Genomic DNA, 57,671 nt, shown 5'->3' on the forward strand with positions numbered 1-57,671 from the left:
TTTATCAAGATAAAGAAGGTTGTCAAACTTCATTTCTTCCTCAAAAGGTAATGTCGGGGCGTAATTGTCAATAAAATCTTGGGCTACAACCTTTAAGGTTTCCAATTCAGCCATTGTTTTAGCAGAACCTATATGTTTATAAACAACCCTTTTGCGATTTAGATAGTAGATCACCTGAACTGCTATGGAGCCAGAAGCTGTTTTTATTGTACGAATTCGTAGCATTAATATCCCTTAGTGCGACAATTTACATCTTTTTACAATATAATCAATTGATTATCAATGGAATTATTTTTATTAGTGCTGCATAGGGACAAGTCAGGAAAAATTATCAGCAAAAACGCAGTAAACCAAAGTCTTAAAATAATCTAAAAAAGCCCTAGCATTTAGTGCAGGGCTTTTCTTATTTTTCTTGTAGTTGTAATGATTCTTTGGATATGGCAAGGTAATCATTTAAAATGTAAATTTTAAATAGCTTCTGCCTCTTCTTTCATTAAATCTCTATCAAACTTTCTGATAATCAAACGTGTGCCTCTATCGTAACTGAAATAGTTTACAATCCAATTCATCAGGGTAACCATTTTATTTCTAAAACCTACTAAGAAAAGTAGGTGAATAAACATCCATGTTAACCAAGCAAAAAAACCTTGAAATTTCCAATATTTTAAATCAACTACAGCTTTATTTCTTCCTATAGTAGCCATAGAACCTTTATCAAAATATTCAAAAGATTTTGTTGGTTCGTTATTGATAATTCTGACTAAGTTTTTAGCTAACTGTTGCCCTTGTTGTATCGCAACCTGAGCTACACCCGGGTGTCCAAAAGGATATTCTTCACTTTCTATAGATGCTAAATCTCCGATGGCAAAAATGTTATTATAGCCTACAATTAAATTATCGGGTTGTACTTTAATACGACCACCTCTTACAATTTCTGCTTTGTCTAGACCAGGTATAAGAGCACCTTTTACGCCTGCACTCCATATCACTGCTTTAGTGGGTAAAATTTCGCCGTCTTTTAAAGTTACTTTGTCACCATCATAAGCTGCAACAAGTTTTTCAAGCATTACGGTTACACCCATGTTTTCCAAAAATTCTTGTGCTTTGTAAGAGGCCTGTTCAGAGAATGGTGTTAATACACGTTCAGAATTTTCTATTAAAAAAATACGCATCCTTTGTATATCCAATTCTGGATAATCAGCGGGTAAAACGTGGTTTTTAAGCTCGGCAAGTGCCCCAGCTGTTTCTACACCTGTTGGACCGCCACCTACTACCACAAAATTTAAAAGAGCATCTCTTCTTATTGGGTCTTCTTCTATAAGGGCTTCTTCCAAGTTTTGTAGAATTAAAGAGCGCAGGTTTAAGGCTTCAGGAACCGTTTTCATAGGCATGGCATAATGCTCTATTTCTTTTTGTCCGAAGAAATTGGTTTCTGATCCTGTAGCTAATACCAGATAGTCATAATCAAAATCACCTATATCTGTGCTAATGCTATTAAGCTCTGTATGGATAGCTGTAACATTAGCAACCCTAAAAGCTAAATTTTTTTGTTCGCGAAATACTTTACGAATAGGAAAAGCAATAGAATCTGGCTCTAAACCACCGGTTGCAACCTGATATAATAAAGGCTGAAATGTGTGGTAATTATGCCTGTCTAACATCAGTATGTTTACTTCTGCATGTTTTAATTTTTTTGCCAGTTGTATGCCTCCAAAACCACCACCAATGATGATGACTTTTGGGAATTTTTTATCGCTTTTCATATTTTAATTATTAAGCTTCTTCGCCTCTAATTTTTATTTTAATGCCATTTAATTGTTCGTTAACCTTCAACTGACATGCCAATCTACTATCGGTGCCGGCATCTGGTAAAGTATCTAGCATGTCTAGCTCTGCATCTTGCACATCTGCTAATTGTTCTAAACCTTCTAAAACCTGTACATGGCAGGTAGCGCATAAAGCCATACCTCCGCAAGTGGCTAAAATATTGTATTCAGAAGCTTTTAAAACTTCCATTAAGTTGAGGTTAATATCCGTAGGAATTTCAATCTCTTGCTCGGTATCATCCCTATCTATAACAGTTAATTTTATCATATTTAAAAAGTGTTTACACCATAAACGGTAGTGTATTTAAAAGATAATTTTTGATCTGGATAAACATATTTAAAAGCACTCTGGCACATTAAAGCAGCTTCATGGAAACCACTTAAAATTAGTTTTAGTTTACCAGGGTAGGTATTGATATCTCCAATGGCATAAATTCTTTCTACATTGGTAGAATAATCCTCGGTATTTACTGCAATAGCAGATTTTTCTATATTTAGACCCCATTCACCAATGGGGCCAAGTTTTGGACTTAAGCCAAATAAGGGAATGAGATAATCTGCATTTAGTATTCTTTCTTCTTTACTTTTGCTAAGCAGATGCACTTTTTCTAAATGAGTATCGCCATTAATTTTATGAAGATGTGATGAAAGAATTAAGTTAATTTTGCCCATTTCAGCAAGTTTAAAGACTTTTTCTGCCGAGTCTGGCGCACCTCTAAAAGTATCTCCACGATGCACTAAAGTAACTTCTTGTGCAATGTTTGCCAAGAAGATAGTCCAATCCAAAGCAGAATCTCCACCGCCAGCTAAAACCACTTTTCTATCACGATAAAGCTCTGGATTTTTTACCATATAGCTTACACCTTTACCTTCAAACAATTGAAGATTTTCTATATCTGGCTTTCTAGGCTCAAAACAGCCTAAACCACCGGCAATCACCACAACTTTACAGTGGATATTTGTTTGATCACTGGTAACTACTAAATAGCTTCCATCTTCTTGCTTGTCTAAACGCTCTACTCTTTCTCCCAAAGTAAAACCTGGATCAAATGGTTTAATCTGCTCCATCAGATTATCAACCAATTCCTGAGCTTTAATTTCTGGATAACCTGGTATATCGTAAATAGGTTTTTGGGGATATATTTCTGATAATTGACCTCCTACCTGAGGTAAAACATCAACCAAATGGCAACGCATTTTAAGTAAACCTGCTTCAAAAACGGCAAACAAGCCAACCGGACCTGCACCTATTATGCAAATGTCTGTACTAATTTGTGTGTTCATATCTCTAAAGATTGATAAATAGTATTTAAAATTCTTTTTAAGTCTTCGTAATCTTTTTCAGTAAGATTTTCCCAAGCTTTCATTCTAATTTCAGCAACTTTAGGAGCCCATTCTTCCATTTTTTGTTTTCCTTCATCAGTAAGATGTAGGGTAAAACATCGCCTATCACTAGGGAGTTGTCTTCTTTCAACCAATTCTTTTTTACATAGTAAATCAATAATACGGGTAAGGGTAGGGTTGTCTTTACCAATTTGCTCTGCTAGTTCGCTTTGGTTTTGATCATTCTCTTGGTTTAATGATTTTAAAACCAACCATTGGTCTACTGTAATATCAAAGCTTTCTTCTTTAAACCGCTTTTGTGCAAATTGTTTTATTCTTCTATTTGTACGATCTAGCAGGTAAGAGTAAGTATTAAAAGATTCTTTTGCCATAACAATAATTAGTACAACAAATATATGAGAATTGTTTTAAACTATATTATTTTAGTAGAGATTAATTTGATAAAATTTTAATGGTTACGAATTTTGTTTTAATCGTTTATGGCAGTTGTTTAGCATTGCAGAATTATATCAGAATTGAGCATTAAATGCTATATGGAGAGTGCTTAAATAAGGATGTTGTTAAATTTGATGGTGATTATAGATAAGCTAGGGATGAAAAAATAAAAAAGCGCCTCCTTAAAAAAAGAGACGCTTTGGAAATTATTTAATTAGTTTAATCTCTATCTTATTACCTGATTTTGCTTCCTTTTACAGCGTAAAACCAGATAAACAAATAGCAAGGCACCATAATCCAATAAGCTTGCTGCGAGTTAAAAGCATCTGCTAAGGCACCATATAATAAAGGAATAACAGCCCCACCAGCAATACCCATCACCAATAAAGAAGAGCCTGCTTTGGTAAATCTGCCCAAGCCATTTAAAGCCAAAGGCCAAATAGCTGGCCACATTAAAGCATTTGCTAGACCTAATAATGCAATAGCTAAAACAGAAGTATAACCGCTAGAAAAGATAGCCACCATTGCAAAAGCTATACCTAATACGGCGCAAAGTTTTAAAGCATTTTCTTGTTTGATATATTTAGGAATACAAATAATGCCTAAAATATAACCTACTACCATAGCTATTAAAGTATAAGTAGTAAAGAAAGTAGCAGTATCTGGCGAAATGCCTTGGCTCAAACCGTAACTAATAATGGTATCGCCGGCAATTACCTCAACCCCTACGTATAAGAATAAAGTGATAACTCCTAATACGAGATGTGGAAATTGTAAAACACTGGTTTTTCCTGAATTTGATGCTGCTACGCTTTCATCCTCAGCATTGGTATCAATTTCTGGTAAGCTAGAACGATAGATTAAAAAAGCCAGAATTGCTAAAACTGCTATGATAGCCAAGTAAGGCGTAATCACCCGAGAAGCCAATTCATCTAGCTGAGCTGCTTTAGCAACTTCATTTAAGTTGGTTAAATTCTCTTCAAAGCTTTTTGTGTCTTTTAAAATGATAGAACCTAAAATTGCAGGAGCAGCAGCACCAGCAAGTTTATTACAAATCCCCATGATACTGATACGCTTAGCAGCACTTTCAGCAGGTCCTAAAATGGTAATATATGGGTTTGAGGCGGTTTGTAAAATTGCCAAACCACTACCTTGTACAAATAAACCTAACAAGAAAAGATTGTAAGTTCTAGTCATGGCAGCAGGTATAAATATCAAAGCACCAATAGCCATAATAACTAAACCAACAGCCATTCCGTTTTTAAAACCGAATACGTTTAAGGCTTTGGTAGATACCGGAGCCATTACTAAATAAGCAATATAAAAAGCAAAAGCTACCAAATAGGATTGAAAATGGTTAAGCTGACAAGCTATTTTTAAATAGGGGATAAGTACAGAGTTTAACCAAGTAACAAACCCGAAGATAAAAAACAGTGCTCCAATAATAAATATTGGATTTAAACCTGACTTTTGCGCAGGTTGATAAGATGAAGATTGGGTCATATAATTTGTTTAGTTCTCGTTTACATTAATATTCCCATCTCACAAAAGCTTCCATTGCTTCGTACTCTGCCAAGCCTAATTGGTCATAAGCTTTAGCTGTTTCGCTAGTTCTTTCCTCAGCTCTCACCCAAAACTCTCTAGAATCGTCTCCAGGGAAAACTGGTAAATCTTTTTGAGATTGGTGTTTAAATATGGCTAAACGTTTTCTTTTTACCTCCTGAGGAGAAAGTGGTACCGCCATTTGAATTTCATGAATCTCAAACTCATGCCATGCACCACGGTATAACCAAAGCCAGCAATCTTTTATCCAATCTTCGGTAAGTTTTAATCTTTGTAAAGCTGTTAATATAATGTTAAAACAAACTTTATGTGTGCCATGTGGGTCGGCAAAATCACCAGCAGCAAATACCTGTTGTGGTTTATATTTTTTCAATAATTCCATGGTTTGGATGATGTCATCCTCAAAACTTACTTTATTGCTAGTTTTAGAGCGGTCGTAAAAAGGTAAATCCATAAAATGGATGTTTTCATCTTTTAAGCCTGCAAATCTGGCTCCTGCAATAGCTTCGCCTTTTCTTATCAAACCTTTAACGGTAAGTAATTCCTTAATGTCTGCTTGGTTTGGTTTTTTAGTAGTTAAGAAACTTCTTACCTCTTTATAAGTTTTTTCAAGTGTAGAAGCATCATTACCCTGTGCTTTGGCGAAATCAATAGCAAATTCTAAGTATCGTAAGGCATCATCATCCCAAACGGCTGTATTACCTGATGTTTGGTAAGCCACATGCACATCATGCCCTTGGTCTGCTAAGCGGATAAAAGTACCACCCATAGAAATCACATCATCATCAGGGTGTGGAGAAAATATAATAGAAGTTTTCTTTGTTGGATTAGCTCTTTCTGGTCTTTGACTATCATCAGCATTAGGCTTACCACCCGGCCATCCCGTAATGGTATGTTGTAATTTATTAAATATCTCTATGTTGATGTTGTAAACAGGACCTTTTTCTGTTGCTAATTGTGCCATACCGTGGTTATTGTAATCTTCTTCGGTAAGCTTCAAAATAGGTTTATTAACCGTTTTAGCAAGCCAGATAACGGCTTTTTTAATAGTTTTAGCATCCCAAATACAATCTCTTACTAACCAAGGCGTATCAAAACGGGTAAGTTCTGATGCGGCATCGCTATCTAAGATAAATTCTACCTGATCTGATAATTGTAAATAAGTTGCAGGAACTTCGGCAGAAATTTCGCCTTCAACAGCCTTTTTAATTATAGGTGCTTTTTTCTGGTTCCATGCCATCAAAATGATTTCGCGGGCTTTAAAAATGGTGCCTACACCCATGGTAATAGCTTTTGTAGGTACATTTTCTTTACCACCAAAATCTCTTGATGCGTCTCTTCTGGTTAAGTCATCAAGGGTTACTAACCGTGTGCCCGAGTTTGGTGCAGAACCTGGCTCGTTGAAACCAATATGCCCCGTACGCCCAATACCTAATATTTGAAGATCTAAACCACCGTAGGCACTTATCTTTTTCTCATAGTTTAAGCAGAAATCTGCAACTTCATTTTCTGGTAAAGTGCCATCTGGAATATGTATATTTTCTTTCTCAATATCAATATGATTGAATAGCTGTTCGTTCATGAAAGTAACATAACTTTGCACAGCATCTGGTCTCATAGGGTAATATTCATCCAGATTAAAAGTGATAACGTTTTTAAAAGATAAGCCTTCTTCTTTGTGCATACGTACCAATTCTGCATAAACACCAACTGGTGTAGCGCCTGTTGCTAATCCTAAAATAGCTTTTTCGCCTTTTTGTTGTTTGGCTTTTATCAAATTTGCTATTCTTTGTGCTACATTTATAGAAGCAGCATGCTGGTCTGTAAATACGGTAACGGGTAGTTTCTCAAAACGGGTTTCTTCAAGAAGGTTTAAACGAGACATGTTTTATTTTTTTTGGATTTAATAAAATATACTATTTTAATTCTATTTCAAACTTAATAAAAAAATCATATTTTGTTATAATCTTTTTAAAAAATTTATTAAGTTAGTATTGTTAAACTTTTTTCACATAATATGGAGCATTTCAAACCAGTTCAGACAAGGTATCTTTCTTTAGATGTTTTAAGAGGGCTTACTGTATGCCTGATGATTGTGGTTAATACACCAGGTAGTTGGAGTCATATTTATGCTCCTTTTAAACATGCGGACTGGCATGGCTTTACCGTTACAGATTTGGTTTTTCCAACTTTCTTATTTGTGGTAGGTAATGCTTTAAGTTTCGGTATGCAAAAGTTAAAAGCAGCTGGCGATTCCGTTTTTTTGAAGAAAGTATTTAAAAGGGCTATACTTATTTTTTTAATAGGTTTGATGCTTAATTATTTTCCTTTTATAAAATGGGAGGAAAATAACTTGGTAGCTAAAAATATATTAGAGCTAAGGGTTTGGGGTGTTTTACAAAGAATTGCCGTTTGCTACCTGTTTGGGGCTTTAATTGTATATTATTTTAGTCGAGTTTATGTTATTGTTGTAAGTGTAGGCCTTCTATTGTTTTATTGGTTTATTTTGAGCAATTTTTCTATAGGCGCAGACCCCTACAGTTTAGAAGGAAATTTGGTAACACAAGTTGATTTATGGTTGTTACCTGCACAAAATTTGTATAAAGGCTTTGGTATACCCTTTGATCCGGAAGGACTTTTAAGTACGCTGCCAGCTATTGTAAATGTAACTTTTGGTTTTTTAGCAGGAGTATTTATTCAGGAAAATACAAATAAGGGAAAGGCAGCCTTCAAACTTTTATTTATAGGATTGGCATTATTGGCAGTTGCCTTACTTTGGGCTACGGTATTTCCTATTAATAAACCTATATGGACAAGTTCTTATGTACTTTATACTGTAGGATGGGATTTGCTATTGATAGCTGCGTTAATGTATGTTATAGAAGTTATTCATATCAAAAAATGGACTTATTTTTTTGAGGTATTTGGCAGAAATCCACTTTTTATATTTGTACTTTCTGGTGCACTTATTAAGTTATTGAGTTTGATAAGATTTAACGATACTTCTTTAAATAAATTGGTGTACGAACAGTTATTTACCACTTGGTTGTCAGATAAAAACGCATCATTAGCCTTTGCTTTAACTTATATGCTTATTTTATGGTTAATAGGTTTTATGCTTGATAAAAGGAAAATATATGTTAAAGTTTAACCTCTTAAATATTTTTGGATTGAATTTGCTTTAGGCTTCTATCTACAGCCTTAGCTTCTCTGGGTTTAAAATACTAAGCAACTCGGATTTATGGAATAAGGGATTTACGTTTCATTAACGATCTTTATAAAATACAAAAACCGATTGAGCTTTTCAGATTCAATCGGTTTTTAAATATAGTTTAGTGGCGTTTAAACGATGTCGTTTTCGCCTTTAACATAACCGAAGTTAGCTAAGATACCACCATCAACAAACAAGATATGTCCGTTAACAAAATCACTTGCTTTAGAAGCTAAGAATAAAGCGGCATTAGCTACATCTTCTGGCTCACCCCATCTTCCGGCAGGTGTTCTGGTCATTACTAAATCGTTAAAAGGATGATTTCCTTCTCTGATAGCAGCTGTTTGTGAAGTAGCAATATAACCTGGGCCAATACCATTTACTTGAATGTTGTATTTAGCCCACTCGCAGCACATGTTAGCTGTTAATAGTTTTAAACCACCTTTTGCAGCTGCATAAGCAGAAACAGAATTTCTTCCGTAAATACTCATCATAGAGCACATATTGATGATTTTACCGTATCTCTTTTTAATCATGTTAGGCGCCACACGCTTAGAAATAATCAAAGGAGCAATTAAATCAATATCAATAACTTGTTTAAAATCAGCTATAGGCATATCTAAAATTGGAATTCTTTTGATGATACCAGCATTGTTTACTAAAATGTCAACACTACCAACTTCGTTTTCAATTTGGGTAATTCCGCGGTCAACATCAGCCTCGTCTGTTACGTCAAATTTTAAAGTATAAGCATCAATACCATGTTTTTTGTATTCTACTTTACAAGCTTCAAGTTTATCTTCAAAAATATCATTCACACAAATTTTAGCTCCAGCTTTTCCTAACATGGTAGCAATAGCAAAACCAATTCCGTGTGTACCTCCGGTTACAAGTACTACTTTGCCGGATAAATCAAATAAAGAGTTCATATTCATTGTTGTTTAATTATTTAAGTTGAAAAGGTTGTACAATATCCATATCGCCATAATCCAGGTTCTCGCCAGCCATACCCCAAATAAAAGAGTAATTTGATGTACCAGCACCACTATGGATAGACCAAGATGGAGAGAATACAGCTTGCTCATTAGTTAACCAAATATGACGTGTTTCATCAGGCTGACCCATGTAATGACAAACAGCTTGATTTTGCGGAACTTCAAAATAAAAATAAGCTTCCATTCTTCTGTTATGCGTATGTGCTGGCATAGTATTCCAAACACTACCTGTCTTAAGCTCGGTTAAGCCCATTTGTAATTGACAAGTTTCTACTACAGAACTTACCAATAGTTTACAAATTCTACGAGCATTACAAGTTTCTAAACTTCCCATCTCTACAATTTCTGCTTCATTAAGCGTTACTTTTTTAGTTGGGAATTTATGATGAGCAGGAGCAGAGTTGATATAAAACTTTGCAGGCTCTTGTGCATTTGCCGAGCTAAAACTTACCTCTTTAGTTTCTTTTCCGATGTATAAAGCTTCTTTATAACCTAATTCATAGCTAACACCATCAGCAACAACAGTACCTTTAGCGCCAACGTTAATAATTCCTAGCTCTCTTCTTTCTAAAAAGTAAGGCGCTTTTAAAGGATCAATAGTTTCTAAAACCAAAGTTTTGTGAACTGGTAAAGCACCACCAACAATGTATCTATCATAAAGAGAATAAACCAAGCTTATTTCATCTTGCTGAAATAAATCAGGCATTAAAAACTCTTCTCTGATTCTGGTGGTGTCGTAATTTTTGAAATCTGCTGGATGAGCAGCGTATCTTTCTGTGTATTTCATAACTTTTGAGTTGATTTTCTGATAATTAACTGTGGTAATATTTCAATATTTTGATATTGATCTGAGATTTCTTTGCGCTGTACTTTTTCTAGTAATAAACTAGCTGCTGATTTTCCCATATCTGTACTAAACTGCTCTACTGATGTTATGTCAAGTAATTCTGTAAAGGGTTCATTGGCAAAGCCTGCAACGCCAACCTGCTCTGGTACTAAAATGTGGTGTTGTCTTAAACATAAAATTGCTCCTAAAGCAGAGTAATCTCCCGAAGCAAAAATGGCATCAAAATCTACCTTTTGTTTCAGTAGTTCTTCAACTGCCGCAATTCCTTTATCTTTTGTAAGCGTGTTTTCGATGATAAAATCTGGATTAAAAGCTATTTGATAATCTGCTAAAGCTTTTTTATAGCCATTTAACCTATCCTGATAAATATTAATGTAAAGCGGACCACTAAAATGAATAATTTTTTGATAGCCTTGTTTGATAAGATGTTCCGTAACCTCGTAAGCTCCTTTAAAATTATTATTCACCACTTGATTGCTTACCAAGTTGTTTAAAGCCCTATCAAACATCACAAAAGGGATTTTATTAGTTAAGATTTCTTGAAAAGAGCTTTCATTTTGTGTTTCTTTAGATATAGACATGATGATACCCGCAACGTTGTTACTCAGTAAAGTCTTTACATTATCTTCTTCATCTTTAACACTTTCGTTAGATTGACAAATGATAACGTTAAAACCTTGTTGTTTTGCGATGGTTTCTACACCATGTATCACATTAGAAAAGAAAACACGATTAATACGTGGGACAATTAATCCTATTGTATTACTGTATCCTTTTTTTAGTTTTTGAGCAAAAGAATTTGGTTGATATCCCATCAATTTCGCTTGCTTTAAAACACTTTGTTTGGTAGCATCGCTGATTTTAGGACTGTCATTTAATGCTCTAGAAACGGTTGAATAATTGGTGTTCAACTCGCGAGCAATATCTTTTATGGTTACTTTCTTTGTCATTTAGGTTGCCCAAAGCTAAGCTATTTTTTATATTTGTGCAAACGTTTGTATTAAATATTTTGATACCTGATTTGCCAATACAATAAAATAAGCTTTTTAACAGTAGCAAAGCACCGCCTTCTAAATAAAAAATAATATTTTTTGTTTTTATATTATTTTTGTGCGCAAACGCAAAGCAATATGAAAGATAAAACAGTACGTATTAAAGATATAGCACTTAAAGCAAATGTATCTACTGGTACTGTAGACAGAGTTTTACATAAACGTGGTAGGGTGGCTAAAGATGTGGAAGAGAGAGTACTGCGGATTATTAATGAACTTAATTATGAGCCTAATTTAATGGCCAGAGCTTTAGGTTCGCAAAAAGTATACAGGTTTGCAGCTTTAATTCCAGATGCGCAATTTGATGTTTATTGGTATGGGCCTAAAGCAGGAATAGAACATGCTTTTAAAGAATTGAAGCAATTTGGTGTTGAGGTTAAAGTGTATTTATTTAATCCGTACGAGGCTGATTCTTTTATAACCGCCGCAAAGCAATTAAATGCAACCCAGCCCGATGGTGTTTTGCTTTCACCAATATTTTATCGCGAGGCTTTACCATTTTTTGAGCATTGGAAGGCACAAAATATACCCTTTGTGCTTTTTAATACAGAAATTACCGATCATCAACCGTTAAGTTATATTGGTCAAGACTCTTATTTAAGTGGAATGTTGGCCGCAAAAATGCTTCAATATGGTTTGCCCGAGCCTTGTAGTATTTTGATAGCACATTTTGATGAAGATATCAGTAATGCTGCCCATTTGGTAAAAAAGGAGAGTGGTTTTAGAAAATATTTTATACAAAACCAATTACACGATTCTTATAAGTTGATAAAGGGAGAATTTAACAGCGCTAAGTTTTCTGTTTTTCATCAACAATTGAGTGATGTTATAGAAAATAACCCCGATTTAAAAGGTATTTACGTAACTACTTCTAAAGCTTTTGAAATTGCTGCTTATTTGAAAGAGCGTCATATTCATGATTTTAAGATTGTTGGGTACGATTTGCTGCCTAAAAATGTACACTTCTTAAATAACGGTATGATTAGTTTCCTCATTAACCAAAACCCTAAAGGACAAGGTTATTGGGGTATTCATCAATTAGCTAATCATTTGATTTTTAAAAAGGAGGTTGCTGTATTTAAGTATCTACCTTTAGATATTGTAACCAAAGAGAATCTTAACTATTTCTTAGATAAACCTGAGTATTAACTTTTTTTTAACTTATTAGTGTGTGCGCAAACAGTTAAAATAACCTGGAATTTCACTATATTTAATTGTTTTTGAGAATTATTTTAAATTAATTGAAAAAATATTTAGAATTAATTTGCTTTTGTGTGTGCGAACACATTATATTTACTTTATAAATCTCACATGTGTAACGGCGCATGATCAAGTCAATATGAAAGCTAAAGCAAGGGCAGCAGACATCAAAAAAATAGTAGAGAACTTCTTAATCTCTGGTGAAGTTGAAACTTCTGGTTTAAATTATGGTTCGGGGCATATTAACGATACTTATTGCTTGAATAACAAGCAGCCTCTTGAGCCTGATTATTTGTTACAACGCATCAATCATCATGTTTTTAAAGATGTATTGGCTTTAACGGATAATATTTATCTGGTATTAAACTATCTTAAAAATAAAATACAGCATTTACCGCATAGCGATTTGCAGGTATTAGAACTTATTCCAGCAAAAAATAAAATGCTTTATCATAAAGATGAAGATGGTAATTACTGGCGGATGTATGTTTTTATAAAAGGTTCTAAAAGTTTTGATATTGTTGAAACAGAGCAACAAGCAGAAGAAGGAGGAAGAGCTTTTGGGCAGTTTCAGGCTTTGCTATCTGATATGAATGCTTCCCTTTTAAGTGAAACTATTGTAGATTTTCATAATATTTTATTTAGGCTAGATAACTTTACTAAAGCTTTAAAAGAAAATAAAGCTGGTAGAGCTGCAACAGTGCAACATGAGGTAGATTTTATTTTGGCCCGAGTTACCCAAATGCGCAGGATATATGACATGGGGCAGCAAGGTCTTCTACCTAAAAGAATTACCCATAACGATACGAAGTTTAACAATATACTTTTCAATCAGGATGATAAAACCATTTGTATTATTGATTTAGATACTGTAATGCCCGGTTATATAGCCTATGATTTTGGTGATGCGATACGAACCATTATCAATACCGCTGCGGAAGACGAGGCTGATTTAAGTAAGATTAAATTAAACATCCCTTTATTTGAGGCTTATACAAAAGGTTATTTGGCAGAAGCAGGTAAATTTTTAACCCTTGAAGAAGTGAAATCTTTGCTTTTAGGAGTTTTTCTACTTCCTTATATGCAGGCTGTGAGATTTCTTACAGATTACTTAGAAGGCGACCATTACTTCAAAATTGCTTATCCAGAGCATAATTTGGTGCGTACCAAAGCACAATTGCATTTGCTAAAACAGCTAGAAGAGCATGAAGCAGAGCTACTTGAAATTATATCTACTTACAGTATTTATCAGCTAAAATAATATGCAACATCACTCAAATGTTCAAAAAGGTGTTAATCCTATCATCATCATTGGAGCCTTATTTTTTGTATTCGGGTTTATCACTTGGTTAAACTCGGTATTAATACCTTATCTTAAAATTGCCTGCCAGTTAGATAATTTTGAGTCATACTTGGTAGCTTTTTCTTTTTACATTTCCTATTTAGTGATGGCCGTACCATCTGGTAAATTACTAAAATATACAGGCTATAAAAAAGGGATGAGCATAGGTTTGTTGGTGATAGCTTTAGGCGCTTTAATATTTATTCCGGCCGCTTTAAGCAGAACTTATGGCGTTTTTCTATTAGGTTTGTTTATACAAGGCACAGGTTTAGCTATTCTACAAACAGCTTCTAATCCTTACATTACGGTGTTAGGTCCGGCAGAGAGTGCTGCAAAAAGAATCAGTATTATGGGAATTTGCAATAAACTGGCTGGTGCTTTGGCGCCTATAGTTTTAGGTGCTGTTACTTTAAAAAATACCGATGCTATAGAACAGCAATTGCTTAACATGTCGGCAATCCAAAAGGAAACTGTTTTAAATGAATTATCTGCAAGGGTAATTATTCCTTATTTATTAATCGTAACTGCATTACTACTATTAGCTTTTTGGGTTTATCGTTCTAGTTTACCAGAAATTAATACGGATGAAGAAGATGCGCAAACATCGGCAGCTAATGAAGGAAAAAAATCAATTTTACAATTTCCACACCTGATAGTTGGTGCCATTGCTTTATTTCTATATGTAGGGGCTGAAGTTATAGCCGGGGATACCGTAATCAGCTACGGTGCCTCACAAGGCATCGCTTTATCAACAGCTAAATACTTTACCACTGCAACTTTAATAAGCATGATTGTAGGTTATTTAATAGGTATCATTTGTATTCCAAAATACATCAATCAACAACAAGCTTTAACTATTTGTGCGCTATTGGGTTTGGTGCTTTCTACGGCAGCTATTTTAACCTCGGGCTTTTTATCAGTAGTTTTTATTTCTTTGTTAGGTTTAGCAAATGCGCTAATATGGCCAGCTATTTGGCCTTTGGCTATGGCTAAATTAGGTCGGTTTACCAAAGAAGGCGCTTCCTTACTGATTATGGGTATTGCCGGCGGTGCTATTTTACCACTTTTATACGGCTACCTAGCTGATGTTTTAAATACCCAACAGGCTTACATCATCCTGATACCTTGTTACTTATTTATAGGTTATTTTGGGGTATATGGTTATCAATTAAAATCGTCTCATAAAAAATTATCATAACATGTTAAGACTTAATTTATTAGAAGAAACCCGTTTTGAAAAACTACCCGTACAGGTTTTTGAAAATCCACAAACAGCTTCTATCCATGTGGCTCATAAAATTGCTCAGCTGATTAAAAATAAGAATGCACAGGGCGAAAAAGTTGTTTTAGGTTTAGCAACTGGTGCAACTCCGGTTTTAGTTTATCAGGAGCTAATCAGGCTACATAAACAAGAAGGCTTAAGCTTTAAAAATGTTATCACTTTTAATCTGGATGAATATTACCCTATGCAGCCTGATGCTGCACAAAGTTATGTTCATTTCATGAAGCAGCAGTTATTCAATCATATCGATATTGATATGAACAATGTGCATATACCTGATGGGACTTTGCCTGAGGATGAAATAGCAGATTTTTGCCTAAGTTATGAGAAGAAAATTAACGATGCTGGAGGTTTAGATTTACAAATATTAGGAATTGGACGTACAGGGCATATTGGTTTCAACGAGCCAGGTTCTGCACCAAACTCGGGTACGCGTTTGGTAACCTTGGATGATTTAACCAGAAGAGATGCTTCCCGAGATTTTGGTGGTAAAGATAATGTGCCTCGTAAAGCCATTACGATGGGAATTGGTACCATTTTTAAAGCTAGAGAGATTATCTTGATGGCTTGGAACGAGAAGAAAGCGGCCATAGTAAAGAAAGCCGTTGAGGGTGAAATATCATCTGAAGTACCAGCAACCTATTTACAGCTTTCAGATCAGGTTACTTTTATATTAGATGAAGATGCAGCTTCGGCATTAACCCGTTTCCATTTACCTTGGTTGGTAAAAGATTGTGTTTGGGATAAAACCTTAATCAAAAAAGCTGTCGTATGGTTAGCTTCTACATTGCAAAAACCAATTTTAAAGCTTACAGAAGAAGATTATAACAACAATGGTATGGCACAACTGGCAACAGAGATGGGGCCGGTTTACAATATCAATATCGATGTATTTAACCAGATACAACATACCATTACCGGTTGGCCGGGTGGCAAGCCAGAGGCTGATGATTCGCAACGACCAGAAAGAGCTTTGCCAGCTAAGAAAAGAGCTATTGTGTTTTCTCCGCATCCAGATGATGATGTGATTTCTATGGGAGGTACTTTTATCCGCTTGGCAGACCAAGGGCATGAGGTACATGTGGCTTACCAAACATCAGGTAATACCGCAGTTTGGGATGATGATGCCCTACGTTTTGTTGAGTTTACGATAGATTTCTTGAAATCTCAAGGTTTTGAAAGCAATAGCGAGCAGCTGGCTAAGCAATATCAGGAGATGCGAGATTTTATCAACAAGAAAAAACCTAATCAGGCGGATACCATTCCTTTAAGAACCATTAAAGGTTTAATCAGAAAAGGAGAAGCTATTGCAGGCGCTAGATATGCTGGTTTACCTGATGAAAATATCCATTTCCAAAACTTACCTTTTTACGATAGAAATAAAAGTGCTAAGCAAGTTGATTATGAGGATGATATCCAAGAAACAATGGCTCTGTTGCAAAAAATAAAGCCTCATCAGGTTTTTGCTGCCGGAGATTTTGCTGACCCACATGGTACCCACAAGGTATGTTTTGATATCATCTATCAGGCTCTTAAACGCTTAAAGGAGACTGATGAATGGGTAAAAGATTGCTGGTTATGGTTATATCGTGGTGCATGGCATGAATTTGAAATACACGAAATAGAAATGGCAGTACCGCTTTCGCCTCAAGAAGTAGCTCGTAAGCGTATGGCTATATTTAAGCATCAATCTCAAAAAGATATTCCTGTTTTCCCGGGTGATGATGCTCGTGAATTTTGGGTGAGGGCAGAAGAAAGAACCAGCGAAACAGCTCAACGCTATAATCAATTGGGCTTGGCAGAATATGAAGCTATTGAGGCTTTTGTACGTTTTAAATTTTAATTGTTTGAGATGACATTAATAAAATCTATATCAGGAATAAGAGGAACCATCGGAGGTAAAGCAGGCCAGGGGCTAACTCCGCCAGATATTTTAAAATTTACCGCTGCTTTTGGTAAATGGATGCTATCTAAAACCAATAACCCGAAAATTGTAATTGGTAGAGATGCCAGAATTTCTGGTACTATGGTAAACAATTTAGTTACCGGTACTTTGCAAAGTTTGGGTATAGAGGTGATTGATTTAGGCCTTTCTACAACACCAACAGTAGAAATAGCAGTTCATTTGGAACATGCTGGTGGTGGTATTATTTTAACCGCAAGTCATAACCCAAAAGAATGGAATGCCCTTAAATTGTTAAACCATAGAGGTGAGTTTATTAGTGATGCTGATGGTAAAGAAGTATTGCAATTGGCAGAGCAAGAGTTTGATTATGTAAATGTAGATCAACTAGGTGCTGTTTACTATAAAGATAATTATGTACAACAGCATATAGATATGATTTTAGATTTGCCTTTGGTTGATAGGGAAGCCATTAAAGCAGCAAATTTCAGTATTGTTGTAGATGCGGTAAACTCTAGTGGTGGCATATTTGTACCTCAATTGTTAAAAGCGTTAGGCGTAAATCAGGTTTACGAATTATTTTGTGAACCTAACGGGCATTTTCCTCATAATCCCGAACCTTTAGCAGAACACCTCACAGAACTTTCTGCTTTAGTTGTAGAAAAAAAGGCGCATTTAGGAATAGCTGTAGACCCAGATGTTGACCGTTTATGTTTTGTTTGTGAAGACGGACAGATGTTTGGCGAAGAATATACTTTAGTGGCTGTAGCCGATTATATATTACAACACCAACCAGGTGCTACGGTTTCTAACTTATCATCAACCAGAGCTTTAAGAGATATTACCAGAAATGCAGGAGAATCATATTTCGCATCAGCAGTGGGTGAGGTAAATGTGGTTAACCTGATGAAAGAAAAAAATGCAGTTATTGGTGGCGAAGGTAATGGAGGTATCATTTATCCTGAATTACATTATGGTAGAGATGCTTTGGTGGGTATAGCTTTGTTTTTGACTCATCTGGCAAAAAAGAAAATCACGATTTCTGCTTTAAGAAAAAGCTATCCGGCTTATTACATGTCTAAAAATAAAATCACATTAAGTGCATCACAATCTATAGATGATATTTTGGAGCAATTGAAAAACAAGTATCAGCATGAGGATTGTAATACCATAGACGGTTTAAAAATAGATTTTGAAGACCAATGGGTGCACTTGAGGAAATCTAATACAGAACCTATCATTAGGGTTTATGCAGAAGCAACTTCTGAAGAAGCAGCTGAGGCAATTGCTCATCAAATCATAGAAGACGTAAAAGCATTATCATGATGAATATGACAGAAAAGACAGTATTAGTTACTGGTGGGTTGGGCTATATAGGCTCTCATACGGTGGTAGAGTTACTTGTGGCTGGTTATCAGGTTATTGTAGTAGATAATTTAAGTAATTCTGAACGTTTTATTTTCGATAGAATTATCAAAATTGCGCAAAAAGAACCTGTGTTTTATCAGGATGATGTTTGCGATTTAGCTGCCATGAGTAATATTTTCAAGAAACATCAGGTAGATGTAGTTATTCATTTTGCAGCGTTTAAATCAGTTGGCGAATCGGTAGAAAAGCCACTGCTTTACTATCAAAATAATTTAATATCTCTGCTTAACATCTTACAATTGGTACAAGAAAACAGTGTAGAGGGTTTGGTCTTTTCATCATCGGCGACGGTATATGGCGAGCCAGATGTATTACCAGCTACAGAAGAAACGCCATTTATAAAAGCTTTATCGGCCTATGGTAGTACCAAACAAATGGGTGAAGAAATTATAGAAATGGTAACCTCTTCTGGGGTATTTAAAGCAATTTCTTTAAGATATTTTAATCCGGTAGGGGCGCATGAAACAGCTTTAATTGGCGAGTTACCAAAAGGTATTCCTAATAATTTATTTCCTTATGTTACCCAAACAGCAAAAGGTAAATTGGCTATGTTAACTGTTTTTGGTGATGATTATAATACAGTAGATGGCACTTGTGTGAGAGATTACATTCATGTAGTTGATTTGGCAAAGGCTCATTTAGCTGCATGCAGAAGAATTATTAATCAGGAATGCCAAAGTGCTTCAGAAGTTTATAATATAGGTACCGGTAATGGAACAACTGTATTAGAAATTATCAAACAATTTGAAGCTACAACAGATAAGCTATTACCCTATAAAATAGGTGCCAGAAGACCCGGAGATGCAGAAGCTGTTTATGCAGATAGCAGCAAAGCCGAAAAAGAGCTTTTATGGAAGGCAACTTTAAATTTAAAAGATATGATACAGTCTTCTTGGGCTTGGGAAAACACTTTGTAAAAAGTGTTTTCTCGGTTTTCTAGCATGATAGTTTAAACTTAGTTTAGTATCTAAACTTTTTGGTATTTAATTATGTAGAATACTCATGAGTGATACTATATTTATCTTAAATTAGTATTTATTGTAAATAGCCTTAAATACTAAACAAAAATTATGTTTAGACGTAGCCTGTCAATTGTTTTTTTATTCTTTTATACCGCTATAGCTTATGGTCAGTTATCTTTTGACCATATATCCATCAGTAGTGGTTTATCACAAAGTACAGTGCTTTCTATTTATAAAGATAGCAGGGGCTATATGTGGTTTGGTACCAGAGATTGTTTAAACCGATATGATGGTAGAAGCATCAAAATCTATAAAAACAACCCAAAAGATTCGTCCTCTATCAGTACCGATGATTATATCTACAGCATTTATGAAGACAGAAGCAAAAATTTATGGATTGGTACGCAGGACGGTTTAAATAGGTATATCCCAGAAAGTGATTCTTTTGAACGCATTAAGTATAATCCTAAAGACAAAAATAGCATTAGCGATAGAATTGTATTAGCTATCCATCAAACTAAAGATGGGAAACTATTTTTTGGTACCAATGATGGATTAAGTATTCTGGAAGCATCTGAGAGTAGAAATTTTAAAAAGCTATATAAAAAAAATGGTTTGGCTGGAAACCAAGTTTATAGCGTATTTGAGGATAGCAAAAAAAGAGTTTGGATAGGTACTACTACAGGTTTATCTGTTTTAACTTTTAAGAATCATAAACCTTACATCACATCGTACTATCATAATAAAAATCTTAAAAGCAGCATAAGCGGTAACTCTATTAAATCCATAGCCGAAGATAGTGATGGAAACATTTGGATTGGAACAGAAACTAATGGACTAAATAAGTTTATAGAAAGTACCCGAAGTTTCATACGCTATCAGGTTAAACCTTTAGAGAAAAATAGTTTAAGTAGTAATAACATCCGTAAGATTATTAAAGATAGAAAAGGTAATTTATGGATTGCAACCATGACAGGTTTAAACATCCTAAATACCAAGGATATGAAATTTATGATTTATCGTCATGATTCTGAAAATCCTAATAGCTTAAGTGATAATTCTATCAAAGAGATTTATGAAGATAACCAAGGGTCTATTTGGTTAGGAACTATGTTTGGTGGCGTAAATGTTAAACATCCTAATACCATCCCTTTTACAGTAGAAAAATATAGTAAGTACAGAAATAGTATAAGCAGCGATATTATTAGTGCTATTACAGCCGATAAATATGGTAATTTATGGATTGGTACAGAGGGGCAAGGTTTGAATTTTTACAATAAGAAAACGCAGTTGTATACCAATTTCTTAAATCAGCCACTAAATTCTAATAGTATTGGTCATAATACAGTTAAAGATATTTTTGAGGACAGTAAAGGCAATATATGGATTGGTCTTTTTCAAGGAGGATTAGACGTTTATAATCCTAAAACAGGTACTTTTAAACACTATACTCCAGACCCCAATAATCCTAAAGCATTAAGTTATGGCTACGTAAGCAGTATTACAGAAGATAAAGATGGGCAACTATGGGTAGCAACTTCTTCTAAAGGAATAAATCTTTTTAATAGGGATACCGAAACTTTTACAGTATATGATACAAGTAAAAATTCTAGAATTAAGATAAGCAGTAGTTATATCAGACAAGTATTTTGTGACTCGAAGGGTAATTTATGGATAGGGACAGCGAAGGGTTTAAATTTAATACCTTATAAAAGTACAAAAGCAATTTATTTTACAAAAAATACAGCATCCAAAACTGCTTTACAATCAGGGCATATCAATGCTATTTTAGAAGATAGTAAAGGTCGTATTTGGATAGGCTCTCATCATGGTGGTTTAAGTTTATATGTGCCTAAAACCAATAGTTTTATAAATTACGATATAAAAAATGGTGTGGCTAGTAATAATATTATCAATATTTTAGAAGATAAAGAGGGATACTTATGGGTAAGTACAGATAGAGGACTTTCTAAATTTGATACGCAAAGAAAAATCTTTAAAAACTATACTGTAGCAGATGGCTTACCTGCAAATGAGTTTAATTACAACTCGGCTTTTAAAGATAAAAATGGAAAGCTATATTTTGGTAGTTATAATGGTTTGGTAAGTTTCCAGCCTAAAGAGATAGAGGAAAATAAAACCATACCTAAAGTAGTGTTTTCTGGTTTAAAGTTATTTAATAAACCAGTAGGCATTAATAGTTCTGATGGTTTGTTAGAAAAAGATATCTCCTTTACAAAAGAGATTGTTTTTAATGCAAACCAGAACATTTTTACCATAGACTTTTTAGCTTTAAACTATATCAACCCAGAGCGTAATAAATATGCATATAAATTAGATGGTTTTGAAAAAGATTGGAACTATGTTAGCACACCATCAGCAACTTATACCAATTTGCCTCCGGGTAAGTATGATTTTTTAGTTAAAGCCAGTAATAATGATGGTTTGTGGAATCCAGAAGCCACCAAATTAGTTATCATCATAAAACCACCATTATGGAAAACCTGGTGGGCTTATTTATTATATTTTATCATGGCTTCTGGCTTGCTTTTTTTAGTCATCAGATTTTTTAGAAGACAAGCCCGGTTAGAAACTCAATTATATTACGAACACTTAAATACCCAGAAAATAGAAGAATTATATCAGTTAAAGCTCGATTTTTTTACCAGAATATCTCATGAAATTAGAACACCTTTAACATTAATATTTGCGCCTTTAGAAAACTTAATTAAACAAACCGCAGAACAACAGGTTGTTAGCAAGCAAATTATACAAATCAAGAACAATGCAGAACGCTTGTTAAGGTTGATTACTGAGTTACTAGATTTTAGAAAAATAGAAACCGGTAATATGAAAATCTTGGTTCAACAGTATAACTTGGTAGATTTTTGCGAGACCATTTTCAACTCTTTCACCACAATTGCAGAAAGCAGGCAAATAGATTATAGCTTTAAAACCTCAAACCAGCAATTACTTTTATTTTTTGATGCTAATCAAATGGAAAAAGTGCTCTATAACATTTTATCCAATGCTTTTAAATACACACCAGATGGAGGTACAATTGTTTTAGCTTTAGCTGATGATAAAGAGGAAGTACACCTAACTGTTGAAGATAATGGAATAGGTATCTCTTTGGTCGATCAAAAAAAGATATTCACCAATTTTTATCAAGCTAATCAAAATACATATAAAAAAGAAGGGTGGGGTATTGGTTTAGCTTTATCAAAAAATATTGTAGAACAACATCATGGTCGTATTAGCTTGATAAGCAAGCCAGAAACAGAAAATACAGCAGGGAAAACTTCTTTTAAAGTAAGTCTTAAAAAAGGTCAGGCACATTTTAGTAAAGAAGAATTTGCCCAAGAAAATGATGTTTTTGAAAATCAGCCTGTATGGTTACCAGAAATTGATTTATATCCACAGCCTTTTATAGAAGAAGAGAAAGTTCTATCGCAAGAAAAAAAATATACCATTTTAATTGTTGAGGATAATGATGAGCTGAGAACATTTATCCGACAATCATTAGAAAAATATTACCATATTATGGAAAGCCTTAACGGTTTGCAAGCTTGGGAACTGGCTATTGAGCAACTTCCAGATATCATCATTAGTGATGTAAATATGCCGGTGATGGATGGTTTTGAACTATGCAGCAAACTTAAACAGGAAGAAAGAACAAGCCATATTCCTGTAATTTTGCTAACCGCTATGGCAGCAAATATGCATCAAATAGATGGTTTACAAGCTGGTGCAGATATTTATCTTACAAAACCATTCAGTATTCAGGTTTTAGAACTTAGTGTTAAAAACTTACTTGCAGGCCGCGAAGCTTTAAAAGATAGATACAGCAAGCAAGTGATGCTGATGCCAAGAAAGCTAGAGTTAGAATCTCCAGATGAAAAGTTTTTAAATAAATTGATGAAATTGATAGAAGATAACCTGGAAGATCCCGAATTTAATGTAACCAGTTTAGTAGTAGAAATAGGGATGAGCCAAACCGTCTTGTATAAAAAAATTAAGGCTTTAACAGATTTATCTATCACAGATTTTATTAAATCAGTACGTTTAAAAAGAGCGGCCCAATTGCTAGAAGACAATCAATTAAGTATTGCCGAGATTGCTTACTCAGTAGGTTTTAACGACCGTAAATATTTTAGTAAAGAATTTAAAAAACAATTCGGAAAAGCGCCTTCTGATTACAGAGATTGATGCTGTTTCATCGAAAGATTTATTTTTATATGAATGGATGGTTGTATCAACCATATCATCAATTTCAAACTACGCTTTTTATACACTTAACTTCTTTTTTCTTAAATAACCATTAATTCTTGTGGGACTTTTTCAGTTCTGGCGGTCATACCTCATATAGGCATAGGCCTAAAACCTATATATCCATAAATTAATAATATGAATAAGCTCTTTTTAACATTTAAACCAAGGTTTTATACCATTTTAACTCTGTTTTTATTATTAGCAATAAATAGTAAGGCGCAAGATTATTTTATAAAGAGAAGTTTTGCAACTGCGGCTCCTTTGTATGATAATTTATTAAAAACAACCGAAGGAAATTTTAAAGATTACCCACATGCTTTACATCCGGATGGCACACTAAAATATCTTCAAATTGATGAGTGGACAGGAGGTTTTTGGCCTGGTATTTTATGGTATATGTATGAATTTACCAAAGAAGAAAAATGGCGTAAGCATGCAGAAGCATGGACAAATTCTTTAGAAAGTAACCAATATAATACAGCCCATCATGATATTGGTTTTATGATGTATTGTAGCTACGGTAATGCTATCAGATTTAATCCTAATCCTAAATATCAGGATATTCTGATACAATCGGCAAAATCACTTTTAAAAAGGTATTCACCAACTGTAGGTAGCATCCAATCGTGGAATAAACGCAAATCAAAAGGAAACATTAATACTTGGGAGTATCCGGTAATTATGGATAATATGATGAACCTAGAATTGCTTTTTTATGCCTCTAAAGTTACCGGTGATACTATTTATAAACATGTAGCTATTAAACATGCCGAACAAACCATGAAAAATCATATCAGAACAGATAATAGCACTTATCATGTAGTAAATTACGACCCACAAACAGGTAAAGTTTTACATCAGCAAACTTTGCAAGGTTTTTCTGATAATTCTACCTGGGCAAGAGGACAAGCATGGGGTATTTATGGTTTTACAAGCACTTATAGAGAAACAAAAGATCAAAGATTTTTAAATACCGCCATAGCTTTAGCTGATTTTTTTATCCAACATCCAAATCTGCCTAAAGACAAAATTCCTTATTGGGATTTTAATGTTGGGCAAGCAGGTTATAAACCAGATTGGGATTTTAACCCACAACAATACCAACCTATACCAAGAGACGCATCGGCAGCAGCCATAACCAGCTCTGCTTTACTAGAATTAAGCACTTTTGTAAAAGGCGAAAAAGCAAAACGTTATAAAAATATTGCGCTTAAAATGTTAAAGTCTTTAAGTTCTGAGGCTTATTTAAATACTGACAATACTAATCCTTATTTTTTATTAAAGCATAGTACTGGCAATTTACCAAGCAATAACGAAGTAGATGTACCACTTATTTATGCAGATTATTATTTTTTAGAAGCATTATTAAGATATCAGCGTTTAACAGCTCAGTAGAATCATGAAGAAACTTATTTATACAATATTAATATTGTTATTTACCACAAAGTTAATAGCACAAGAAAAAGGTATCGTCCTAAAAGTATTATCTTTTAATATACACCATGCAAATCCGCCAGCAGATGAAAAAAGTGGAAAAATAGATTTAAATGCTATAACAGAAGTTATTAAACTGGTTGATGCAGATTTAATAGCATTACAAGAAGTTGATGAAAATACCAAAAGAAGCGGTAAAGGAAATCAAGCCAAGTTGATAGCGCAAAAGTTGGATTTAAAAGTTTATTTTGCTAAAGCAATAGATTTTGATGGCGGAGCTTATGGGATAGCCATTCTTTCTAAATACCCTATCAGTAAACACACCATTTATCGCTTAACAAACCAAGCCGATACAAGTGCCGAACCTCGTATCATGCAAACTGTAAAAGTAAAACTGCCGGGTAAAAAATACATACGCTTTGCCAATACCCATTTAGATTTTTTAGAAACCGGTAATAGAGAGCTACAAGCAAAACAGATTGTAAATATCGTTAATCAAGAAAAATTACCATTGATATTGGCTGGTGACTGGAACGCTGCTTTACCAAGTAAAACACTTGACATTATGGATAGTGCCTTAACCAGAACTTGTACAAATTGTCCAGCCACATTTTCTGATGAAAATAGTTTAGCCATAGACTTTATTGCTTACCATAAAAAGAGTTCCTTTAAAGTGAAAAATCATGTTGTTTTAAACCAAGTTACAGCATCAGATCATTATCCTATTTGGGCAGAGCTTCTTGTTTTTTAAGAGTTAAAATAAAAGAGATTGTCTAAAATTGATGTTTTATCTCATACAGAGTCGAAATTTTTTCTGAGCATGTTTAGAGTAAACTCCAACGCTGTTTTATGTGATAAACAAGATTTTTGACAACCTCTTTTCAAAAGTTAGATTCTTAATCTCTCCCTTTATTTTTACCATTTCCATGTCCTTTTCCTTTATGGCCACCACGGTAGTAATCTCGATCATTTCGGTTATAAGAGGTATACTTTGATTTATAATAACGATTATCGTCATGATGTCTATACCTTGGATGTCCTTTTACGACATAGTATCTAGGATTATTACTTCTATAAATAATAGCCTGTGATCTATTATGTTTATATCTTGAATATCTTACTCTATGATCTCTAAAATGTAAATATGGTCTTGGAGAGTTAATTACTACTTTATAACCATTATACAAATCGTAATTTCTATATCTGTTAGGTAAAGAAGTGGCAAAAACCCAGTTTCCGTTACTCAGATAAATAAATTGTCTACTTGGTACGTAGTAATAACTTTCAATATCAGGTAAATAGTAATAGTCTACTCGGTCATATCCAACTGGCCCCCAAACCGGTTGAGCACCTATATTTACATTGATGTTTACTTGTGATTGTGCGCCATGAGTGATAAAGCCTATCATCACTATAGCAATGAAAATTGTCTTCTTCATCTTTATATCTCTTTCTAGGTTAAACATTTAGAAGGCAGGTTTTATACATCACCTGCCTTTCTGATATATAATTACGGTTTAAGTGTAATAACTCCTAAACTTTTTATCTGACCAGCCATGAGGCTAACATTTGTAATGGTAGAATCTTTAAAGCCAGCTACAGGTACAAATTTTACTGAGTAAATTCCAGCTCTTAATCCACCAACGGTGAATGCTCCAGTTTCTACATTAGGTATAGTACCAACAGTATCAGTACCTGATATCACTAAAACTTCTGGAGCGCTTTCTAATGGTAGAACAGTACCAGAAATTAAACCTGTTGTTGCTGCGGTTATACCTCTTACTACAGGTTTTAAAAGATATTTACCATTTCCAGTCTTAACAATTGATTTAGCTGCATCAAAATCTAACAAAAGGGAGTAAGCTACGCCTGATAATAATTCTGGATTTTCTGTTAGTTTAACTTTAAAACCTGATGATTGTCCGCTTGGCGTTTGTAGTGGCATTTCTTCACCATTAATTACAATGGTATTTCCTTCATCAAGTATCAGTCTTATTTCTGTAATTTCTCCGGCGGGCATTTCTCCGGAAGCCACTAAAATATCAGGCTTACTAGTACCAATTCTAAAATCAAGGATATTAAAAATATTGGTTGTTACAGGAAAAACATAAGTCTCATCTCCAGAAACTAATATAATTTCTTTAACATCCAGATTAATAGCGTCAAAACTACCTGGCGCATCAGTCATCCTGATTTCTACTTTACTTTTACCGTCAGTAATTTCTTCTTTCTGACAAGCAGAAAATAAACCTATACTAGATACCAATCCAATGATAGCGTATGCAAATTTCTTTTTCATGTTTTTATATTCAAATGGATAAATAATAAGTTTTGTATAATCAAAGTTGTGAGGGGAAGATGAAAAGAACATGAAAAAGAAATTTTTTTTTATTTCTAAAATTTCATCAAAATTTCATTTAAGGGGTACATCTTTGTTATACTTAACGAACTCCATGTTAAGGATAGGTAGATGAGTTTGTCTCCTCAGGGAGACAAACTTTTTTATATTTACAGCATGAACAGAATTTTCCATCTTCGGTTATTGGCTTTTATATTATTTAGCGTATGTGCTGATCATGTTTTTGCGTCTGAAATTGAGTTTTATCAAGAAAAAGATAAAAAAACGCTGGATGTAAAACCAGCAGACCCCAAAGAGACACAATCAAAGCCAGAGATAAAGCAAGTTCCTAAGGCAAAAAAACAACCTAAACCTGCTAGTGTGAAGCCAAAAGTACAGCCTAAAAAGGTTAAAATTGTTAAGCCGAATATTAAAAAACGATAATTAATAGCTATCTCATGATTAGAAAAATTACCTTTCTATTCATACTATTTAATGTGTGGACTTTAGCTTTAAAAGGGCAAACAGATACTTTGAAAGCGTCTAAAACATTAACATTAGCAGCTTTATATAATAGTAATATTAGTTATTACGGCCAAGTAACATCAGAAAGGTTGCCTTATGCTTTACTAAATGCAACACTAAGATTTCCATCTGGTTTATATTTCTCTGTAGGTTCTTATAGACTATTTAATGATAGTTCTTTCGTTTCGGAAGGAGATTTAGGAATAGGTTATGATTATGAAATTAATGATAAGTTAAGCGTTGGTCTTTCTTATTATAAATTCTTTTATCCTAAAAATTCCCCTTTACTACAAGCCGCCAATACCAATAATTTAAGTTTCATGGCAACTTATCATTTTCCTTGGTTTAAGAGTGTTTTTAGCACCGATTATTCTTTTGGTAAGGCAGATGATATTTTTATGAGTTTAGGCCAATCCAAAGATATTTCTTTGTTTAACATCACAAAAAATGATTTAATATCTATTGAGCCTTGTATAGAGCTGGTTGCAGGTAGCCGAAATTTTTTTGAAACTTATACCATAGAGAGGGCAAAAAAAGGGAAAGGTAAAAACCCTTATACAGGAAATGGTAATGCAGGTAATACTATTATCACAACCGAAATTATTGAGACTTCTGCTTTTACCATATTGGCCTATAATTTTAAACTACCTATAAATTACAGTAGGGCAAATTATTTAGCAGAACTTAGCTATCAATTCACCATTTTAGGACATGAAACCGAGCCTGGTGTAAAACGAAATCAGTCTTTTTTTGGTTTAGCATTTTATTATCAATTCTAATTCATTATGAAAGTTTTAATCATTGAAGATGAAAAAACCTTGGCTTACGAAATGGAAACCTTTCTTAAAAAGGCTTTTTATGTTTGTGATTTGGCGCACACCTTTCATGACGGGTTAGAAAAGGCACAAATAAATTCTTACGATTTTATCCTGATTGATTTAGGTTTACCCGATGGTGATGGTCTTGATATCCTGAAAAGGATAAAAAAATCGCATCCAGAAGCGGCATTTATCATCATTACAGCCAGAGGGAGTTTAGAAGATAAAATAACTGGTTTAGATTTGGGTGCTGATGATTATTTAGCAAAACCTTTTTATCTATTAGAATTGCAATCTAGAATGCAGGCTATTGCCCGTAGGAAGTTTAACGTTCAGGATGAGTTATTAACTGTAGGCGACTTTGAGATAGATATACAAAAACGCATAGTTATCCATAACAAACAAGAAATAGAACTGTCCAGAAAGGAATTTGATTTATTAAGCTATTTACTTCTACACAAAAACAGGGTGTTAACACGTATGCAATTAAGTGAGCATATTTGGGGTACCTTTGCAGATGTAGATTATGATTCTAATTATATAGATGCACATATCAAGAATATTAGAAAAAAATTGAATGTTTTAGCATCTACAGAATGGTTAGAAACCGTTAGAGGTGTAGGTTATAGGATAAGGAAATCATGAAGCTAGCTACCAAGTTACTCTTATTCATTGCAGGTTCTAAGCTTGTTGTTTCAGCTTTGTTTATTTTGTTATTGCCATTTTTGGTAGATCAAATTGCATCAGAATACACCAATTATATTTTAAGAGAGCAACAACAAAAAGTAATGGACATTGTTGCTAAAAACGGCATTCAGTATTATTTACAAGGAGAAGATAGTTATGGTAGTTATACACTTTTAAAGGAAGAGTATATTGCACTAGAGCCTCAGGTAGATAAAACCATCTTAGATACCATAAAAGACACTAAAAGAATTATAGAAGGAGATACACTTAACTATCGGGTTTTAAGTCATACATTCAATTATCAAAATAAACCTTATTTGTTAGAGGTTGGCAAAACTTTAGCAAGTATCCACCAATACAACCAAACTCTGCAACGTTTTGCAATTTACGTTCTTATCGGTTTAATTGTTTTTACGGTATCAATTGATATTACTTTTACCCGTTTATTGGTAAAACCTCTGGGGCAAATTATTAAAACCAGATTGGTGAACCGTAAATTTCCCTTTAAAGATCAAGAGATTAAAATAAATACTAGTACTACAGATTTTAGCTATCTGGATGAATCTATCTTGATTTTAATGAGGCAAATAAATGAAGCTTTTGCAAAAGAAAGAGAGTTTACTGCTAATGCATCGCATGAGTTAATGACACCTATCAGTATTTTACAACATAAGCTAGAAAACTTATTAAGAGATGAAGAATTATCAGAATCTGCTGAATTAGGAATACTCGAAACCATGAAAACTTTAGATAGGCTAAAAAAGATTTCGAGTTCTTTATTGCTTATCTCGAGGATAGATAATGAGCAATTTGTGAAAAGGGATGAAGTAAAACCCGTTGTATTGTTACAAGAAATTCTGGAAGAAATAAGTCATCGTTTAGAAGAGAAAAACATTCAAATTTATTTGAATTTAAAAGAAGATGTGCTGTTAAAGCAGGTTAATCACGATTTACTTTTTCAGCTTTTTTATAACCTCATTAATAATGCTATAAAATTCAATAAAGAAAACGGAACTATTGAAATCTTTGACGAGTTATTAAGCTTTAATCAATACCAGATAACGGTAAAAGATACGGGTAGAGGCATCGCTAAAGCGCAAATTCCTTTTATATTTAATAGGTTTAGAAAAAGTAATCAAGCAGAAAACCCTGGCTATGGTTTAGGCTTGGCTATTGTAAAAAGTATAGCAGCTTATCATCAGATAGATATAAGAGTAAATTCTGAGGTAGATAAAGGTACTAGTTTTAGGGTTGTATTTAATTTGTTTAATGATGCTTCAAAACTTTAAAAACTACATACAAAATCATTCTGATATTACGGATGAACAGTTTTCAGAAATTAGTCATTATTTAAAATCTAAATCCATAAAAAAGGGAGAATTTGTATTAAGACAAGGAGAAATTTGTGGCTATTCTTTCTTTGTTTCTAAAGGTTTATTGCGCTCTTACACCATTGATGAACAAGGTAAGGAGCATATCATCCAATTTGCGCCAGAAGACTGGATTATTGTAGATAGAAGCAGTTATTTCTTTAATGAGCCATCAGAATTGTTTATTGATGCCGTAGAGGATACAGAGCTGGTGATGTTAAATGAAGATTTTATTACACATGCTTGTAACATAAGTACGGTTTACAGAGCTTTTAACCATAAAGCATTACATAGTCATATCAGGCATTTGCAAAAAAGAGTAAATCTTTTATTGGGCGCTACTGCAGAACAACGTTATCTAGATTTTATCAAGCTTTATCCAGAACTTACGTTACGTTTACCACAATGGATGATAGCTTCTTATTTGGGGCTTACGCCAGAATCTTTAAGCAGAGTACGTAAGGAGTTAGCCCGAAGAAACTTCAAACCTCATTAATTTCTTATCATACATCAATGCTCAGCTTTTTTCTTTCCTTTAAATTTGAATCATAAAATTTAAAGAAAATGAAAACTAAAAGCATTGAACATATTTTTACTCCGCCAGCCCCACACATGGTAGGCGATGGTTTTAGAGTACACAATTTTATACCAGGAAGCTTTGGTTTAAGCATGCAAAGGATGAGTCCTTTTATCATGCTCGACTATAATTCTAAATTTTATTTCCCTCCAACAGATAAACCTAGAGGAGTAAGCGTACACCCACACCGTGGTTTTGAAACGGTAACGATAGCCTATAAAGGAAAAGTTGCCCATCATGATAGCGCTGGAAATAGCGGCATTATTGGAGAGGGTGATGTGCAATGGATGACAGCCGCCTCAGGTGTATTACACAAAGAATATCACGAGCAAGAGTTTAGCAAAGCTGGTGGTGATTTTCAAATGGTACAGTTATGGGTAAATTTACCTGCAAAGGATAAAATGTCTAAGCCTAAATATCAGGAAATCACCAAAGAAAATATTCAAAAATATCCTTTGGATAATGATGGAGGAACTATTGAAGTAATTTCTGGGGCTTACCAAGATACACTTGGTGCAGCATCAACCTTTACGCCGGTTCATTTGCAAAACGCAAAACTAAATACAGGTGGAAAAGCGGAATTTTCTTTCCCTCCTCATTACAATACAGCATTATTGGTTATAGAAGGTAGCATTAAAGTAAATGATGAAAAAACTGTAGCTACAGATAATTTCTTACTATTTAAAAACGAGGGAGAAGATTTTACCATAGAAGCATTAGAGCAAAGTGTGGTTTTGGTTTTAAGCGGAGAACCTATTTTAGAACCTATTGCAGCTCATGGTCCTTTCGTGATGAATACCCGCGATGAAATTATTCAGGCATTTGAAGATGTTAATTTGGGTAAGTTTGGATATTTGGATTAATAATTAAGTGGTTGGTAACTAACTTAAAATAGTTTTGAGATGTTATTTATAGACTAATTTCAATTGATTTTCATATCGTTGCTGTAGAAGACGAAGAAGTAATCTCTTTCTATTTTTTTTGCATTATAGGTTGCCATTTAATAATATTGGCACCAAAAGCTTAAAAAAATTAGTTGAGCGTATTAACTCTTCGTCTTTTGCTTTTAGCTTCTTACCTATGAGTTGCTTAAAAAACGATTATTTACCCCTACAATAACCAATTTTTAACCTTAATCAACAAGCTATTTATAGAATATTTGACATTAGAATAGGTTTTAAAACACTTGATACCTAGCTAACCAATTTTTTATAATAATCATGTTGAGACTTCAATTTTTACTTTTTTTATTTCTTTTTACTGCAAATACCTTTGCACAGCAACAGCCTAATATTGTACTTATTTATACCGATGATTTGGGCTATGGTGATGTAAGTTGTTATGGGGTCAACAAAATAAAAAACCCCCATATAGATAAACTAGCTAAACAGGGTTTACGTTTTACCAATGCCTTTGCCACATCATCCACCTGTACACCGTCAAGGTTTTCTCTACTTACAGGTAGATATGCCTGGAGAAAATCAGGTACAGATATAGCTCCAGGAAATGCCGGATTAATTATCCCAACCAATACCCCAACCTTACCTGCAATGCTGCAAAAAGCAGGTTATAAAACCGCTGCTATAGGCAAGTGGCATTTAGGTTTAGGTCCAGATGGTGGTCCCAACTGGAACGGTACTATTAAGCCCGGTCCATTAGAAATTGGTTTTGATTATTGTTTCCTCATCCCGGCAACGGCAGATCGTGTGCCAACCGTTTTTATGGAAAATCGCCATATCATCAACCTAGACCCTAAAGACCCTATAGAAGTTGATTATAAGAAAAAAGTAGGAAACGAGCCTACAGGAGAAGAAAATCCTGAGTTATTGAAAATGAAACTTACAGAAGGTCATGCGCAAACCATTGTAAACGGCATTAGCAGAATTGGTTATATGAGTGGGGGTAAAAAAGCACTTTGGAAAGATGAAGAACTGGCTTCCCATATCGCAACGCAATCTGTAAAGTTTATCGCTCAGAATAAAAATAATCCCTTTTTCTTATATCTGGCTACTAACGATATTCATGTACCCAGAGCGCCCAATCAACAATTTGTAGGTAAAAGTGGTTTAGGCCCAAGAGGGGATGTGATTTTACAACTCGACTGGACGGTTGGCGAAGTCGTAAGAGCTTTAGATAGCCTAAAACTTACTGAAAATACTTTGATTATTTTTAGTAGCGATAATGGTCCTGTTTTAGATGATGGCTATGCCGATTTTGCCAATGAAATGCTAAATGGGCACACTCCATCAGCTCATTTACGTGGTGGTAAATACAGCGCTTTTGATGCCGGAACAAAAGTTCCTTTTATAGCTTACTGGCCAAAAACTATCAAACCAGCTGTTTCTTCTGCGGCTATCAGTCAGGTTGATTTATATGCTTCTTTAGCAGCACTTACTCAACAACCTTTAGCTGTAAAAGAAGCTCCAGATAGTTTTAATATGTTGGATGCACTTTTAGGAAAATCTGCTAAAAGTAGGCCTTATATTGTTCAACATGCGGTAAATGGTACTTTGTCACTTATTAAAAACAATTGGAAATATATAGAACCTGGTAAAGGTCCGGAGGTATATCCGGTAACCAATATCGAGAGTGGCAACTCAGAAAATGGATTGCTTTTTAATTTAAAGCAAGATCCATCAGAGCAGGAAGATTTATTAGCTCAAAAACCTAAAAAAGCCTTAAAGCTGGCTAAAGAGCTTAAGCGTATTAAAGAAAATCAGGTTACCAGATTAAGCAAATAAATCAGCATCCCAAACATGAAAAAAATAGTATTTATACTTTGTTTGTTTATTGCATTACAGCATCAGGCTTTAGCCCAACTACAAAAAGATATTTGTGAAAAAGAAGTGCCTAAACAATGGCAAGCTAAAAACGGTAAGTTAGCTATCAGTACCCAACATCAGAAAATGGGCGAAAGTTCTGTTGCATGGGCTTGGACAAAAGGGAATGAAAGTACTTTAAACATTGTTTCAGATGAGTTTAAAAAGGTAGCATCAGATAAACGCAGTACTTTTGTTTTTTGGATTTATAATGAAAATCCGGTTGCAGAGAAACTAAGTTTTACCTTTTATGCTGCCGACAAAGAAGCTTGTAAATTTGATTTTAACCTCAATTTTAAAGGTTGGCGTACAGCTTGGGTGATGTACCACCGTGATATGCAAGGTACACCGCAAACCAATATGAATCGTTTAGAAATTAAAGCTCCGGTAACAATAAAAAAAGGAACTTTATTCCTAGACCAAGTGATGTATCAGGTAAATATCAATCCAAGGTCGCCCATGCGAGATTTTCAATTGCCTTTTGTGAATTTAGAAGGAGACCAAGCGGCCAATGCCCATTGGAATTCACTTTATAAATTTAGCACAACGCCAGACTATTTACCTCTAAAATCCGCTATAACTCCGCAAGATAAAAAAGAAGTTAGCCAAATTTATAAACGTTTCTTAGAAGTAATTCTTCCTTCAAAAAAACTTATAACAGATAGCATTATAAGTAAACTAGAAAAAGAATATGCTTTTTGGAAAATTAAAAGAAACGGGCAATACATTAACGGAAGAACAATTTTTTCTACCAATGATATCGAATTGTCTAATAGCAGAACATTAGATTCTGCAAAAAAGATAAATGTGAAAACCAATATCAACAGGTACAGTAATTTAATGCTTGCTGTAGCAGAAGCCCATCATTTTAGTACTACCCAAACCAATAAAGATAAGCTAGCAACAATGTTTATAAATCTGCTAGACCATGCAGAAAATCAAGGATGGTCTTTTGGGAGTGGTATGGGTGCTTTACATCACTTAGGTTATAATTTAGAAAGTTATTATACGGCATGCTTACTCATGAAAGATGTTATCAAAGCATCGGGCAAGCTTGAGCAAACCTTTAAAAGTATGTTTTGGTTTAGCGGCTTGGGCCGAGCTGTGGAAGTGACAGAAAAAATGCCTGAGTCTAATATTGATGTTTTAAATACACTTTTACAAGGAATGTTGAGTAGTATTTTAATTTTAGATGATACGCCGGAAAAAATGCGCTTCCTACAATATTACTCACGTTGGTTATCTTTCAACATGAAACCCAATGTAGCTATAACAGGTGCTTTTAAACCCGATGGAGCAGTTTTTCATCATGCAACTTTGTATCCGGCTTATGGCGTTGGAGGCTATAATGGTTTAGCCCCAATTGTTTATGTGCTGAGTAAAACAAGCTATCAGGTAGCGCAAGAAGCGCATCAAAAATTTAAAGAAAATTTATTGATGATGCATTACTATACCAATCCTTATAAATGGCCAATCAGCATTTCGGGAAGGCACCCAACGGGAACTTGGAGCATCCCTGACAAACCTTATGCTTACCTAGCACTTGCTGGTACTCCGGATGGTAAAGAGGCTATTGACGAGGAAATGGCTGCCGTTTACTTATTAGTAGCTAAGAAGAAAAATTTGGCTTGGGATAAAAAGTTTAAGCAAATAGGTGTACAAGCAGCAAAACACCCTTCCGGACATTGGAGTTTGAACTACGGTTTATTAGAAATTCATAGAAGAGATAATTGGTTGCTAACCGTTAAAGGTCATAATAGGTATATGGTAAGTCATGAGGCTTATCCTAAAGCAAATGTATTTGGTAGATACTTAAGTTATGGTCATGTAGAAGTATTGTTTCCGGAAACTAAAACCACAACAGGAAGTAATTTTGCTGATAAAGGTTGGGATTGGAACCGCATACCCGGAACAACCACCTTACATGTCCCTCTAGATAAACTAAGGGCAAATATCCTTAATGTGGATGATTATAGTGGGGTAGAAGAAATGCTTTTAACCGATGAAGTTTTTGCTGGAGGCAGTTCTTTAAACCAACAAGGGCTTTTTGCCATGAAGTTGAGAGGGCATGATAAATACAATTTAGGAAGCTTTAAAGCTATAAAATCTTGGTTTATGTTTGATAGCTTGTTGGTTTGCTTAGGTTCTGATATTGAGAATAGCATCAAGGAATATCCAGCAGAAACAACCATTTTTCAAAACTATTTAAACAAAACCAACGAAGTTGTATTGCTTGATCATCAACCAATTGATTTTCCCGCTCAATTATCAAAAACTTTAACAACGCCAGCTTTTGTATTAGATAACAGAGGGATAGGCTATTATTTAGCAGCCAATAGTAATATTACGCTAAGTAAAAATCAACAGCAATCTAGAGATCAAAAAGATACGCAAAACACAAAGGGTAATTTTGCTAGCTTAGTTTTACAACATGGTTCTGCACCAAAAAATGAAGGTTATGAATATGCCATGTTGATTGGTGCTGACGCACAAAAAATGCAGACTTTTAAAACGCAAATGTCTAGTAAAACGCCTGTTTATCAGGTTTTACAAAAAACCGCTGATGCACATAGCGTAAAATATACAGCGCAGCAGCTTACAGGTTTGGCACTTTTTAAAGAGAATAGTAAATCAACAGATCCGCTTATCATCAACAACAGTAAAGCTTGTTTAATTTTATATCAGCAAAAGACAGACAAATTAAATTTAGCAATTACCGACCCTGATTTAGGCTTTTACCAAGGTGCAGATGAAACACCGCTAAATAGCGATGGTACTAGAAAAGAGGTAAGTATTTATTCTCGTTATTGGTTTAAAACAGATGCTCAACCATCAGTAATACAGTTAGAATTAAAAGGTAATTGGCTAAAAGCCGATGATAGCAAGAAATATGAAGTTGCAAAAACAACCCAAGGTAATACTTTAATTAAAGTAAATTGTGCTTATGGTTTGGCTACTCCATTGAAATTAATAAAAGGAAATTAAATGAATATCAAGCTATTTATAACTACTTTATTGTGTGCTATAAATTTACAGTTAGTAGCACAGTCAAAGGCAAAACCAAATGTCATTGTTATTTTAAGTGACGATGCCGGTTATGCAGATTTTGGATGTTACGGAGGTAAAGAAATACCTACTCCAAACATTGATGCGCTAGCAAGAAACGGGGTACGCTTTACCAATGCTTATGTTACAGCAGCAGTTTGTGCACCATCTAGAGCGGGTTTACTTAGTGGCCGTTACCAACAACGTTTCGGTTTTGAGCATAATACTTCTACCAAACCTGTTGATGGTTTTCAGTTAAGTGATATAGGTTTAAATCCATCGGTTAAAACCATAGGAGACCAAATGCAAGCCAATGGTTATAAAACCATTGCGATAGGTAAATGGCATTTAGGCGAGGAAAAAAAGCATTTTCCGTTAAACAGAGGTTTTGATGAGTTTTATGGTTTTATTGGTGGGCATCGTAACTTTTTCGCTTACAATAAGGAACCTAAAAGAGAGCTACAATTGCTGCATAACAGAAAAGCTGTATCAGAAAAAGAGATATACTACCTTACAGATATGTTTACCGATAAGGCCATATCTTTTGTAAAAGAACATCAAAAAGAGCCCTTTTTTATGTATTTGGCTTATAATGCGGTACATACGCCTATAAATGCTCAACAAGAATTGATGCAACAATTTGCTCATATCCAAAACGCAGAAAGAAGAGCTTATGCCGCTATGATGACTTCCTTAGACCGTAACATAGGTAAATTGGTAGCTACTTTAAAAGAGCAAAAGCTTTACGAAAATACTTTAATTGTTTTCTTAAATGATAATGGTGCTGCAACCAATAACGCTGCTGATAATGGTGTGCTCAGAGGTTTGAAAGGTTCTAAATGGGAGGGTGGCATTCGTGTAGCCTACATCATGCAATGGCCTGCAAAATTATCAGCTAATCAAGTTTATCATCCTATAGTTTCTGCTATGGATATTACTCCTACAGCTATTGCGGCTAGTGAGGGGAAAGCCTTGAAAGGGCAGGTTTTAGATGGTGTAAATCTTTTGCCTTACTTGTCAAATCCTAAAAAAGCTATTCCTCACAAAGATTTGTTTTGGCGAAGAGGCGTAGCTGCAGCCGTTAGAAGTGGCGACTGGAAATTGATTAAAACAGCTAATAATCCTTTACTCTTATTCAATTTAAAGGATGATGTAAGCGAACAAAATAACCTGGCGAGTACCTATCCCCAAAAAGTGAAACAGTTAGAAAAGAAGCTTCAAAACTGGGAACAAAAAATGCAACAACCACATTGGGTGAGTGATTATGGCGATGACAATCAAATAAAAAAGCACCGTATGGAGGTTATTGGAAGAGAAATGGAAATAAAATATCCTTAATTAATAAAGATGAAAAAAGTATTCATTACCCTATTTTGTATCGGCTTTTTACCTTTTATGGTAAAAGCACAAGCGACTTATCCTTTTGGTACTATTATGAAAAGGATTTTTGACGACGCCAGTAAGTCTTTCGCTAAAGCAGATGCTTCGGCTAAAGCAACTTTAGACGCTTTACAGCCCGATGGAAGCTGGAGTGATATCAATTATCAAGCTAGAGATATCTCTAAATGGGCGCCCGTAAATCATTTGGAAAAAACACATTTATTGATACAGGCTTACGTAAATAAAGGCGGTAGTTACTATAACAATAAAGCTTTTTTAGATGCCATCATCAAAGCTTATGAATATTGGTATGCTACAGACCCAAAAAGCGATAATTGGTGGCACAATGAGATTAGCGTACCACAAAGACTTGGCGAATCTCTTATTTTACTCAAGTTTGGCGATAGCTACTTACCAGAAGAACTAGAAAAAAAGCTCTTAGAACGAATGAAAAGAGGAGTTGCCGAGGATAAAACCGGAGCTAACAAAACTGATATTGCGATGCACTATTTTTATAGAGCTTTACTTACAGAAGATAATGATTTGCTTAAATCATCCTTAGACCAGCTTTTTGAACCTGTTGTTTTAACCGAAGCAGAAGAAGGCTTACAGCATGATTATTCTTACCTACAACACGGACCGCAATTGTATATTTCTGGCTATGGTAATGTTTTTATAGGTGGTGTAACTAAAATTGCTAACTATGTAAGAGCAACACCTTATGCGTTAAGTGCAGAGAAGTTGGAGGTTTTCTCTAAGTTTTACAGACAAACCTATATTAATGCGTTTAGATCAAGGTATATAGATTTTAACGTAGAAGGGAGGGGTGTTACCAGAAAAGGAAATCTTAAGAAAACTTCTGAAAAATATCGTATCCAAACGGTAAAAGCCATAGATGCTAGTAGAGAAGAAGAGTGGGAAACCATCAGACAGCGAGTAGATAGCTTGGTAGCGCCAGATAATGAGCTTAAACCCTTTCATCAACATTATTGGAAAGGCGATTACACGCAGCATGTACGTCCTCAATACGCTGTTCATGTACGAATAGCTAGTAACCGTACCAAAAGATCAGAAAGTGGAAACAAGGAGAATTTATATGGAAGATACCTTTCTGATGGTGCAACCAATATACAAGTAAGAGGCCCAGAGTATTTTGATATTATGCCTTTATGGGAGTGGGATAAAATCCCTGGAACAACCAGTGTAGATAATCCGGAAGATGTTTTGTTAGAAAAACAATGGGGAGAATTTGCGCTAAATCCTTATGCTGGAGGTGTTTCTGATGGTATTTATGGCGCAACCGCTTATCATTTAAATTATGATGGCGTTACAGCTAAAAAGGCATGGTTTTTCTTTGAACAGGAAATTGTTTGTTTGGGTGCTGATATTCAATCGACCAGTGCTTTGCCTGTTACCACTACGCTAAACCAATCTTGGTTAAATGGTAATATTCAGCTTTCTGTAGGTAAAGCGCAAAAGAAAGATGAGTTAAATGAATACGCTTTAAGTAATAACAGTTGGGTACAGCATGATGGTATTGCTTATTATTTTCCTAGTGGAGCAAATGTGAAGCTTAGTTCTCAAAAGCAAAGCGGTACATGGCACAAAATCAATAACTCGCAGCCTAAAAATGAAGTTAGCGGAAATGTGTTTAAATTATGGATAAACCATGGTAGCAAACCACAAGCGGCTACTTATAACTATATTGTTTTACCAGCTGTAAAAGATGTGAAGGGTTTTAATCCAGAGCAGTTACAAACCATCAGCAATACGGCCAGTCAGCAAGTGGTATATCACAAAGGCTTAAAAATATTACAGGCCGTTTTACACGAGGCTACAGAAGTAAAAACTGATGAGCTCAGTATAAAAACTGATAAGCCTTGTGTTTACATGATTAAAAGTGTTAAAGGCAAAAAGACTTTATATGTTGCCGATCCTTTACAACAAGAAAAGCAAATCACATTCAACATAAGTGATATTAAGTCTGGTAAAAAAGTAGATTTAATAGTAAAAATGCCACAAAAACCCTTTGCAGGCTCAAGTAAAGAAGTTCCTTTATCTTTATAAGCTTTTTTAAATTGATAGAATAATTGATGTAATAAATTTCAATTATTCTATCATTATAGGTTAAGCCTAATAAGATTCCTCTCCAACTTTTATTTCTATCAACTCCTAAATAAGAGTACCAACTTTAAAAAATCAAGCTAATCCTAAAAATATTTTATTGAAAACCAAATTCTCAATAAAAGTTTAGTCTACTTCAATAACCTTCCTGTTACAGAGATAAGATGCTATAATTCTTAGAGAAAAACCTACAAAGAATAAGCCTTTTAATAACCTATTTTTGAAATCAATATGCTTAATAGCAATTGTTGTTAAGGTTTTTTTAAAAATCTGCAAACCTAAATTTTATATGAAGCTCATTCTCAGATTTACAGGATACACTGTTTGTATGATGTTTTCTTTGCTGTTCAACTCGGCAATTGCCAAAACAGCCAAAGAAAAAATTAATGTTGTAGTACCCGCACAAGCTAGCTCAAGGGTAATGTTTGGCGCTACACAGTTAGTGAAACAGCTTAATCAATTAGCTTATCAAGCTCAAATAGCTAAGAACAATAAGCCCAATATTAGAACAAAAAATATCATCTTAACCAACCAAAAAACAAGCGGTAAAGAAAGTTATTCGATTATTTCTGATACTAAAGGAAATATCAATTTAGCTGGTGGAGATGATTCTGGAATCTTATACGCTTTTACCACTTTAACAGAACAAGTTAAAGCACAAGGTAAATTGCCTGAAAACCTACAAATTAAAGATAAGCCAGAAATGGTTTTGCGTGGTACAGCTATAGGTTTGCAAAAGCCAGATTATCTGCCTGGTCGTGATGTTTATGAATATCCATACACACCAGAAACTTTTCCTTGGTTTTACGATAAGCAACAGTGGATAGCCTACTTAGATATGATGCTGGCCAACCGTTACAACTCTTTGTATTTATGGAACGGACATCCTTTTTCTTCTTTAGTAAAGCTAAAAGAATATCCTTACGCTTTAGAAGTTGATGAAGCTACTTTTAAAAAGAATGAAGAGATCTTTAAATTTTTAACCGAGGAGGCCGATAAGCGTGGGATTTGGGTTATTCAGATGTTTTATAACATCTTGATACCAAAACCTTTTGCAGAAAAACACGGATTAAAAACTCAGGATAGAAACCGCCCAATTATCCCAATTATTGCAGATTATACGCAGAAATCTATTGCTGCTTTTGTACAAAAATATCCTAACGTAGGTTTATTGGTTACTTTGGGCGAGGCTATGGAAGGCGTAGGGCAAGATGATATTGATTGGTTCACGAAAACCATTATCCCGGGTGTGCATGATGGTTTAAAAGCGCTAGGAAGTAAAACCGAGCCACCTATTGTATTAAGAGCACATGATAGTGATGCGCCTGCGGTTATGAAAGCAGCTTTACCATTGTATAAAAATTTATATACCATGGCTAAATACAATGGCGAGGCTTTAACAACTTATACACCACGTGGTAAATGGGCCGATTTACACCGAAGCCTTAGCAGAATAGGAACCGTACATGTTCAAAATGTACATATTTTAGCTAATCTAGAGCCTTTTAGATATGGCTCGGCAGATTTTATTCAAAAATCTGTACAGGCAATGCACCATGTTTATGAGGCTAACGCTTTGCATCTATACCCGCAAGCATCTTATTGGGATTGGCCTTATACAGCCGATAAAGCACCAAATAGATTGATGCAATTAGACCGCGATTGGATTTGGTATAAAGCCTGGGCAAGATATGCTTGGGATTCTAAAAGAGAGCGCTCAGCAGAAATTGCCTATTGGTCTAAAGAGTTAGGCGCAAAATACGGAGCAAATCAAGAAACGGGTAAACATATTTTAGATGCTTACGAAGAATCAGGAGAGATTTCCCCTAAATTATTAAGACGTTTTGGTATTACCGATGGAAATAGGCAAACCCTTACTTTGGGTATGCTTACTACGCAGTTTATCAATCCTTTCCGTTACGGAGTTTTTACTTTGATGTACGAGTCTGAAGCTCCCGAAGGCGAGATGATTATTGACTATGCCGAGAAAGAGTGGAAAAAACAAGGTCATATAGGCGAAACGCCTGTTCAAGTTGCTAAAGAAGTGGTTGAGCATGGTAGAAAAGCTATTGCCGCAATAGAAAAAGCAAAAGCTGGTGTAAAGGCAAATCAGGATGAATTTGATAGATTGCTTAACGATATGTATTGCTACGATGCTATGGCAAACTTCTATGCCGATAAAGTAACCGCAGCATTATGGATTTTGAAATTCAAATATTCTAACGATGTTAAAGATTTAGACCAAGCATTACCATTCTTAGAAAGTAGCGTTCAGCATTATCAGAAATTGGTTAAACTAACAGAAAATCATTATTTATACGCCAACAGCATGCAAACCAAGCAGCGTAAAATACCTATGCGTGGTGTTGATAAAACTTTTATCCATTGGAAAGAAGTATTACCTGTTTTTGAAACCGAATTGAAGAATTTTAAACATAGTATTGATTCTTTAAAAAGCACCAAAACAGCAAGTAATATCGCCGTTAAGGCTTATGAAAATGCAGGAGTTAAATTTCAAGACAAACAATTGTTTTATACCGTAAAAGAGCAAGCTAAGGCTTTCGCCGATGAAGATTTGAGAATAAAAGCTTTAACACCAGAGCTTGTTGGTTTAAACGCTTTACAATTATCAGCGGCAGCGCAAATAAAAAATGGTACGCAAATTACTTTTACCAATGCTAAGCCTGTAACCGTTTTGGTAGGATTTTTTAATAAAAAAGATGCTCAGTTCTCGCCAACGCCAGAGTTAGAGACTGATGCCAGTGCTAACAATTACGGACAAGCAGAAAGTAAAATTTCTAATGCCATCATCATAGAAAATTATCCGGCTATAAATGTACATGCTTATACTTTCCCTGCCGGAAAAAATACTTTAAGTTTAGCTAAAGGAAAAGCCTTAGTTTTAGGTTTTATAGATGCAAATCAAAAAATTAAAATTTTTGATGCAGGTTTAAACGGCAATGGCAGAGATATAGATTGGCTTTTTGGTTATTACGCACCAACTGATGTTAAATTGTAAACCAATGAAGAAATTACTTTATAGCTTGTTAATAATCTTATGTGCTAAAATTTCGGTTTTTGCACAGCAGGTAAACCTTGGTCAAAAATTAAATCAATACGTTAAGCAATTTAATGTTGATGATAACGAAGCGGTAAAAAATTTAGTGCCTAATGCCGATGCCTATCAATGGTTAAATGAGAATATCCCTTTATTAGATTTTCCGGATAAAGAGATAGAAGAGAAGTATTATTTCCGTTGGTGGTCTTTTAGAAAACATCTAAAACAAACACCTGATGGCTATATCTTTACCGAGTTTATAGAACCAGTAAAACATGCCGGAAAGCATCAATCTATCAGCTGTGCTTTAGGTCATCATATCTATGAGGGTAGGTGGTTAAAAAATCAAGAATACATGAAGCAATATCTTAATTTTTGGTTGTATGATGCTGATAAAGGACAATCAAAACCACGTTTCCATCAGTTTAGTAGTTGGGTAGATGATGCTGTTTTAGCGCAATACATGGTTCATCCTGATAAAGCATATCTCCAAAAGATACTACCCGCTTTAGATGCCGATTATGAAAAATGGGAGCAAGAGCGCAAGCTTAAAAACGGTATGTTTTGGCAGCATGATGTTAAAGATGGCATGGAAGAATCTGTTAGCGGAAGCAGAAAGGACGAGAATTTGCGCCCAACCATTAACAGTTATATGTATGGTAATGCAAAAGCTTTAGCTTTGTTAGCAAATGAAGTTAATAACCCAGTATTAACGCAAAAATATAGTAACAAAGCAGCTGTTTTAAAGCAATTGGTTCAGGATTCTTTATGGGATGCGAAAGATAAATTCTTTAAAACTAGAATGGCTAAAGGAGATACTTTGCATGGTGCTAGAGAAGCCATAGGTTTTATCCCTTGGTATTTTAATTTACCTGCCGATAAGAAGGAATATGCGAAGGCTTGGAGTCAGTTATTAGATACGGCTGGTTTTAAAGCTAAATGGGGCTTAACAACTGCCGAGCGTAGAGAGCCTACTTTTAGAACTCGCGGAAGCGGACATGGTTGCGAATGGGATGGTGCTATTTGGCCTTTTGCTACTTCACAAACTTTGCGTGGCTTATCCAATTTGCTGAATGATTACAGCAAAAAAGGTAAAATGAATGCATCTGTTTTTTACAACGAGTTACATAAATATGCTTGGTCTCAGCAGATGTATGGCAAGCCATATATCGGTGAATATCAGGATGAAAGTAATGGCGAGTGGTTAAAAGGAGATCATCCGAGAAGTAAATTTTATAACCACTCTACCTTTATGGATTTGGTTATTCAGGATTTAATCGGCTTAAAGCCACAGCTTGATAACTCAATTATTATTAAACCCTTAATCCCGAAAGGTAAAGCAGATTGGTTTCAACTAAGTCAGGTGCCTTATAAAGGTAAAATACTCGCCATCATTTGGGATAAAACCGGAGAGCGCTATCAAAAAGGAAAAGGTTTAATGCTTTTTGCTGATGGTAAACTTATAGCTCAATCTAAAAAGCTTCAAACTTTAAAAGTTAATTTATAAATCTTACAAATTTTCATCAACATCACATGTTAAAGATATTTAAAAGTATAAGTTTCATTTGCTGCTTAAGTCTTTGCTTAAATGCTTACTCGCAAAACTTCTACAATGTTGTAAAATATGGTGCAAAAAACGACAGTAGCAAGCTAGCCACACAAGCCATAAGCAAAGCTATAGCAGCAGCTTCAAAAGCAGGCGGTGGTACGGTTTATTTTCCTGCTGGGAAATATTTAACAGGTCCTATTCACTTAAAAAGTAATATTACCATTTTTATTGATGCTGGTGCCGAGCTTCATTTTAGCGATAATTTTGATGATTATTTGCCGATGGTGAAATCTAGATGGGAAGGCACAGAGGTTACCAATTTCTCGCCATTTTTTTACGGTTATGAATTAGAAAATATTGCCATTGTTGGCAGGGGGAAAATTGATGGGCATGGTAAAAAATGGTGGGCTTTTTCTGAAGTTCATGTAAAGAAATTAACAGAAGATTCTAAATGGCAAAAAGAGTTTAAAAGGTTAAATAAAGATGTTTTAGCTCCGGATTTACCGGGCTGGATAGAAAGAGGATTTTTACGTCCGCCTTTTATACAATTTATGTATTGCAAAAATGTACAAATTAAGGATATTACCATTGTAAACTCTCCGTTTTGGACGGTTAACCCACAATTTTGTGAAAATGTAACTGTTGATGGTGTTACGATAGAAAATCCGCCTTCACCAAATACAGATGGTATAAATCCAGAATCTTGCAATAATGTACATATTTCTAATTGCCATATTAGCGTTGGCGATGATTGTATCACGATAAAATCTGGTAAAGACCGCTCGGGTAGGAAATTAAATGTACCGGCAGAAAATTATACCATTACCAATTGTACCATGTTGCGTGGTCATGGTGGTGTGGTTATAGGTAGCGAAATGTCTGGCGGCGTTAAGAAAATTACCATTTCTAATTGTGTTTTTGATGGTACAGATAGAGGCTTACGTATTAAAACCGCTCGTGGTAGAGGTGGCGTAGTAGAAGAAATCAGGGTAGATAATATCATCATGAAAAATATCAGAGATCAAGCCATTGTTTTAGATATGCAATATGCTAAAACAGATGTAGAGCCTATTTCAGAAAGAACTCCGGCATTTAGAAATATACATTTCAGTAATATCACCGCTCAGGTAAATCAAGCTGGATATTTGAATGGTTTAGAAGAAATGCCTATAGAAAATATCAGTTTTAATGATATTAATATTGATGCAAAAAGCGGTTTTAAGATTAAAAATGCAAACCGCATTTCTTTCCATAATGTGCAAGTAAATACTAAAATGGGCTCTGCCATAGTTGCAGAAAATGTAAAAGATTTAGTTATTGATGATGTTAAATCTTACAGTCCTTTAAAAGGCGTTCCTTTAATTGATTTTATGAATGTTGAAGATGCTTTTCTTTACAATTCTTATCCTGTAAAAGGAACAGATATTTTCTTAAGATTAAAAGGCGAACAAACTAAAGATATTACCGTTAAAAACAACTTGTTAAAGCATGTTGTAACGCCAGTATTAAAAGAAAAAGAGGTTAAGATTGATGTTGTTGCTGATTAATCCATAATCTCTAAACTACATGTTTACGGCAAATTTCTGATTCATGAAAAATGTAATTCTAAAATACGGGTTTCTAATAGGCATCGCTTTAAGCAATATCACTTATGCCCAGCAAAGTCAACAACTTTGGTATAAGCAAGCTGCAGTAAAATGGACAGATGCTTTGCCTATTGGTAACGGTAGGCTAGGCGCTATGATATTTGCTGGCGTTGCAGAAGACCATATCCAATTTAACGAAGAAACATTATGGACTGGCCAACCACGTGATTATAATCGCGAAGGTGCAGCAGCTTATTTACCTAAAATAAGACAGCTTTTGGCCGATGGTAAACAAAAAGAAGCCGAGGATTTGGCTGCCCAGTATTTTATGGGCTTAAAAAGTAAAGAAGGAAATAAAGCTAGTTGGACAAAAGCTGTAAGCAGCCAAAAATCTTTTGCTGAGGTAAATTTTAACGATAGCCAATGGAAAACTTTCCCAGTTCCTACTTATGAAGGCTGGGAATCTACCGGATTAGAAGGTTTAGATGGCTCTTTATGGTTTAGAACAACTTTTACAGTACCAGAAAATCTTGTCAATAAGAAACTAGTTTTAGATTTAAACAGAATCAGAAATTACGATATAACCTATATTAACGGTAAATTAATTGGAAGCACAGAAGGGGATGGAGCTAGAAAATACAGCATACCGGCAGGTTTATTAAAAGTTGGTAAAAACACTATTGCCGTACAAGTACTCAATTATTATGATAAAGGCGGAATTGCTGGTTTTAAAGATACTTCAAAGCATATTGGCATTTATCCAGAAGGGCAAAGTATAAAAGAAGGCATTTCTTTAAATGGCAATTGGAAATATTTTGTTCAAGATGATAATCCGCCAGAAGTAGCACAATTTCAGGCAGCTTATCAGCCTTTTGGAGATATATACTTGCGTTTTAAAGGGCATGAAAAGTATCAAAACTATAAAAGGACTTTAGATTTAGAAACCGCCATTAGCACTACCAGCTATACCGTTAACGGAGTAGATTTTAAAAGAGAATATTTTGCTTCGCAGCCAGACCAAGCTGTAGTTATCAGGTTAAGCGCCAATAAAGCTAAGAGTTTAAATCTCGAGGCTGTATTGGCATCAGTACATCAAAATTTTAGCTTAAGTAAGGTTGATAACCAAACAATAGCTCTAAAAGTAAAGGTAAAACATGGCGCTTTACATGGCGAGAGTTGGTTAAAAGCAACAGTTAAAGATGGTGTTATCACTCAAAAAAATGGTAAACTTATCATCAATAATGCTAGCGAAGTGGTTTTGTATTTAGTTGCAGCTAGCAATTTCCAGAACTATGAAAATGTAGGAGGAAATCCTCAGTTGTTATGTCAACAAGCTATGCAAAAGCTTCAAACTAAATCCTTTGAGACTATTTTATTATCCCATTTAAAAGAATATCAAAGTTATTTTAAGGCATTCTCTATCACACTTGGACAACAAGATTTGAGCCATTTACCTACTGATGTAAGGATAGACAAATTTGAAGAAGGCAAAGACGCAGATTTAGCAGCACTTTACATACAATACGGAAGGTATTTATTAATTGCTAGCTCTAGACCGGGTACACAACCTGCTAACTTACAAGGTATTTGGAACGATTTACTATCGCCACCATGGGGAAGTAAATACACCACCAATATCAATGCTGAGATGAATTATTGGCCAGCAGAAGTCCTTAATTTATCGGCAACGCATCAAGCATTTTTAAAAATGGTTGAGGAATTGGCTGTTAGAGGTACAGAAACTGCACAAAAATATTATGGTGCCAGAGGCTGGGTTTTACACCATAATACAGATTTATGGCGAGGAACAGCACCTATAAACGCATCAAACCATGGTATTTGGCAAGGTGGTTCTGGCTGGGTAAGCAGTCATTTATATGAACATTATTTGTTTACACAGGATAAAGAATTTCTGAAAAACAAAGCTTATCCAATCATGAAGAGTGCGGCTCAGTTTTATGTTGATGTATTGATAAAAGATCCAAAAACGGGGTGGCTCATCAGTACACCATCAAATTCGCCAGAGAATGGGGGCTTAGTTGCTGGTCCAACTATGGATCATCAAATCATCAGAAATTTATTTAAAAGTTGTATAGCTGCCGCTGATGTTTTGGGGATTGATACAGATTTTAGAGATACCTTAAAGCAAAAATATCTGCAAATAGCACCTAACCAAATTGGTAAGCATGGGCAGTTACAAGAGTGGTTGCAAGATATAGATGATCCGCAAAATAAACACCGTCATGTTTCGCATTTATGGGCTGTGCATCCCGGAAATGAAATCAATTACGATGAAACACCAGATTTAATGAGAGCCGCTAAACAATCTTTAATTTACCGTGGCGATGAAGGTACAGGCTGGAGTTTAGCTTGGAAAATTAATTTCTGGGCTAGATTTAAGGATGCTGAGCATAGTTTCAAAATGCTTAAAATGCTCATTAAACCAGCAGAAAAAGGTGGTGGTGCTTATGTAAATTTATTTGATGCGCATCCGCCATTTCAAATTGATGGCAATTTTGGAGGTGCTGCTGGTATTGCAGAAATGTTAGTGCAAAGTCAGTTAAATTACATCGATTTATTACCTGCTTTACCAACAGCTTGGTCTAGCGGAGAAGTTAAAGGCATTTGTGCCCGTGGTGGTTTCGAGCTTAGTTTTAGCTGGGCAAATGGGAAACTTAAAGAAGTTAAGGTTTTATCTAAAGCTGGGCAACCTTGTGTACTCAAATACGGAAATGCACAAATGACTATCCATACAGAAATAGGTAGAACTTACACATTAAATCAAGATTTAAAGCCATTATAATTTTCTGATTTCTAAATCATGATAAAAAACATCCCGAAAGGTTATACATTATTTTTAATTGTCTTTTTACTGCTAATGAGCTCGGTTTTAAAAGCGCAAGAGCCTCGTATAAGCATTTCTTTAAATAGCAATTGGCGCTCAGTTGCAGATGATTATAACCCTAAGAGATATGACGGATTTGAAAATCCTGATTTTAAAGATCAGGCTTGGGAAAAAGTTCAAGTTCCGCACAATTGGGATAAATACCATGGTTATAGGCGTATGCTACACGGCAACAGACATGGTTATGCTTGGTATCGTAAAAGCTTTAAAATCAATCAACAACAAAAGAATAAGCGTTATTTTTTATATTTTGAAGGTGTAGGTTCTTATGCTACGGTTTGGTTAAATGGTAAAAAATTAGGTTACCATGCTGGCGGAAGAACAACTTTTACTTTAGACGTATCTGCAGTTATCAAACTCAATGGCGAAGAAAATATTTTGGCAGTAAGGGCAGACCACCCTGCAGAAATTCGTGATTTACCTTGGGTAGATGGTGGATGCTCAACAGAACGAGGTTTTTCTGAAGGTTCGCAGCCTATGGGGATTTTTAGGCCTGTACATTTAGTAATTACCGATGCGGTAAGAATAGAACCTTTTGGTGTGCATATCTGGAACGATAAACAAATATCAGCGAAAGCGGTAAAACTTTTCATCAATACAGAACTTAAAAATTACAGCGCTAAAAAAGAAGATGTTTTAGTGCTACAAGAATTTAAGAATCATGAGGGTAAAGTGGTTTTTACTTTACGTCAACATGTGGCTTTAGAACCTCAAGCTACTAAAATAGCCAAACAAGAAACTACTATTCAGAACCCACGGTTATGGTCTTTAGAAAATCCGTATTTGTATCAATTACAAACCAAAATCATTAGAAATAATAAAATTACCGACAAGCTAACTACACCATACGGCATCCGTTGGATTAGCTGGCCTATAGGCGAAGAAGCCCGACTTTCTAAACAGTTTTTGTTAAACGGAAAACCTGTTTTTATCAACGGAATTGCAGAATATGAGCATTTAATAGGTAATAGTCATGCTTTTAGCGATGAGCAAATACGGTCTAGAGTTTTACAAATGAAGGGGGCAGGTTTTAACGCTTTCCGCGATGCTCATCAGCCACATAACCTTTTATATCAAATCTATTGGGATAAACTGGGTATATTATCTTGGACACAAATGGCAGCGCATATTTGGTTTGATAACGAAGCTTTTAGAACCAATTTTAAAAATCTACTGAAAGATTGGGTGAAAGAACGAAGAAACAGCCCTTCGGTTGTGCTTTGGGGTTTAGAAAACGAAAGTACTTTACCCGAAGATTTTGCTAAAGAATGTTCAGCACTGATACGTTCTTTAGACCCAACAGCATCATCGCAAAGAAAAATAACCACTTGTAATGGCGGTAGCGGTACAGATTGGGATGTACCCCAAAACTGGACAGGAACTTATGGTGGCAACCCGCTACATTATGGCGAGGATTTAAAAAGACAAATTTTGGTAGGGGAGTATGGCGCATGGCGTACACTAGAAGCACATAGCGAAGGTCCGCATTTACCTAATGTGAGCGATTATAACGAAGACCGTTTTACCGAACTGATGGAAACTAAAGTAAGACTGGCAGATTCTGTAAAAAATGAAGTGGCAGGGCATTACTTCTGGTTATGGACATCGCATGATAACCCGGGTAGGGTACAAGGTGGCGAAGGTTTAAGAGAGTTAGATAGAATTGGGCCTGTAAATTATAAAGGCTTATTAACACCTTGGGAAGAGCCTTTGGATGCTTATTATATGTTTAGGTCTAATTTTGCGCCTAAAGATAAAGAGCCAATGGTTTACATTGCCTCGCATACTTGGCCACAAAGGTGGACGAGCCCTGGTGTAAAAAACAACATCAGAATATATTCAAATTGCGATGAAGTAGAACTTTTTAATGATTTAGATGCATCTTCTTTAGGCAGAAGAACGAAAAATGGTATAGGTACACATTTCCGTTGGGATGGAGTGATGATTAAGTACAATATCCTTTATGCTATTGCTTATGTTAATGGAAAAGCCGTTGCCCGGGATACCATTGTCTTGCAAAATTTACCTAAAGCACCAAATTTCAATCTTTTATATGAAGGTGCTCAAAATATAACAGCATCAGCGAAAGCTTATAATTACTTATATAGGGTAAATTGTGGTGGCCCAGATTATCAGGATGAAAACGGACAAACTTGGATAGCCGACCGTCAGTTGCAAGATAAAAACGTATGGGGTTCAACATCATGGGCATCAACTTTTGATTTGCAACCAAATTTCTTTGCCAGTCAGCGTAGAACCTTTGACCCCATAAAAGGCACAAAAGATTGGGCTCTTTTTCAGGATTTTAGGTATGGAAGAGACGAGTTAAGCTATCATTTCCCGGTGCCAGATGGTGAGTATTTATTAGAGCTTTATTTTACCGAACCTTGGTTGGGCACAGGTGGAGGAATTGATTGTACAGGTTTTAGATTGTTTGATGTTGCCGTAAATGATGAAGTTGTATTGGATGATTTAGACATCTGGAAAGAAAGTGGGCATGATGGGGCTTTAAAAAAAGCTATAAAAGTACAAGTGAAGGGAGGTGTACTAAAAATACATTTTCCAGAAGTAAAAGCAGGACAAGCTTTAATTTCTGCTATTGCGATAGCAAGTTTAAATCAGGATGTAAAAGTAGAAAATGCTTCAGTTGCTCTTATTAAAGAGTTACAAGTTAAAGGTGATGACTTAAAAGAAACTTATAGCTTAGATATTGGTCAGCACCAATTTACCCAAAGTGATGAAACTTTTGTGAGTTTACCTTCTGTACTATATGGTGCAAATTGGTTAAAAAGCTCCGGAAAAGCATTGGATGCATTAAGCTTTAAAGCTAACGCAAAACTCGATTTTTATATCGGCATAAAACAGTCATTAAGCTTACCTCAGTGGATAAAAGATTTTGAGGATACCCAAACCTTCGTAACAAATAATAAGGGAACACAATACCGTATTTATAAGAAAAAGTTAGCTCAGGACGAATGGTTTTCTATCCGTGATTTTAAACAAGAAAAAGGCATTTTTATAGCCTATATGCCAGAAAATAATCTCCAGCCAGCTTTTGATCTCAAGAAAAATACTTCTTACAAAGCCGCTCTTACCACACTGGATAAAGGTGTTGAAAAGCATCAGTTGATGAACCAAGAAAGATTGATATTTAAAGCAGATCATGCCCAAATAAAGTTTAATATTAAAGTTGGGGTTGCCGATACTTATTCTTTAACGGTAAAATATCATAATCCTTTTAAAGAGCTTAAACAAGCTACTATTAGTGTAATTGCTGCTGATGGTACTTTAATGAAAGCGGCAGAATTGTTTGATTTAGAACCAAGTAAAGAAGGTAAGTGGAGTTATTTTAACACCACTACGGGTACGATGATAAATGCCGGAACTTATCAGGTTATCATTCAAGCAAAAGACGCGATTGGTATAAGTGTAGATGCTTTAGATGTACAGTAAGCTATCCCTCATACAGGATAAGGCTACATCTAAAACACAGTCATTTTTTATATCTTTGCTATCCTTATGAAGTTTCCAAAATTTAAAGATTTAATCATTTTTGAGGATAATGATTTGATAATTGTTAACAAACCTCCATTTTTAGCGTCATTAGATGAAAGAGAAGGTGGTGATGTAAATTTATTACGATTGGCAAAGCAATACCATGCTGATGCTCAAATATGCCACCGTTTAGATAAGGAAACTTCAGGCTTAATAATCGTTGCTAAAAATCCTGAAGCTTACAGGCATATTGCTATGCAGTTTGAGCATCGTAAAGTAAAAAAAGTTTACCACGCTATTGTTGATGGAACGCATATTTTTGAAGACTTACTGATTGATTTACCTATTTTAAATGCAGGAAAAGGCAATGTAATGATTAGCAGAAGCGAGGGTAAAAAAGCCGATACTTATTTTAAATCTCTAAAATATTTCAAACATTACACGCTTATAGAAGCCAGACCAGTTACTGGTAGGATGCACCAAATTAGGATACATTTAGCTACTCAAAGAGCATCTATTACAGGCGACGATATGTATGGTGGAAAACCTGCTTTCTTATCTAAAATTAAAAGAGGCTACCGTTTAACGGATGAAGAAGAGCAGCCCATCATGAAGAGGTTTGCCTTACATGCAAAAGAATCAACCTTTACTATGCTAAATGGTGAGGAAAGAACTTTTGAAGCTCCATATCCCAAAGATTTTGCTGTTTTATTGAAATTGTTAGAGAAAAACGACGTTTAATTCTCCAAAATAAATTAGAATTCTAAATTTTTGTTGCATTCTCATAAATAATCCCTAGTTTTAGCGAAACTTTAGGGGTGTCCCGTTTGCGGGCTGAGATTATACCCTTTGAACCTGATGCAGTTCATACTGCCGAAGGGAAAAGTGAAAAGCTTTCTATAGCTTTTTTCGTTTGGCTTTCCATAGGTCATTCCTAAAGTGTGTTTTTAAACTGTTTTAGGAATGAAAATAAAAATCAACAATCAATTTTTCGAGTTTAGGGCAGCTCCAACTGTAAAAGAGCTTATTCAGCATGTTTTTCCTTCTGGAGATTTTGCTGGGATGGCTTTGGCAGTTAATCAAACTGTTATCCCAAAATCTCAATGGGATAGTTTACTCATCCATGAAAACGATCAAATAGACATTATAAAAGCTACTCAAGGCGGTTAATCCTCATCAAAAAAATCAGATTATGAAAACAGACAAAACTCCAAACGAGCAAAAGATATCGAGAGAGCCTTTTCCTGCATCTCAGAAAATTTATGTAAAAGGCGAGCTATACCCTATAGAAGTTGCCATGAGGCAAATCACGCTAACCGAAACTAAAATTCACAACGGTTTTGGTTTAACAGAGCCTAATCCGCCTGTAGCTGTTTATGATACTAGCGGTCCTTACACAGATCCAAATATAGATATTGATGTAAAAAAAGGCTTACCTAAGCTGCGTCAGCAATGGATTTTAGATAGAAATGATGTAGAGCAATTACCAGAGATAAGTTCAGAATACGGTAAAAAACGCTTAAATGATAGTAAGCTCGATGAGTTAAGATTTAGTAAAAATGCTAATCCGCTTAAAGCAAAATCGGGTAAAAATGTATCGCAAATGCATTATGCTCGTAAAGGAATCATAACGCCAGAGATGGAATATATCGCCATCAGAGAAAACCAACAGATAGCACTTTTAAAAGAGCAATTGGGTGATCAGTTTGAAACTATGGCAGCACAACATCAAGGAAATAGTTTTGGCGCTTTAACCCCAAAGGGGATGATAACGCCAGAATTTGTTAGACAAGAAGTTGCTAGTGGAAGAGCAGTTATTCCTTGTAATATCAACCATCCAGAGCTTGAACCTATGATTATTGGTAGAAATTTTCTGGTAAAAATTAATGCTAACATTGGTAATTCGGCAGTAACTTCAAGTATAGAAGAAGAGGTAGAGAAAGCCGTTTGGGCTTGTCGTTGGGGGGCCGATACCATCATGGATTTATCTACTGGTAAAAATATCCATGAAACCCGCGAATGGATTATCAGAAACTCTCCAGTGCCTATTGGTACAGTACCTATTTACCAAGCTTTAGAAAAAGTAAACGGTAAAGCAGAAGATTTAACTTGGGAGCTTTTTAGAGATACTTTGATAGAACAAGCAGAGCAAGGTGTAGATTATTTTACCATCCATGCTGGCGTTTTGTTAAGATATATTCCTTTAACAGCTAAGCGTATAACCGGTATCGTTTCAAGAGGTGGTTCTATTATGGCCAAATGGTGTTTGGCGCATCATAAAGAAAACTTCTTATACACACATTTTGAAGAGATTTGCGAAATCATGAAAGCTTATGATGTTGCTTTTTCTTTAGGGGATGGTTTAAGACCAGGTTCTATTGCTGATGCTAATGATGCCGCTCAGTTTGGCGAATTAGAAACTTTAGGAGAACTTACTAAAATAGCCTGGAAACACGATGTGCAAACCATTATTGAAGGTCCGGGACATGTTCCTATGCATTTGATAAAAGAAAATATGGAAAAGCAACTAGCTCATTGCGGTGAAGCTCCATTTTACACTTTAGGGCCTTTAACAACAGATATTGCTCCAGGCTATGACCATATTACTTCTGCCATTGGTGCAGCCATGATAGGTTGGTATGGTACGGCTATGCTTTGTTATGTTACACCAAAAGAGCATCTGGGTTTACCTAATAAAAAAGATGTTAAAGATGGTGTAATTACATACAAAATTGCTGCACATGCTGCTGATTTGGCTAAAGGACATCCGGGGGCGCAATACAGAGATAATGCTTTAAGTAAAGCCCGTTTTGAGTTTAGATGGGAAGACCAATTTAACCTGTCTTTAGATCCTGATACGGCTAAAGAATTTCATGATGAGACATTGCCAGCAGAAGGTGCTAAAATTGCTCATTTCTGTTCTATGTGTGGGCCAAACTTTTGCTCAATGAAGATTACGCAAGATGTAAGAGCTTATGCAGCAGAAAACGGTTTAGATGAAACCAAAGTTTTGGAAAAAGGTATGGAAGAAAAAGCTAAAGAATTTACAGCTAAGGGAAGCGAAATTTATCTGTAATGGAATTAGTAGTTATTTCGAGTCCTATTGAAGTTTATGATGAAATTAATTTAGTTAAACAATTATTTAATAATGGTTTAACTAAATTTCATTACCGTAAGCCCACGGCAACTCTAGAGCAGTGTAAAGACTTTCTAAATGCTTTTGATAAAGCTGATTTAGCTAAAATAGCTTTACACCAATTCCATCATTTGGTGAAAGATTTTGATATCAAACATTTGCATTTTAAAGAGCGAGATAGGCATTACAGTAGCGCTTTAGAACTGGCAAATTTAAAGTTAGAAGGCTTTACTTTAAGCACTTCTATTCATGATGTTAAGGATATTCAGACTTTAGCTCATTTTGATTATGCTTTTCTTGGGCCTGTTTTTAATAGTATTTCAAAAGTTGGATATGAAAGTACATTGAATGAAACATGGCAAAGGGCTATTAAAAATTCTGACATTCTGCTTTATGCTATAGGAGGCATTAATAAAGCTAATATTAAACAGATCAATGCTTTAGGATTTAAAGGAGCTGCTGTTTTAGGTGCTATTTGGCAAGCCGTAAATCCTGTAGAGGAATTTAAACTATTAAAATTATGATACCTATAACAAGACCATATGTATTAAGTATTGCAGGCTTAGACCCTAGTTCCGGAGCAGGCTTAATAGCTGATTGTAAAGTTTTTGAGCAATTAAAGGTTTATGGTTTTGGGGTGAGTTCTGCTCTTACCGTACAAGATGAAGCAAATGTATATGAACTCAATTGGCTTACTAAAAATCAAATTATTAAACAGCTAGAGCCTTTGGTTGCTACATATCCTATCAAAGCCTGTAAAATAGGTATTGTAAAAGATATTAATTTATTACTGCAAATAGTTGATTTTCTGAAAGATAAACTCCCTCATATAAAGATTATAGTAGACCCAATTCTTAAAAGTTCATCAGGTTTTGATTTTATGAATTATAATGATGAACAATTATGGTTTCAACTTTTAACAAAAGTTGAATTAATAACGCCTAATTACATAGAAATGAAAATGCTATCACAAAGTAGAGATGTGTTGGAAGCAACAAAAGAATGGTCCAGATACGGAAATATTTTATTGAAAGGCGGACATCATGCTGAACATTTAGGTGTTGATTTACTTTTTACAAATCAAGAAGTTAAGCGCTTTATGCCATCAGAAACTTTAGTTTACCCTAAACATGGTTCTGGCTGTGTTTTGTCTGCCGCAATTA

41 protein-coding genes, 1 pseudogene and 1 riboswitch (1 of these 43 running past the window's edge) are annotated in these 57,671 nt (G+C 34.9%); of the genes and pseudogenes, 30 read left to right on the plus strand and 12 right to left on the minus strand.

The genetic code is table 11. From position 1 onward, the window contains the following. From H510_RS20665 to nagB (H510_RS0105165), 7 genes and pseudogenes are all read right to left on the minus strand, one after another. Window positions 1–225: pseudogene (locus tag H510_RS20665) on the minus strand (IS1634 family transposase); the annotation flags it as partial. A gap of 242 nt (window positions 226–467) precedes the next feature. Next, window positions 468–1,763, minus strand: coding sequence for an NAD(P)/FAD-dependent oxidoreductase (locus tag H510_RS0105140; RefSeq protein WP_026903328.1), 1,296 nt, complete (start codon window positions 1,761–1,763; stop codon window positions 468–470). A gap of 10 nt (window positions 1,764–1,773) precedes the next feature. After that, entirely contained in the window at window positions 1,774–2,094 is a 321-nt protein-coding gene (locus H510_RS0105145; RefSeq protein WP_026903329.1) for a 2Fe-2S iron-sulfur cluster-binding protein, read from the minus strand. A gap of 2 nt (window positions 2,095–2,096) precedes the next feature. After that, the gene (locus tag H510_RS0105150) at window positions 2,097–3,110 is read right to left on the minus strand and encodes an NAD(P)/FAD-dependent oxidoreductase (protein ID WP_036692014.1); all 1,014 of its coding nucleotides are present in this window, start codon (window positions 3,108–3,110) and stop codon (window positions 2,097–2,099) included. Then, on the minus strand, window positions 3,107–3,541 hold the full coding sequence (locus H510_RS0105155) for a MarR family winged helix-turn-helix transcriptional regulator (protein ID WP_026903331.1): 435 nt from the start codon (window positions 3,539–3,541) through the stop codon (window positions 3,107–3,109). The genes H510_RS0105150 and H510_RS0105155 overlap by 4 nt, the downstream gene beginning before the upstream one ends. Before the next feature lie 298 nt (window positions 3,542–3,839). After that, the gene (locus tag H510_RS0105160) at window positions 3,840–5,108 is read right to left on the minus strand and encodes a sugar MFS transporter (protein ID WP_026903332.1); all 1,269 of its coding nucleotides are present in this window, start codon (window positions 5,106–5,108) and stop codon (window positions 3,840–3,842) included. A gap of 25 nt (window positions 5,109–5,133) precedes the next feature. Further along, the gene (gene nagB / locus H510_RS0105165; RefSeq protein WP_026903333.1) at window positions 5,134–7,053 is read right to left on the minus strand and encodes a glucosamine-6-phosphate deaminase; all 1,920 of its coding nucleotides are present in this window, start codon (window positions 7,051–7,053) and stop codon (window positions 5,134–5,136) included. Window positions 7,054–7,185: 132 nt separating this feature from the next. On the opposite strand from nagB (H510_RS0105165), the gene H510_RS0105170 reads away from it, so the two are divergent. Further along, window positions 7,186–8,319, plus strand: coding sequence for an acyltransferase family protein (locus H510_RS0105170; RefSeq protein ID WP_026903334.1), 1,134 nt, complete (start codon window positions 7,186–7,188; stop codon window positions 8,317–8,319). 191 nt (window positions 8,320–8,510) lie between these two features. Here the strand turns inward: H510_RS0105170 and H510_RS0105175 are convergent, their stop codons facing one another. Genes H510_RS0105175 through H510_RS0105185 form a run of 3 tightly spaced genes read right to left on the minus strand, consistent with a single transcriptional unit; the run spans window position 8,511 to window position 11,171 of the window. Further along, on the minus strand, window positions 8,511–9,308 hold the full coding sequence (locus tag H510_RS0105175; protein WP_036692049.1) for a gluconate 5-dehydrogenase: 798 nt from the start codon (window positions 9,306–9,308) through the stop codon (window positions 8,511–8,513). 16 nt (window positions 9,309–9,324) lie between these two features. Next, complete coding sequence (gene kduI / locus H510_RS0105180) at window positions 9,325–10,161, minus strand: 5-dehydro-4-deoxy-D-glucuronate isomerase (RefSeq protein ID WP_026903336.1); 837 nt, start codon at window positions 10,159–10,161, stop codon at window positions 9,325–9,327. Then, a complete protein-coding gene (locus H510_RS0105185; protein WP_026903337.1) occupies window positions 10,158–11,171 on the minus strand; it encodes a LacI family DNA-binding transcriptional regulator in 1,014 nt (337 codons plus the stop codon). Before H510_RS0105185 ends, kduI begins: the two co-directional genes overlap by 4 nt. A 180-nt stretch (window positions 11,172–11,351) precedes the next feature. Here H510_RS0105185 and H510_RS0105190 point away from each other — a divergent pair, with 180 nt between their 5' ends. From H510_RS0105190 to H510_RS0105230, 9 genes are all read left to right on the plus strand, one after another. Then, window positions 11,352–12,422, plus strand: coding sequence for a substrate-binding domain-containing protein (locus H510_RS0105190; RefSeq protein WP_026903338.1), 1,071 nt, complete (start codon window positions 11,352–11,354; stop codon window positions 12,420–12,422). A gap of 190 nt (window positions 12,423–12,612) precedes the next feature. Next, window positions 12,613–13,734 carry a phosphotransferase enzyme family protein gene (locus H510_RS0105195; protein ID WP_026903339.1) on the plus strand — a complete coding sequence of 374 codons (1,122 nt, stop codon included), beginning with the start codon at window positions 12,613–12,615 and terminating at the stop codon, window positions 13,732–13,734. Between the two features lies 1 nt (window position 13,735). Continuing rightward, window positions 13,736–15,013 carry a sugar MFS transporter gene (locus H510_RS0105200; RefSeq protein ID WP_026903340.1) on the plus strand — a complete coding sequence of 426 codons (1,278 nt, stop codon included), beginning with the start codon at window positions 13,736–13,738 and terminating at the stop codon, window positions 15,011–15,013. Window position 15,014: 1 nt separating this feature from the next. Further along, on the plus strand, window positions 15,015–16,940 hold the full coding sequence (gene nagB, locus H510_RS0105205) for a glucosamine-6-phosphate deaminase (protein ID WP_026903341.1): 1,926 nt from the start codon (window positions 15,015–15,017) through the stop codon (window positions 16,938–16,940). 9 nt (window positions 16,941–16,949) lie between these two features. Next, on the plus strand, window positions 16,950–18,326 hold the full coding sequence (gene glmM / locus H510_RS0105210) for a phosphoglucosamine mutase (protein ID WP_026903342.1): 1,377 nt from the start codon (window positions 16,950–16,952) through the stop codon (window positions 18,324–18,326). Window positions 18,327–18,331: 5 nt separating this feature from the next. After that, complete coding sequence (gene galE, locus H510_RS0105215) at window positions 18,332–19,345, plus strand: UDP-glucose 4-epimerase GalE (protein ID WP_026903343.1); 1,014 nt, start codon at window positions 18,332–18,334, stop codon at window positions 19,343–19,345. A gap of 153 nt (window positions 19,346–19,498) precedes the next feature. Then, complete coding sequence (locus H510_RS0105220) at window positions 19,499–23,599, plus strand: hybrid sensor histidine kinase/response regulator transcription factor (protein ID WP_051291063.1); 4,101 nt, start codon at window positions 19,499–19,501, stop codon at window positions 23,597–23,599. Window positions 23,600–23,797: 198 nt separating this feature from the next. Beyond that, complete coding sequence (locus tag H510_RS0105225; RefSeq protein ID WP_051291064.1) at window positions 23,798–25,057, plus strand: glycoside hydrolase family 88 protein; 1,260 nt, start codon at window positions 23,798–23,800, stop codon at window positions 25,055–25,057. Between the two features lie 4 nt (window positions 25,058–25,061). Then, window positions 25,062–25,847, plus strand: coding sequence for an endonuclease/exonuclease/phosphatase family protein (locus tag H510_RS0105230; RefSeq protein ID WP_026903346.1), 786 nt, complete (start codon window positions 25,062–25,064; stop codon window positions 25,845–25,847). A 145-nt stretch (window positions 25,848–25,992) separates the two neighbouring features. Here H510_RS0105230 and H510_RS0105235 read toward each other — a convergent pair whose 3' ends face one another. Together H510_RS0105235 and H510_RS0105240 are read right to left on the minus strand one after the other, a co-directional pair. Continuing rightward, complete coding sequence (locus H510_RS0105235) at window positions 25,993–26,535, minus strand: hypothetical protein (RefSeq protein ID WP_026903347.1); 543 nt, start codon at window positions 26,533–26,535, stop codon at window positions 25,993–25,995. A gap of 71 nt (window positions 26,536–26,606) precedes the next feature. Next, window positions 26,607–27,395 (minus strand): DUF4382 domain-containing protein, encoded by a 789-nt coding sequence (locus H510_RS0105240; RefSeq protein ID WP_026903348.1) that lies wholly within the window; start codon window positions 27,393–27,395, stop codon window positions 26,607–26,609. A gap of 216 nt (window positions 27,396–27,611) precedes the next feature. Here H510_RS0105240 and H510_RS0105245 point away from each other — a divergent pair, with 216 nt between their 5' ends. From H510_RS0105245 to H510_RS0105340, 20 genes are all read left to right on the plus strand, one after another. After that, complete coding sequence (locus H510_RS0105245) at window positions 27,612–27,878, plus strand: hypothetical protein (RefSeq protein WP_155977849.1); 267 nt, start codon at window positions 27,612–27,614, stop codon at window positions 27,876–27,878. A 14-nt stretch (window positions 27,879–27,892) separates the two neighbouring features. After that, window positions 27,893–28,738: a hypothetical protein gene (locus H510_RS0105250; protein ID WP_051291066.1), complete on the plus strand. Its 846-nt coding sequence runs from the start codon at window positions 27,893–27,895 to the stop codon at window positions 28,736–28,738. A 6-nt stretch (window positions 28,739–28,744) separates the two neighbouring features. After that, window positions 28,745–29,422: a response regulator transcription factor gene (locus H510_RS0105255; RefSeq protein ID WP_026903351.1), complete on the plus strand. Its 678-nt coding sequence runs from the start codon at window positions 28,745–28,747 to the stop codon at window positions 29,420–29,422. After that, window positions 29,419–30,753 (plus strand): sensor histidine kinase, encoded by a 1,335-nt coding sequence (locus tag H510_RS0105260; RefSeq protein WP_026903352.1) that lies wholly within the window; start codon window positions 29,419–29,421, stop codon window positions 30,751–30,753. Before H510_RS0105255 ends, H510_RS0105260 begins: the two co-directional genes overlap by 4 nt. Next, window positions 30,734–31,330, plus strand: coding sequence for a Crp/Fnr family transcriptional regulator (locus H510_RS0105265; RefSeq protein ID WP_026903353.1), 597 nt, complete (start codon window positions 30,734–30,736; stop codon window positions 31,328–31,330). The genes H510_RS0105260 and H510_RS0105265 overlap by 20 nt, the downstream gene beginning before the upstream one ends. 68 nt (window positions 31,331–31,398) lie before the next feature. Further along, on the plus strand, window positions 31,399–32,274 hold the full coding sequence (locus tag H510_RS0105270; RefSeq protein ID WP_026903354.1) for a pirin family protein: 876 nt from the start codon (window positions 31,399–31,401) through the stop codon (window positions 32,272–32,274). Between the two features lie 357 nt (window positions 32,275–32,631). After that, the gene (locus H510_RS0105275; protein WP_026903355.1) at window positions 32,632–34,152 is read left to right on the plus strand and encodes a sulfatase family protein; all 1,521 of its coding nucleotides are present in this window, start codon (window positions 32,632–32,634) and stop codon (window positions 34,150–34,152) included. 15 nt (window positions 34,153–34,167) lie between these two features. Then, window positions 34,168–37,215 (plus strand): chondroitinase family polysaccharide lyase, encoded by a 3,048-nt coding sequence (locus H510_RS0105280; RefSeq protein WP_036692020.1) that lies wholly within the window; start codon window positions 34,168–34,170, stop codon window positions 37,213–37,215. After that, window positions 37,216–38,613, plus strand: a complete 1,398-nt coding sequence (locus tag H510_RS0105285; protein WP_026903357.1) for a sulfatase — start codon at window positions 37,216–37,218, stop codon at window positions 38,611–38,613. A 9-nt stretch (window positions 38,614–38,622) separates the two neighbouring features. Next, on the plus strand, window positions 38,623–40,722 hold the full coding sequence (gene cslA / locus H510_RS0105290; protein WP_026903358.1) for a chondroitinase-AC: 2,100 nt from the start codon (window positions 38,623–38,625) through the stop codon (window positions 40,720–40,722). A gap of 346 nt (window positions 40,723–41,068) precedes the next feature. Further along, window positions 41,069–43,798, plus strand: a complete 2,730-nt coding sequence (locus H510_RS0105295; protein ID WP_081659197.1) for an alpha-d-galacturonidase — start codon at window positions 41,069–41,071, stop codon at window positions 43,796–43,798. Window positions 43,799–43,802: 4 nt separating this feature from the next. Beyond that, window positions 43,803–45,344: an MGH1-like glycoside hydrolase domain-containing protein gene (locus H510_RS0105300; protein ID WP_081659198.1), complete on the plus strand. Its 1,542-nt coding sequence runs from the start codon at window positions 43,803–43,805 to the stop codon at window positions 45,342–45,344. A 26-nt stretch (window positions 45,345–45,370) separates the two neighbouring features. Then, window positions 45,371–46,933 carry a glycoside hydrolase family 28 protein gene (locus tag H510_RS0105305; RefSeq protein ID WP_026903361.1) on the plus strand — a complete coding sequence of 521 codons (1,563 nt, stop codon included), beginning with the start codon at window positions 45,371–45,373 and terminating at the stop codon, window positions 46,931–46,933. Between the two features lie 43 nt (window positions 46,934–46,976). Continuing rightward, on the plus strand, window positions 46,977–49,775 hold the full coding sequence (locus tag H510_RS0105310; protein ID WP_026903362.1) for a glycoside hydrolase family 95 protein: 2,799 nt from the start codon (window positions 46,977–46,979) through the stop codon (window positions 49,773–49,775). An 18-nt stretch (window positions 49,776–49,793) separates the two neighbouring features. After that, the gene (locus tag H510_RS0105315) at window positions 49,794–53,330 is read left to right on the plus strand and encodes a malectin domain-containing carbohydrate-binding protein (RefSeq protein WP_036692023.1); all 3,537 of its coding nucleotides are present in this window, start codon (window positions 49,794–49,796) and stop codon (window positions 53,328–53,330) included. A gap of 66 nt (window positions 53,331–53,396) precedes the next feature. After that, window positions 53,397–54,113 (plus strand): RluA family pseudouridine synthase, encoded by a 717-nt coding sequence (locus H510_RS0105320; protein WP_026903364.1) that lies wholly within the window; start codon window positions 53,397–53,399, stop codon window positions 54,111–54,113. A gap of 63 nt (window positions 54,114–54,176) precedes the next feature. Beyond that, a riboswitch (TPP riboswitch) is annotated at window positions 54,177–54,271 on the plus strand. A gap of 64 nt (window positions 54,272–54,335) precedes the next feature. Then, window positions 54,336–54,542, plus strand: a complete 207-nt coding sequence (gene thiS, locus H510_RS0105325; RefSeq protein WP_026903365.1) for a sulfur carrier protein ThiS — start codon at window positions 54,336–54,338, stop codon at window positions 54,540–54,542. Between the two features lie 22 nt (window positions 54,543–54,564). Further along, the gene (thiC, locus tag H510_RS0105330) at window positions 54,565–56,448 is read left to right on the plus strand and encodes a phosphomethylpyrimidine synthase ThiC (RefSeq protein WP_026903366.1); all 1,884 of its coding nucleotides are present in this window, start codon (window positions 54,565–54,567) and stop codon (window positions 56,446–56,448) included. Then, on the plus strand, window positions 56,448–57,032 hold the full coding sequence (locus H510_RS0105335) for a thiamine phosphate synthase (RefSeq protein WP_026903367.1): 585 nt from the start codon (window positions 56,448–56,450) through the stop codon (window positions 57,030–57,032). The genes thiC and H510_RS0105335 overlap by 1 nt, the downstream gene beginning before the upstream one ends. Beyond that, window positions 57,029–57,671 carry the 5' portion of a hydroxymethylpyrimidine/phosphomethylpyrimidine kinase gene (locus H510_RS0105340; RefSeq protein WP_036692027.1) on the plus strand. It continues 113 nt past the right edge of the window, so 643 of the gene's 756 nt are visible here — the first part of the coding sequence; it begins with the start codon at window positions 57,029–57,031; the stop codon falls past the right edge of the window. Before H510_RS0105335 ends, H510_RS0105340 begins: the two co-directional genes overlap by 4 nt.

Origin of the sequence: Pedobacter glucosidilyticus DSM 23534 (assembly GCF_000425145.1) — a bacterium.
Lineage (GTDB): Bacteria > Bacteroidota > Bacteroidia > Sphingobacteriales > Sphingobacteriaceae > Pseudopedobacter > Pseudopedobacter glucosidilyticus.

Excerpts from the sequence above, each read along its gene's own strand:
- H510_RS0105140 (WP_026903328.1), bottom strand. The coding sequence starts at position 1,763 with ATGAAAAGCGATAAAAAATTCCCAAAAGTCATCATCATTGGTGGTGGT.
- H510_RS0105145 (WP_026903329.1), bottom strand. The coding sequence starts at position 2,094 with ATGATAAAATTAACTGTTATAGATAGGGATGATACCGAGCAAGAGATT.
- H510_RS0105150 (WP_036692014.1), bottom strand. The coding sequence starts at position 3,110 with ATGAACACACAAATTAGTACAGACATTTGCATAATAGGTGCAGGTCCG.
- H510_RS0105155 (WP_026903331.1), bottom strand. The coding sequence starts at position 3,541 with ATGGCAAAAGAATCTTTTAATACTTACTCTTACCTGCTAGATCGTACA.
- H510_RS0105160 (WP_026903332.1), bottom strand. The coding sequence starts at position 5,108 with ATGACCCAATCTTCATCTTATCAACCTGCGCAAAAGTCAGGTTTAAAT.
- nagB (WP_026903333.1), bottom strand. The coding sequence starts at position 7,053 with ATGTCTCGTTTAAACCTTCTTGAAGAAACCCGTTTTGAGAAACTACCC.
- H510_RS0105170 (WP_026903334.1), top strand. The coding sequence starts at position 7,186 with ATGGAGCATTTCAAACCAGTTCAGACAAGGTATCTTTCTTTAGATGTT.
- H510_RS0105175 (WP_036692049.1), bottom strand. The coding sequence starts at position 9,308 with ATGAACTCTTTATTTGATTTATCCGGCAAAGTAGTACTTGTAACCGGA.
- kduI (WP_026903336.1), bottom strand. The coding sequence starts at position 10,161 with ATGAAATACACAGAAAGATACGCTGCTCATCCAGCAGATTTCAAAAAT.
- H510_RS0105185 (WP_026903337.1), bottom strand. The coding sequence starts at position 11,171 with ATGACAAAGAAAGTAACCATAAAAGATATTGCTCGCGAGTTGAACACC.
- H510_RS0105190 (WP_026903338.1), top strand. The coding sequence starts at position 11,352 with ATGAAAGATAAAACAGTACGTATTAAAGATATAGCACTTAAAGCAAAT.
- H510_RS0105195 (WP_026903339.1), top strand. The coding sequence starts at position 12,613 with ATGAAAGCTAAAGCAAGGGCAGCAGACATCAAAAAAATAGTAGAGAAC.
- H510_RS0105200 (WP_026903340.1), top strand. The coding sequence starts at position 13,736 with ATGCAACATCACTCAAATGTTCAAAAAGGTGTTAATCCTATCATCATC.
- nagB (WP_026903341.1), top strand. The coding sequence starts at position 15,015 with ATGTTAAGACTTAATTTATTAGAAGAAACCCGTTTTGAAAAACTACCC.
- glmM (WP_026903342.1), top strand. The coding sequence starts at position 16,950 with ATGACATTAATAAAATCTATATCAGGAATAAGAGGAACCATCGGAGGT.
- galE (WP_026903343.1), top strand. The coding sequence starts at position 18,332 with ATGACAGAAAAGACAGTATTAGTTACTGGTGGGTTGGGCTATATAGGC.
- H510_RS0105220 (WP_051291063.1), top strand. The coding sequence starts at position 19,499 with ATGTTTAGACGTAGCCTGTCAATTGTTTTTTTATTCTTTTATACCGCT.
- H510_RS0105225 (WP_051291064.1), top strand. The coding sequence starts at position 23,798 with ATGAATAAGCTCTTTTTAACATTTAAACCAAGGTTTTATACCATTTTA.
- H510_RS0105230 (WP_026903346.1), top strand. The coding sequence starts at position 25,062 with ATGAAGAAACTTATTTATACAATATTAATATTGTTATTTACCACAAAG.
- H510_RS0105235 (WP_026903347.1), bottom strand. The coding sequence starts at position 26,535 with ATGAAGAAGACAATTTTCATTGCTATAGTGATGATAGGCTTTATCACT.
- H510_RS0105240 (WP_026903348.1), bottom strand. The coding sequence starts at position 27,395 with ATGAAAAAGAAATTTGCATACGCTATCATTGGATTGGTATCTAGTATA.
- H510_RS0105245 (WP_155977849.1), top strand. The coding sequence starts at position 27,612 with ATGAACAGAATTTTCCATCTTCGGTTATTGGCTTTTATATTATTTAGC.
- H510_RS0105250 (WP_051291066.1), top strand. The coding sequence starts at position 27,893 with ATGATTAGAAAAATTACCTTTCTATTCATACTATTTAATGTGTGGACT.
- H510_RS0105255 (WP_026903351.1), top strand. The coding sequence starts at position 28,745 with ATGAAAGTTTTAATCATTGAAGATGAAAAAACCTTGGCTTACGAAATG.
- H510_RS0105260 (WP_026903352.1), top strand. The coding sequence starts at position 29,419 with ATGAAGCTAGCTACCAAGTTACTCTTATTCATTGCAGGTTCTAAGCTT.
- H510_RS0105265 (WP_026903353.1), top strand. The coding sequence starts at position 30,734 with ATGATGCTTCAAAACTTTAAAAACTACATACAAAATCATTCTGATATT.
- H510_RS0105270 (WP_026903354.1), top strand. The coding sequence starts at position 31,399 with ATGAAAACTAAAAGCATTGAACATATTTTTACTCCGCCAGCCCCACAC.
- H510_RS0105275 (WP_026903355.1), top strand. The coding sequence starts at position 32,632 with ATGTTGAGACTTCAATTTTTACTTTTTTTATTTCTTTTTACTGCAAAT.
- H510_RS0105280 (WP_036692020.1), top strand. The coding sequence starts at position 34,168 with ATGAAAAAAATAGTATTTATACTTTGTTTGTTTATTGCATTACAGCAT.
- H510_RS0105285 (WP_026903357.1), top strand. The coding sequence starts at position 37,216 with ATGAATATCAAGCTATTTATAACTACTTTATTGTGTGCTATAAATTTA.
- cslA (WP_026903358.1), top strand. The coding sequence starts at position 38,623 with ATGAAAAAAGTATTCATTACCCTATTTTGTATCGGCTTTTTACCTTTT.
- H510_RS0105295 (WP_081659197.1), top strand. The coding sequence starts at position 41,069 with ATGAAGCTCATTCTCAGATTTACAGGATACACTGTTTGTATGATGTTT.
- H510_RS0105300 (WP_081659198.1), top strand. The coding sequence starts at position 43,803 with ATGAAGAAATTACTTTATAGCTTGTTAATAATCTTATGTGCTAAAATT.
- H510_RS0105305 (WP_026903361.1), top strand. The coding sequence starts at position 45,371 with ATGTTAAAGATATTTAAAAGTATAAGTTTCATTTGCTGCTTAAGTCTT.
- H510_RS0105310 (WP_026903362.1), top strand. The coding sequence starts at position 46,977 with ATGAAAAATGTAATTCTAAAATACGGGTTTCTAATAGGCATCGCTTTA.
- H510_RS0105315 (WP_036692023.1), top strand. The coding sequence starts at position 49,794 with ATGATAAAAAACATCCCGAAAGGTTATACATTATTTTTAATTGTCTTT.
- H510_RS0105320 (WP_026903364.1), top strand. The coding sequence starts at position 53,397 with ATGAAGTTTCCAAAATTTAAAGATTTAATCATTTTTGAGGATAATGAT.
- thiS (WP_026903365.1), top strand. The coding sequence starts at position 54,336 with ATGAAAATAAAAATCAACAATCAATTTTTCGAGTTTAGGGCAGCTCCA.
- thiC (WP_026903366.1), top strand. The coding sequence starts at position 54,565 with ATGAAAACAGACAAAACTCCAAACGAGCAAAAGATATCGAGAGAGCCT.
- H510_RS0105335 (WP_026903367.1), top strand. The coding sequence starts at position 56,448 with ATGGAATTAGTAGTTATTTCGAGTCCTATTGAAGTTTATGATGAAATT.